Annotated in this window: 51 protein-coding genes, 1 other RNA gene and 1 pseudogene (1 of these 53 running past the window's edge); 34 read left to right on the top strand and 19 right to left on the bottom strand. The window is 40.2% G+C overall.

The annotated features are described in order from the left end of the window. Nucleotides 1-165: 165 nt before the first annotated feature. Nucleotides 166-1,071 (bottom strand): lysine exporter LysO family protein, encoded by a 906-nt coding sequence (locus tag CF596_RS04905; protein ID WP_096901408.1) that lies wholly within the window; start codon nucleotides 1,069-1,071, stop codon nucleotides 166-168. Nucleotides 1,072-1,138: 67 nt separating this feature from the next. Further along, entirely contained in the window at nucleotides 1,139-2,617 is a 1,479-nt protein-coding gene (locus tag CF596_RS04910) for an NAD(P)/FAD-dependent oxidoreductase (protein ID WP_096901409.1), read from the bottom strand. A 169-nt stretch (nucleotides 2,618-2,786) separates the two neighbouring features. Here CF596_RS04910 and CF596_RS04915 point away from each other — a divergent pair, with 169 nt between their 5' ends. The 5 genes from CF596_RS04915 to CF596_RS04935 all read left to right on the top strand — a co-directional run bounded on the left by CF596_RS04915 (nucleotide 2,787) and on the right by CF596_RS04935 (nucleotide 9,997). Beyond that, nucleotides 2,787-3,794, top strand: coding sequence for an AraC family transcriptional regulator (locus CF596_RS04915; protein WP_165492532.1), 1,008 nt, complete (start codon nucleotides 2,787-2,789; stop codon nucleotides 3,792-3,794). An 89-nt stretch (nucleotides 3,795-3,883) separates the two neighbouring features. Continuing rightward, a complete protein-coding gene (gene zapE / locus CF596_RS04920) occupies nucleotides 3,884-5,038 on the top strand; it encodes a cell division protein ZapE (protein WP_004976758.1) in 1,155 nt (384 codons plus the stop codon). Nucleotides 5,039-5,396: 358 nt separating this feature from the next. Further along, the gene (locus tag CF596_RS04925) at nucleotides 5,397-7,562 is read left to right on the top strand and encodes a malate synthase G (RefSeq protein ID WP_096901411.1); all 2,166 of its coding nucleotides are present in this window, start codon (nucleotides 5,397-5,399) and stop codon (nucleotides 7,560-7,562) included. 199 nt (nucleotides 7,563-7,761) lie between these two features. Further along, a complete protein-coding gene (locus tag CF596_RS04930; RefSeq protein WP_096901412.1) occupies nucleotides 7,762-9,204 on the top strand; it encodes an aldehyde dehydrogenase family protein in 1,443 nt (480 codons plus the stop codon). A 115-nt stretch (nucleotides 9,205-9,319) separates the two neighbouring features. Continuing rightward, nucleotides 9,320-9,997 (top strand): SOS response-associated peptidase family protein, encoded by a 678-nt coding sequence (locus CF596_RS04935; protein ID WP_096901413.1) that lies wholly within the window; start codon nucleotides 9,320-9,322, stop codon nucleotides 9,995-9,997. Between the two features lie 54 nt (nucleotides 9,998-10,051). Here the strand turns inward: CF596_RS04935 and CF596_RS04940 are convergent, their stop codons facing one another. Then, nucleotides 10,052-10,516, bottom strand: a complete 465-nt coding sequence (locus tag CF596_RS04940) for a MarR family winged helix-turn-helix transcriptional regulator (protein ID WP_004976754.1) — start codon at nucleotides 10,514-10,516, stop codon at nucleotides 10,052-10,054. Between the two features lie 777 nt (nucleotides 10,517-11,293). On the opposite strand from CF596_RS04940, the gene CF596_RS04945 reads away from it, so the two are divergent. After that, the gene (locus tag CF596_RS04945) at nucleotides 11,294-12,817 is read left to right on the top strand and encodes a transporter associated domain-containing protein (protein ID WP_096901414.1); all 1,524 of its coding nucleotides are present in this window, start codon (nucleotides 11,294-11,296) and stop codon (nucleotides 12,815-12,817) included. Nucleotides 12,818-13,084: 267 nt separating this feature from the next. On the opposite strand, the gene CF596_RS04950 is transcribed toward CF596_RS04945, so the two are convergent. Then, nucleotides 13,085-13,945, bottom strand: coding sequence for an alpha/beta fold hydrolase (locus tag CF596_RS04950; protein WP_096901415.1), 861 nt, complete (start codon nucleotides 13,943-13,945; stop codon nucleotides 13,085-13,087). Nucleotides 13,946-14,085: 140 nt separating this feature from the next. On the opposite strand from CF596_RS04950, the gene CF596_RS04955 reads away from it, so the two are divergent. Further along, on the top strand, nucleotides 14,086-14,538 hold the full coding sequence (locus CF596_RS04955; RefSeq protein WP_096901416.1) for a hypothetical protein: 453 nt from the start codon (nucleotides 14,086-14,088) through the stop codon (nucleotides 14,536-14,538). Nucleotides 14,539-14,711: 173 nt separating this feature from the next. On the opposite strand, the gene CF596_RS04960 is transcribed toward CF596_RS04955, so the two are convergent. Together CF596_RS04960 and brnQ are read right to left on the bottom strand one after the other, a co-directional pair. Next, complete coding sequence (locus tag CF596_RS04960; RefSeq protein WP_004976747.1) at nucleotides 14,712-14,948, bottom strand: hypothetical protein; 237 nt, start codon at nucleotides 14,946-14,948, stop codon at nucleotides 14,712-14,714. 573 nt (nucleotides 14,949-15,521) lie between these two features. Beyond that, nucleotides 15,522-16,814, bottom strand: a complete 1,293-nt coding sequence (brnQ, locus tag CF596_RS04965) for a branched-chain amino acid transport system II carrier protein (protein WP_096901417.1) — start codon at nucleotides 16,812-16,814, stop codon at nucleotides 15,522-15,524. Between the two features lie 350 nt (nucleotides 16,815-17,164). On the opposite strand from brnQ, the gene map reads away from it, so the two are divergent. Next, nucleotides 17,165-17,959 carry a type I methionyl aminopeptidase gene (map, locus tag CF596_RS04970; protein ID WP_096901418.1) on the top strand — a complete coding sequence of 265 codons (795 nt, stop codon included), beginning with the start codon at nucleotides 17,165-17,167 and terminating at the stop codon, nucleotides 17,957-17,959. Nucleotides 17,960-18,182: 223 nt separating this feature from the next. Here map and CF596_RS04975 read toward each other — a convergent pair whose 3' ends face one another. Together CF596_RS04975 and CF596_RS04980 are read right to left on the bottom strand one after the other, a co-directional pair. Further along, nucleotides 18,183-19,082: a LysR substrate-binding domain-containing protein gene (locus CF596_RS04975; protein WP_004976726.1), complete on the bottom strand. Its 900-nt coding sequence runs from the start codon at nucleotides 19,080-19,082 to the stop codon at nucleotides 18,183-18,185. 74 nt (nucleotides 19,083-19,156) lie between these two features. After that, nucleotides 19,157-19,585 (bottom strand): HD domain-containing protein, encoded by a 429-nt coding sequence (locus tag CF596_RS04980; RefSeq protein WP_004976725.1) that lies wholly within the window; start codon nucleotides 19,583-19,585, stop codon nucleotides 19,157-19,159. A 120-nt stretch (nucleotides 19,586-19,705) separates the two neighbouring features. Between CF596_RS04980 and CF596_RS04985 the strand changes: the two genes are divergently transcribed. Further along, complete coding sequence (locus CF596_RS04985; protein WP_004976724.1) at nucleotides 19,706-20,035, top strand: hypothetical protein; 330 nt, start codon at nucleotides 19,706-19,708, stop codon at nucleotides 20,033-20,035. Nucleotides 20,036-20,129: 94 nt separating this feature from the next. On the opposite strand, the gene glnG is transcribed toward CF596_RS04985, so the two are convergent. Both glnG and glnL read right to left on the bottom strand, forming a co-directional pair. Beyond that, nucleotides 20,130-21,608, bottom strand: coding sequence for a nitrogen regulation protein NR(I) (gene glnG / locus CF596_RS04990; protein ID WP_096901419.1), 1,479 nt, complete (start codon nucleotides 21,606-21,608; stop codon nucleotides 20,130-20,132). Next, nucleotides 21,595-22,704, bottom strand: coding sequence for a nitrogen regulation protein NR(II) (glnL, locus tag CF596_RS04995; protein WP_096901420.1), 1,110 nt, complete (start codon nucleotides 22,702-22,704; stop codon nucleotides 21,595-21,597). Before glnL ends, glnG begins: the two co-directional genes overlap by 14 nt. A 350-nt stretch (nucleotides 22,705-23,054) precedes the next feature. On the opposite strand from glnL, the gene rimO reads away from it, so the two are divergent. The 12 genes from rimO (at nucleotide 23,055) to lpxA (ending at nucleotide 35,373) form a co-directional block, all read left to right on the top strand. After that, a complete protein-coding gene (gene rimO, locus CF596_RS05005) occupies nucleotides 23,055-24,398 on the top strand; it encodes a 30S ribosomal protein S12 methylthiotransferase RimO (protein ID WP_096901422.1) in 1,344 nt (447 codons plus the stop codon). An 84-nt stretch (nucleotides 24,399-24,482) separates the two neighbouring features. Beyond that, a complete protein-coding gene (gene pyrH, locus CF596_RS05010) occupies nucleotides 24,483-25,211 on the top strand; it encodes a UMP kinase (protein WP_004976712.1) in 729 nt (242 codons plus the stop codon). Nucleotides 25,212-25,299: 88 nt separating this feature from the next. Then, nucleotides 25,300-25,854 carry a ribosome recycling factor gene (frr, locus tag CF596_RS05015; protein ID WP_004976711.1) on the top strand — a complete coding sequence of 185 codons (555 nt, stop codon included), beginning with the start codon at nucleotides 25,300-25,302 and terminating at the stop codon, nucleotides 25,852-25,854. Between the two features lie 3 nt (nucleotides 25,855-25,857). Further along, on the top strand, nucleotides 25,858-26,610 hold the full coding sequence (gene uppS / locus CF596_RS05020; RefSeq protein WP_004976709.1) for a polyprenyl diphosphate synthase: 753 nt from the start codon (nucleotides 25,858-25,860) through the stop codon (nucleotides 26,608-26,610). A gap of 3 nt (nucleotides 26,611-26,613) precedes the next feature. Beyond that, entirely contained in the window at nucleotides 26,614-27,438 is an 825-nt protein-coding gene (locus CF596_RS05025; RefSeq protein WP_004976707.1) for a phosphatidate cytidylyltransferase, read from the top strand. Continuing rightward, nucleotides 27,439-28,635, top strand: coding sequence for a 1-deoxy-D-xylulose-5-phosphate reductoisomerase (gene ispC / locus CF596_RS05030; RefSeq protein ID WP_096901423.1), 1,197 nt, complete (start codon nucleotides 27,439-27,441; stop codon nucleotides 28,633-28,635). Nucleotides 28,636-28,638: 3 nt separating this feature from the next. After that, nucleotides 28,639-29,994, top strand: a complete 1,356-nt coding sequence (rseP, locus tag CF596_RS05035; protein WP_096901424.1) for an RIP metalloprotease RseP — start codon at nucleotides 28,639-28,641, stop codon at nucleotides 29,992-29,994. Nucleotides 29,995-30,036: 42 nt separating this feature from the next. Then, nucleotides 30,037-32,481: an outer membrane protein assembly factor BamA gene (gene bamA / locus CF596_RS05040; protein WP_096901425.1), complete on the top strand. Its 2,445-nt coding sequence runs from the start codon at nucleotides 30,037-30,039 to the stop codon at nucleotides 32,479-32,481. A 41-nt stretch (nucleotides 32,482-32,522) separates the two neighbouring features. Further along, entirely contained in the window at nucleotides 32,523-33,023 is a 501-nt protein-coding gene (locus tag CF596_RS05045) for an OmpH family outer membrane protein (RefSeq protein WP_096901426.1), read from the top strand. A 3-nt stretch (nucleotides 33,024-33,026) separates the two neighbouring features. Continuing rightward, a complete protein-coding gene (lpxD, locus tag CF596_RS05050) occupies nucleotides 33,027-34,097 on the top strand; it encodes a UDP-3-O-(3-hydroxymyristoyl)glucosamine N-acyltransferase (RefSeq protein WP_004976698.1) in 1,071 nt (356 codons plus the stop codon). Between the two features lie 5 nt (nucleotides 34,098-34,102). Beyond that, complete coding sequence (gene fabZ / locus CF596_RS05055) at nucleotides 34,103-34,588, top strand: 3-hydroxyacyl-ACP dehydratase FabZ (protein WP_026438029.1); 486 nt, start codon at nucleotides 34,103-34,105, stop codon at nucleotides 34,586-34,588. Next, a complete protein-coding gene (gene lpxA / locus CF596_RS05060; protein ID WP_019836491.1) occupies nucleotides 34,585-35,373 on the top strand; it encodes an acyl-ACP--UDP-N-acetylglucosamine O-acyltransferase in 789 nt (262 codons plus the stop codon). Before fabZ ends, lpxA begins: the two co-directional genes overlap by 4 nt. A gap of 71 nt (nucleotides 35,374-35,444) precedes the next feature. Here lpxA and CF596_RS05065 read toward each other — a convergent pair whose 3' ends face one another. After that, nucleotides 35,445-36,290, bottom strand: coding sequence for a YbgF trimerization domain-containing protein (locus CF596_RS05065; protein ID WP_096901427.1), 846 nt, complete (start codon nucleotides 36,288-36,290; stop codon nucleotides 35,445-35,447). A gap of 341 nt (nucleotides 36,291-36,631) precedes the next feature. Between CF596_RS05065 and ffs the strand changes: the two genes are divergently transcribed. Beyond that, an RNA gene (ffs, locus tag CF596_RS05070) (signal recognition particle sRNA small type) lies at nucleotides 36,632-36,728 on the top strand. Between the two features lie 66 nt (nucleotides 36,729-36,794). Here the strand turns inward: ffs and CF596_RS05075 are convergent. The 4 genes from CF596_RS05075 to CF596_RS05090 form a co-directional block, all read right to left on the bottom strand. Further along, the gene (locus tag CF596_RS05075; protein ID WP_096901428.1) at nucleotides 36,795-37,484 is read right to left on the bottom strand and encodes a regulatory protein RecX; all 690 of its coding nucleotides are present in this window, start codon (nucleotides 37,482-37,484) and stop codon (nucleotides 36,795-36,797) included. An 81-nt stretch (nucleotides 37,485-37,565) separates the two neighbouring features. Next, nucleotides 37,566-38,612 (bottom strand): recombinase RecA, encoded by a 1,047-nt coding sequence (gene recA, locus CF596_RS05080; protein WP_004976691.1) that lies wholly within the window; start codon nucleotides 38,610-38,612, stop codon nucleotides 37,566-37,568. A 144-nt stretch (nucleotides 38,613-38,756) separates the two neighbouring features. Further along, a complete protein-coding gene (locus CF596_RS05085; RefSeq protein ID WP_004976690.1) occupies nucleotides 38,757-39,197 on the bottom strand; it encodes a S4 domain-containing protein in 441 nt (146 codons plus the stop codon). Then, nucleotides 39,190-39,864: an HAD-IA family hydrolase gene (locus tag CF596_RS05090; RefSeq protein ID WP_096901429.1), complete on the bottom strand. Its 675-nt coding sequence runs from the start codon at nucleotides 39,862-39,864 to the stop codon at nucleotides 39,190-39,192. Before CF596_RS05090 ends, CF596_RS05085 begins: the two co-directional genes overlap by 8 nt. 285 nt (nucleotides 39,865-40,149) lie before the next feature. Here CF596_RS05090 and CF596_RS05095 point away from each other — a divergent pair, with 285 nt between their 5' ends. The 5 genes and pseudogenes from CF596_RS05095 (at nucleotide 40,150) to CF596_RS05115 (ending at nucleotide 46,041) form a co-directional block, all read left to right on the top strand. After that, entirely contained in the window at nucleotides 40,150-40,395 is a 246-nt protein-coding gene (locus CF596_RS05095) for a hypothetical protein (RefSeq protein ID WP_004976684.1), read from the top strand. Nucleotides 40,396-40,979: 584 nt separating this feature from the next. Next, a complete protein-coding gene (locus CF596_RS05100; protein WP_004976682.1) occupies nucleotides 40,980-41,159 on the top strand; it encodes a hypothetical protein in 180 nt (59 codons plus the stop codon). A 182-nt stretch (nucleotides 41,160-41,341) separates the two neighbouring features. Further along, nucleotides 41,342-42,199 (top strand): 3'(2'),5'-bisphosphate nucleotidase CysQ, encoded by an 858-nt coding sequence (locus CF596_RS05105; RefSeq protein WP_096901430.1) that lies wholly within the window; start codon nucleotides 41,342-41,344, stop codon nucleotides 42,197-42,199. Between the two features lie 57 nt (nucleotides 42,200-42,256). Further along, entirely contained in the window at nucleotides 42,257-42,991 is a 735-nt protein-coding gene (locus CF596_RS05110; RefSeq protein ID WP_004976677.1) for a histidine phosphatase family protein, read from the top strand. Between the two features lie 349 nt (nucleotides 42,992-43,340). Then, a pseudogene (locus tag CF596_RS05115) lies at nucleotides 43,341-46,041 on the top strand (M66 family metalloprotease). A gap of 196 nt (nucleotides 46,042-46,237) precedes the next feature. Here the strand turns inward: CF596_RS05115 and rpsT are convergent. Then, on the bottom strand, nucleotides 46,238-46,507 hold the full coding sequence (gene rpsT, locus CF596_RS05120) for a 30S ribosomal protein S20 (RefSeq protein WP_004976669.1): 270 nt from the start codon (nucleotides 46,505-46,507) through the stop codon (nucleotides 46,238-46,240). A 215-nt stretch (nucleotides 46,508-46,722) separates the two neighbouring features. On the opposite strand from rpsT, the gene CF596_RS05125 reads away from it, so the two are divergent. From CF596_RS05125 to CF596_RS05155, 7 genes are all read left to right on the top strand, one after another. Then, complete coding sequence (locus CF596_RS05125; protein ID WP_096901431.1) at nucleotides 46,723-47,388, top strand: NAD(P)H-binding protein; 666 nt, start codon at nucleotides 46,723-46,725, stop codon at nucleotides 47,386-47,388. Between the two features lie 12 nt (nucleotides 47,389-47,400). Then, nucleotides 47,401-47,913, top strand: coding sequence for a ribonuclease E activity regulator RraA (rraA, locus tag CF596_RS05130; RefSeq protein ID WP_004976667.1), 513 nt, complete (start codon nucleotides 47,401-47,403; stop codon nucleotides 47,911-47,913). A gap of 53 nt (nucleotides 47,914-47,966) precedes the next feature. Then, the gene (locus CF596_RS05135) at nucleotides 47,967-48,746 is read left to right on the top strand and encodes a glutathione S-transferase N-terminal domain-containing protein (RefSeq protein WP_096901432.1); all 780 of its coding nucleotides are present in this window, start codon (nucleotides 47,967-47,969) and stop codon (nucleotides 48,744-48,746) included. A 226-nt stretch (nucleotides 48,747-48,972) separates the two neighbouring features. Further along, nucleotides 48,973-49,332, top strand: coding sequence for a hypothetical protein (locus CF596_RS05140; protein ID WP_096901433.1), 360 nt, complete (start codon nucleotides 48,973-48,975; stop codon nucleotides 49,330-49,332). 149 nt (nucleotides 49,333-49,481) lie between these two features. Further along, nucleotides 49,482-52,943 (top strand): transcription-repair coupling factor, encoded by a 3,462-nt coding sequence (mfd, locus tag CF596_RS05145; RefSeq protein ID WP_096901434.1) that lies wholly within the window; start codon nucleotides 49,482-49,484, stop codon nucleotides 52,941-52,943. 208 nt (nucleotides 52,944-53,151) lie between these two features. Further along, nucleotides 53,152-53,586, top strand: a complete 435-nt coding sequence (locus tag CF596_RS05150; RefSeq protein ID WP_004976660.1) for an HIT family protein — start codon at nucleotides 53,152-53,154, stop codon at nucleotides 53,584-53,586. 60 nt (nucleotides 53,587-53,646) lie between these two features. Continuing rightward, nucleotides 53,647-55,134 (top strand): adenylate/guanylate cyclase domain-containing protein, encoded by a 1,488-nt coding sequence (locus CF596_RS05155; RefSeq protein WP_096901435.1) that lies wholly within the window; start codon nucleotides 53,647-53,649, stop codon nucleotides 55,132-55,134. Between the two features lie 122 nt (nucleotides 55,135-55,256). Here the strand turns inward: CF596_RS05155 and fdx are convergent, their stop codons facing one another. The 3 genes in view from fdx to hscB are tightly spaced (at most 45 nt apart) and all read right to left on the bottom strand, a layout consistent with a single transcriptional unit that may run on beyond the window. Beyond that, entirely contained in the window at nucleotides 55,257-55,595 is a 339-nt protein-coding gene (gene fdx / locus CF596_RS05160) for an ISC system 2Fe-2S type ferredoxin (protein WP_004976656.1), read from the bottom strand. A 15-nt stretch (nucleotides 55,596-55,610) separates the two neighbouring features. Further along, entirely contained in the window at nucleotides 55,611-57,470 is a 1,860-nt protein-coding gene (gene hscA, locus CF596_RS05165; protein ID WP_004976654.1) for a Fe-S protein assembly chaperone HscA, read from the bottom strand. Between the two features lie 45 nt (nucleotides 57,471-57,515). Next, a protein-coding gene (hscB, locus tag CF596_RS05170; RefSeq protein ID WP_096901436.1) for a Fe-S protein assembly co-chaperone HscB crosses the window boundary here: on the bottom strand, nucleotides 57,516-57,671 show its final stretch. The gene runs 360 nt beyond the window's last position; 156 of the gene's 516 nt are visible here — the last part of the coding sequence; its start codon lies beyond the right edge, outside the window — the gene reads right to left on this strand; the stop codon is at nucleotides 57,516-57,518.

Consider the following 57,671-nt stretch of genomic DNA (forward strand, 5'->3'; position numbering starts at 1 on the left):
GTTTGTTTGCACTCATATTTTAACTGTTAGGACTCAGGTTTTTTTATTTAAAGCAAACTATGGGACAGCAGTGGATAAGCCCTCTCTCTAACTCTCGCCTAAATAGAGCGCAAACCCTCTCTCCAACTCTCTCCCAGAGGGAGAGAGGACAATTGTTGATTCTTTTTAAATAGCAGCCAATACACTTACAGCAATGGGTGCAAGGATTGACAATACAAATCCACTGACCATGGCATGTGGAATAAAATCGTTGCCACAGGCTTGTTTTACCATGGGCAAAGTGACGTCCATGGCAGTTGCGCCTGCGGCAGAAATTGCAGCACGTGGATAACGCCATCCCAAAATATACATCAGCAATATCGCAAAAATCTCTCTGAATAAATCATTCATTAACGCAATACTACCCAATTCGGCATTGCGAAGTTCCGACACCACAATCCCGCTCATGGAATAAAATCCATAACCTTGTGAGAGCATAAGCAAATCTTGTAGAGCGATGGGGAGCCAAAGTGCGCAAAGTAGTACCCCTGCAACTGAACCGAAAATACAGCCTACGGGCACCATTAAAATTTTCCAATTCAGCCAAGAACGATCTAAAGGCGAATAAGCGAGATCGAGTCCAATCATCCACATAAACAGCAACAGTAAATACCAAGTGTTGATCTGAACTTGGAAATCCATAGCACTAAAAAGTAGATGCAGCACGTAGCCTGCCAATAGTGCAAAAAAGGCATAACTGATGTTGATGCAGGATTGAATCAACAACTGTAATGAAACTTTGCCTTGCGTTGCTTGCAGCCCCAAACCTTTGTAAAGCAAATAACAACACAGAAAAGCACCAATTGATGTAGCAAATGCAATCTGTAAAGCTGTAGATAGAATATGCGATGGCTGCTGTAATGAACCGAACGTTTGTGAAAATTCCATCGCAATTGCAATTAGCAGGATATAGCTAAAATATGGAAGCAGTTGAAACGCAATTTTTTCGATTATTCGAGGGAGGCGTTTTGCCAGTACAAAGCCTAGACATAAACAGCAGAGTAATTGGAAAATCAGCCAAAGAGATTGCATGAGATCAACAGGTGGGAGATAGATAAAAACCTGTTGATTATGCCAGTTTGCTTTTAAAAGCGGAAATTTATGCCGCTTTACTGATTAATCTGAAATCACTCGGATGCAGCGACTTGGTTTTTAGCCAATATTTCCAAGTATAGGTTGGCCAAAGTGCAAAGTTTTTTCCACCATCTTGTTGATACCAACTTACACAGCCAGATTGCCAAACCGTGTTATTTAGCATGTCTTGCACATCGTGGTTAAATTGATCTTGTACTTGATCTTTTACTACAATTGCATTGCTCTGTGATTGTGCCACCAAATCCATCATTTGCAGAATGTAATCGACTTGCGATTCGATCATAAAAATAACCGAGTTATGCGCCAAAACTGTATTTGGCCCAAGCAACTGAAACAGGTTCGGAAAACCTTTGTGGCTAATGCCGTAATAGCTTTCTGCGCCATCTTTCCATGCCTGTTTTAATTCAACGCCATGTTCACCAATGCAGCTAAATGGCTGTAGATAGATACGCGGATCGGTAATAAAGCCTGTGCCATAAATCAGACAATCAATTTTTCGCATTTTACCATCTTTGGTGATGATGCTGTCTGCAGTCAATTCCTGTATTGCATCAGTCACTAATTCGACGTTGTCACGGTTAAAAGTTGGGAAGTATTTATTGGACACTAAAATACGTTTACATCCCATAATGTAGTCAGGCGTGAGTTTTTGTGCCAATTGTTTGTCTTTGACCTGAAAACGAATAAAGGCTTCTGCCAGTTTTTGGGTATATTTCATCACGCTAGGTTGCATGATTGGAATTGCACGTGATTCATTCGACCAATACAAACGCGCACGATGCAACTTTCTAAACCAGTCTGCTTGTTTAAACAGTTTTTTCTCAATATTCAGATATTTGCGTTCATCTCGTGGAATGACCCATGCAGCTGTACGTTGCATGACATATAACTGTTTAACTTGAGGTGCAATTTCAGGAATGTATTGAATCGCGCTGCCGCCTGTGCCAATAGATGCCACAACTTTGCTATTTAAGTTGTATTGATGATCCCATTGAGACGAGTGAAAAACCTTGCCCTGAAACTTTTCAATGCCTTTAATGTGCGGGATTTGTGGCACATGCAGTGGGCCAGAAGCAAAGACTAAATATTGGCAACTCAATTGTCTGCCATCTTTTAACGCAACATGCCATACACAGTCTTTTTCATGGTATTCGGTATGCACCACTTCGCTGTTAAATTGGCAATATTCGCGCAGATTAAACTGTTGCACCACATCTTGAATATACTGAAAAATTTCTGGTCCTTCGGCATAGCGTTTTGACCAGTCAGTTTTGGGTGCAAATGACAATGAATACAGATGCGACTGCACATCACAAGCCGCGCCAGGGTATTGATTTTCACGCCAAGTACCACCCACTTCATTAGACTTTTCTAAAATCACAAAGTTATGAATGTTGCGTTGTAGCAAACGAATCGCCATGGCTAATCCACCAAAGCCTGCGCCAATAATTGCGACTTGATAATGAGCTGCTGCATCCTGCATGAAGACATCCTTATATTTATTTTGTTTGACTTGAGTTTGTTTGAGTCAGGATAGAATAAGCCAGCATGCGGTAACATGATCGTGCTGACATAAAAATTGATATTTTCGGCAATTTCTATCTGTGGATGAATCGGGTAAAAAGGATATTCCGTTTCGCACTGTTCATTTTATGAAAAGATCCATACTTGGCTTAATGTATTTAATACAAGGCATGCGTAAAGCAGGCGTTGATGTCGATGCAAAATTGCAAAGTATCGGCTTGCGTGCAGATGCGCTGGATACCAGTTCAATTATTCATCCGAGTTTGGAATGGGATATTCTCAAAGTCATTGGTGAAGATGTAGAGCCTGAAATGGGGCTGTTTATTGGACAGCATTATGCTTTGGCAGGTTATGGTCCTTTACTGATGTTATTGGTGACCAGTCCAGATATTGCCACTGCATTAGAAAAAGGGATTCAATATCAGGGATTGACGCATTTAAGCGGGAAACTGAGTTTGCAACATAGCACGCGACATATTGCCTTGTGTTATCAACCCAATGATTTACATAGTAGTTTAGGTGTATTGCGTGCACAGTGTGAAATTTCAGGCACGTTCAAATTTATTCAAGACCTATATAAAATGATGGGGATGAGTGCGCCACGTATTCGCATAGAATTGCCATTTGCACAGCCGCAGCAAAGTGAAGTTTTGCAAACTTTTTATGATTATTACGGTCAAGATATTGTTTTTAATCAACCCCAAGCAGCGTTTTGGTTTGATGATGCAGTTCTCACAGCACGTATTCCATCTGCCGATGCAGTCACTTTTAGTAGTTATGAAGCCAAATGCGTGATTGAGTTAGAGCGACTTAAACTCGAAGATGATGCGCCTTCGGTGGTACAGCGCGTAAAAGATTATTTGGAATTACAACAAGGCAGTATGCCGAGCATGGCAGAAACAGCACATGCTTTGCAAATTCCTGAACGGACATTGCGCCATCAACTGCAACAATTGAACACTAGTTACAAACAAATTCGTGAAGATCTTATCAAAGATAAAGCATTGCGATTAATTGAATATCAGGAATATTCAATTGAAATGATTGCAGAGTTACTTGGTTATTCAGAGCCTGCGGCATTTAACCATGCCTTTAAACGGTGGTTTGGACAAAGTCCACGCCAATATACAAAATAGCCTAAGTATTTTGCAAACTATGCCAAAGTGCTATATCTCGTGATTCGATCTTCGTTATAATCTATTTGCCCAAATAAGTACTGATGAATATGTCTGATTTTAATTCGCCACAAACCACAGCCTTTACTCCATTATCGCCTGCGGAGCGTTATGCACAAGCGTTAGCCTCTGGACAATTTATGCCAGATGATGCGCAGGCGCAGGCTGTACACGAACTTGAGCGTGTGTGGCAGGAATTAATTCAACGCTATAAAGCATCAAAAAAAGCGTTCCGCCGTTTCCGCCGCCAAACAGCACCACAGGGTGTTTATATGTGGGGTGGTGTAGGTCGTGGTAAAACATGGCTCATGGATCAGTTTTACGACTCGATTCCATTTAGACGTAAAACACGTATGCACTTTCACCACTTTATGCAGCATGTGCATCGTGAACTGAACAAACTTTCAGGGCAGCGTAACCCGCTCGATTCTGTTGCAGACCAAATTTATAAAGATGCAGTGGTGATTTGTTTCGATGAATTTTTCGTATCTAACGTGACTGATGCGATGATTCTGAGTGACTTGTTCCAAAAATTATTCCATCGTGGCATTACTTTGGTGGCAACATCTAACATCGCCCCAGACGGTTTATATAAAAATGGTATCCATCGAGATCGTTTTATTCCAACCATTGAAATGGTCAAAAAACATTGCCAAGTGCTAAATGTCGATGCTGGTGTAGATTATCGCTTACGTGTTTTGAAACAGGCGCAATTATTTAAATCGCCTTTAACGCATGATAATCAAAACTGGATGGCACAGCGTTTCAGTGCTTTGAGTAATACACAACATTATTCTTCTGAGCCAATTATTATCAACCAACGTATTGTTGAAACAATTGCGCATACTGAAGATGTGTTGTGGTGTGAATTTTCAGAACTGTGCTTTAAACCGCGTAGTCCTGCAGACTTTATTGAAATTGCCAACATCTACAACACGGTTTTGGTGAGCAATGTACCGCATTTAACAGACTTCTTGTCTGAAGGAACACGTCGTTTTATTTATTTGGTCGATGAATTTTATGATCGTGGTGTCAAGTTATTACTGACTTCTGAAGATTCGATTATTGAAATTTATCAGGGCGAAAAACTGGCATTTGAAATTGAACGCACACGTTCACGTTTATTGGAAATGCAGTCTGATGATTACTTAAATGAAGAACATCGACAGATACAGGCCACCGAAGCCAAACATCAAATCAGTTGATCTTTTAAGCGCCTAGAACTAGGCGCTTTTTTATGATAGAAAAGATGTGACTGTTGGTTTTATCGACATTTTGTCATAAACATGGCTTAATCTTGAAGGGTTGCAATAAGACTGACGCCGATTTTTACAACAAAATCTGAACTTAAGTCTAATTTCGACATTTCAAAAACTTTATACACTGTAAAAGTGTATTTAGATGAGTAATAGTGTCGTGTTTCTGATCAGGATTTATGATGATTGTTGTCATTCATCTTGTAATAAATGATCGTTATTTTGAAATGTGATAATACTATTCAGCTAAATATAAATCAGTATACTAGAATCTCTTGTATAAAAAGTAGCAATATCAGGAAAGACAATGACTGCACGTATTCAAAAAGGCAAGTTAGCGATTGCTAAAGAACTTTACGATTTCATCGAAAATGAAGCATTACCAGGTTCTGGTTTGGACAGTGATACATACTGGAAAAACTTTGAGCAAGTCGTTGTCGATCTTAGCCCTAAGAACAAAACATTACTCGCAAAGCGTGATGAGCTTCAGGCTAAAATTGATGAATGGCACCGCAATAATACATTTGAATTAGAAGCTTACAAAGCTTTCTTGACTGAAATTGGCTACTTATTACCAGAAGTAGAAGATTTTCAAATTACCACCGAAAATGTTGATGAAGAAATCGCATTATTGGCTGGTCCACAGCTCGTAGTACCTGTACGTAACGCACGTTATTGCTTGAACGCAGCAAACGCACGTTGGGGTTCGTTATATGACGCACTTTACGGTTTTGACGTTATTTCTGAAGAAAATGGCGCAGAAAAAGGTAAAGGCTACAACCCAGTTCGTGGTGAAAAAGTAATTGCATTCGCGAAAAACTTCTTAAATGAAACTTTCCCATTGGCGCAAGGTTCACATGCCGACGCGACTCAATATGCTGTAGAAGCAAACAAACTTGTTGTTCGCCTAAAAGATGGTTCTACAACAACTGTTGCGGATAGCTCTAAATTCGTTGGTTACAATGGCGAAGCTTCTGCACCAACTGAAATCGTACTGAAAAATAACGGCCTGCACGCAATCATCCAGATTGATGCAAACAGCCCAATTGGACAGACAGATGCAGCTGGCGTGAAAGATGTTGTGCTTGAAGCGGCTGTAACGACGATTCAAGACTTGGAAGACTCTGTTGCAGCAGTTGATGCTGAAGAAAAAGTTGAAGGCTACCGTAACTGGTTAGGCTTGATGAAAGGTACGCTTGAAGAGTCTATCGAGAAAAATGGCAAGACCATTACCCGTAAACTAAATGCTGACCGCACCTTCAAAAATGTTGAAGGCGGTGAGACCAAGGTTCATGGCCGTTCATTGATGCTGCTTCGTAACGTGGGTCACTTGATGACAAACCCGGCGATCCTTGTAGATGGCGAAGAAATTTATGAAGGCATCATGGATGCATTGGTCACTCCATTGCTTTCTGTGGCTGATATCCGTGGTGAGAACACGATCAAGAACTCACGTACCGGTTCTATGTATATCGTTAAGCCAAAAATGCACGGTCCAGAAGAAGTAGCATTTGCGGTTGAGCTGTTTGAACGTGCTGAACAAGCGCTTGGCTTACCTGCTAAAACCCTGAAAATCGGTATCATGGATGAAGAGCGTCGTACCTCTGTTAACCTGAAAAACTGTATTGCTCAGGCGAAAGACCGTACCATCTTTATTAACACCGGTTTCATGGATCGTACAGGTGATGAAATCCATACCTTCATGGAAGCAGGTCCATTTGTTCGTAAAGGCGAAATCAAAGGCCAAAAATGGTTCCCAGCTTACGAAAACCGTAACGTCATGGTAGGTCTACAAACAGGTCTACGTGGTAAAGCACAGATTGGTAAAGGCATGTGGCCAAAACCAGACATGCTGTTAGACATGTACAAAACCAAGACTGAACATCCTGAAGCAGGCGCAAGCTGTGCATGGGTTCCGTCTCCAACAGGTGCAGTGATTCACGCGATTCACTACCATCAAATTAATGTAGCAAACCGTCAGCAAGAATTGCTTGCAACTGAAGCATTGCCTTTAGATGATTTGTTAACTCCACCTCTTGCAACTGATACCAACTGGTCTGAAGAAGAGAAACTAAAAGAACTGGAAAATAACTGCCAAGGTATCTTGGGTTATGTCGTTCGTTGGGTTGATCTGGGTGTAGGTTGTTCTAAAGTTCCAGACATCAATGATGTGGGCCTGATGGAAGACCGTGCAACTTTACGTATTTCTTCTCAGCACGTTGCCAACTGGTTACGTCACGGAATTGTAACGCGTGAACAGGTTGAAGAAGTAATGCAGCGCATGGCGAAAATTGTAGATCAACAAAATGCTGATGATCCACTATACACGCCTATGTCTAACGACTTTGCTAATAACATTGCATTCCAAGCTGCATCTGACTTGATCTTCAAAGGTGGCGAGCAACCTTCTGGTTACACAGAGCCACTTTTACACGCAGCGCGTTTAAAGTTAAAAGGTTATACAGGTGATTAATCCTTTAGGATTTGATTTACTGATTGTGTAATACAAACAAATGAGCCTCTTCGGAGGCTTTTTTGTTGCCTGTATTTTGCTTATGGTTTTTTGAAAATTTTGCAGCTGAATAGTTACAGGATGTACTTGCTGCTAGAAAAACATCAAGCTGCGGAGTAGAGTGAAAGTCATATATAAAAAGTAGCGCAAGGACAAATACATGCCAGCATATCAAGATTTGAATCAACAATTTATTGGCGGCAAGTGGTCGGTTGGGACATCTACTAAAACCATTCCAAACTTGAATCCATATCATCAAACTACAATTTTTGAGATGCAGGGCGCCAGCGTGGTAGATGTTGATAGTGCCTATAGTACAGCGCAAAAAGCTTTTGATGAACAATTGATTCAATCCACAAGTCTGCGTCAATACATCATTAAGAACTTAGAGCAAGTCATTCAGCAACGACGCGAAGAAATTATCCAGTGGCTGATTGATGAGTCGGGCAGTACCCGTTTAAAAGCCAATATCGAAGTCGATGCTGCTTTAGGGATTATTCAAGAAGCTGCACAATTTCCCGAGCAAATGACCACGACGCAACTGGAAAGCAAAGATCCGAAAGTCCGTAGTGTTGTTTTGCGTAAACCTTTGGGTGTTATTGCTGTGATCAGTCCGTGGAATTTCCCTTTCCATTTGTCTATGCGTTCAGTGGTTACAGCGATTGCTTGTGGTAATAGTGTAGTGCTCAAACCTGCCAGTGATACGCCAGTCACAGGTGGAACTATACTCGGTAAACTGTTCGAAGAAGTAGACTTGCCTGCAGGCGTACTCAATGTGGTGGCGGGTGAGAGTCGTGAAATTGGTGATTACTTTGTTGAGCATGCAACTCCTAAAATGATTTCATTTACAGGCTCTACAGAAGTTGGACAGCATGTAGGGCAACTGGCCGTTGCGGGTGAGCATTTAAAACGTGTCGCCTTAGAACTCGGTGGCAATGCACCTTTAGTCATTTTGGATGATGCAGATATAGATTTGGCCGTAGAACTAACTGTGATGGGGCGCTTTTTGCATCAAGGTCAAATTTGCATGAGTACCAATCGGGTCATTGTCGATCAGTCTATTTATGCAGCCTATCTTGAAAAATTGTTAGCAAGTGTGTCGCAATTAGTAGTAGGTGATCCGAATAAAAATGACACCTTGATTGGGCCAATTATTAATGCAGAACATGTGAAAAAGCATCAGCATATTATTCAAAAAGCACAGGCGCAGGGTGCAGAATTGGTTTATGCGGGCGGGGTTACGGGGAACTTAGTTGCACCACATGTTTTTGTGAATGTCGCTGCCGATTCAGAAATTGTACAAAATGAAAGTTTTGGACCTATTTTACCGATTCTCAAAGCAGCAGATACCGCACATGCCTTACAGTTAGCGAACGATACACGCTATGGTTTATCTGCTGCTGTATGCACTACAAATGTAGAACGCGGTGCAGAATTTGCAGCACAGTTTGATGTTGGAATGACACATATTAATGGTATTACCGTTGCCGATCATGCCAATGCACCGTTTGGTGGTGAGAAAAACTCAGGCTTAGGTCGTTTTAATGGGCGCTGGATATTTGAAGAATTTACCCGCACGCATTGGCTGACATTGCCAGCTTAACGGTAATTATTTGTCCTGCGTTTTGTTTGAGTAAGAAGGAATGCGTGGGTGCGCACTTACTGTTCATGATCAAAACGCATAATATAGTGCGTGTCTCTAATCATCCAATTTGTATATGTGTGCCAATTTTAAACCAATAAGCATAGCGCAATTATCTGCATTAGGTCTGCCTGAAATTCCGTTTGAATATGCTGAAGAAGCGTATCCAAATTCGAGTGTGCCACTATTGTTTAAGTCTGAACAAGGTTTAGAGTGGCGCTCGGTGAATTTTGGCTTGATTCCCAAATGGGCGGAAGACAGAAGTATTGCGCAAAAAACCTATAATTGCCGTAACGAAACTTTATTAGAAAAACCAAGTTTTAGTGAAGCTGCTTATAAGTGTAAATTTGGCGCGATTGTTGTGTCAGAATTTTATGAATCCAAATATATAGACAGTAAACCGCAGCGTTGGGGTGTACGTCGTAAAGATGGACAGGCCTTTTTTATTGCAGCACTGTATGAAATTTGCCGTTTAAAGGATGGGCAAGGCACGGAAGAAATTGTCCGTTCTGCGAGTATGATTACCATGGACGCAATTGATCACGCGATGATGAAGGAATTTCATGAGCCTGGGCCAGTCAAACGTTCTGTTATTGTTATTCCACATGCACGTTTAGATGAATGGCTAAGTTTGAAAACACCGAACATACACAGCTTTGTGCAGGGCTTTCCTTTAGACGAGTTTGAGTGTTCACATGTACCAAAAGCAAAGATCGAAAAAGTAAGCCCCCAGCTCAATTTTTTCGATCTTTAAGTACATCTTGTGCTTATATAGGATAAGAACAGATGTGGAACAATAACGTGATGTTTAGCGTGCTAAATTATTAAAAATATGACGTAAACTTTCCATCATTTTTTCAATTTGTAGTGGAGTTAAACCATCAAATGACTGCTCTAAAACAACGCTAGTCAGATCATTAATTTTGTTGGTCATCTCATTACCTTTTTCAGTAAGCACGACACGAGTGATACGCGCATCATCATCACAAGAATAAGTTTCAACCAAACCTTCATCTTTTAAACGATAAACAATTTTAGTTGTAGTTGACATTTTTGACACCACCATGTCTGACAAATCAGACACACTCGCATGTGCTTTTGACCTTAATGCCAATAAAATACGACGGCGAGAATTATCTAAACCATACTTTTTAAGTGCCTGATCGACATTCTGTACATATTGAGCATGTACTTGTGTGACCCAATAATACGGAAATTGTTCAATATCATATTGGTCGGCGGATGGTAGAAATTTTGAATATTTCTTGGACATTGCATATTCCCTGCATTGTTTTAATTGTATTTTTGATATTTCACATTTTATGTGAAAACTCATGTGCTTAGCAAGATGCTTTCAGTGGCTAAAATTTGGTTGAAATCTGACGAAATATGATGAATCTCGATTTAGAAGCTGGCTTTGAAATGGCTATTTTTCCAAGCGCGTAGGCATTTGTTTAAGTTCAATCCATATTCATGTGTCATATCAATTAATCCTATAGAATTGTTTTAGTTTGGATTAGTAGTGAGTTATCTGGTTTTATAAGTTGAATTATCAATTTAACCATCAACTTAGGCTGCATTTTAGTTAAAAAAATACATTTGTACACTTGGCTTTTAGGTAAAAGTGCGGGTTATTGCGTTGAATTTTGCAAAAAAATTATAAGCTTTGGTCTAATCTTTTAACAATAGTTGTTTTTTATCAATATTTTAAGTTTAGATTAAAGTGTGGGTTGGCTTACAGTTGTAATCTATGACTAATGCGTCTAAAAATACATTACAATTCATTTGACATTTTTAATCCATTCTCACGGCTTTTGTTTGGCTGTCATCGCTCTAAAAAAATTAAGAATGTGAAAAATAAAGTAAAAACCTTCTTATAGATCGTACTGTTTAGTTTTATTCAAAAAAATTAAAAATTTAATTACAAATGTTCAAGATTGTGCATAATTAAGCTATCTATTGCTAAAAAGGTTACTTTTATGGATCCGTCGCCGTGCGCAGGTCTACTTTATATTTCGATTTCTGCTAACTATCTCGGAGCTATGAACTAATGGAGTTTTTATTAGATCCGGGAATATGGGTTGGTTTAATTACACTTATTATTCTAGAAATCGTATTAGGTATTGATAACCTAGTCTTTATTGCAATTCTTGCAGAAAAATTACCCCCAGAACAGCGTGATAAAGCCCGTGTGATTGGCTTATCTTTAGCGTTGTTTATGCGTTTAGGATTGTTATTTGCAATCTCTTGGTTGGTTACTTTAACCGAACCGTTAATTACCTTATTTGAAAAAACCTTTTCAGGGCGTGACCTCATTCTCTTGGGTGGCGGTTTGTTCCTCGTCTATAAGGCGGTAGGAGAGTTGCATGAGAAGATGGAAGGCAAACCCGAAGTCAAAGTCACGACCAATGTGGTTTATGCAAGTTTTGCCGCAGTTGTAGCACAAATTGTTGTTCTAGATGCAGTTTTCTCTTTAGACTCAGTCATTACCGCAATTGGCATGGTCGACAACATCTATGTGATGATGGTTGCCATGGTGGTTGCAATGTTGGTGATGTTACTTGCATCTAAGCCATTAACTGCTTTTGTGAACCGTCATCCAACAGTGGTGATTTTGTGTTTAAGCTTCTTACTATTAATTGGTATCAGCTTGATTGCAGAAGGTTTTGGCTTCCATATCCCTAAAGGTTATATCTATTCGGGTATTGGTGTTGCGATTGCTATTGAAGCGTTTAACCAATTTGGTCAGCGCAATGTTGCAAAACATGAAGCAAAAATTCCGTTACGTCACCGTACTGCAGATTCAATTTTAAAATTGATGGGGGGGCGAGTTGAAACCAGTAGCCCTGATTTGCATAACGAAGCGCAAGAAGCGTTTGCAGATGAAGAACGCTACATGATTGGTGGTGTCTTGACCTTGGCAGAGCGTTCAGTCGCATCAATTATGACGCCACGTAGCCAAATTTCATGGGTCGATATTGAAGATTCACCTGAACAAATCCGCGAACAGATTCTATCTGTACCACACAGCTTATTCCCAGTGTGTCGTGGTAGTTTAGATAAAGTCATTAGTATTGTACGTGCCAAAGAGTTGTTGGATGTATTGGACGAAGAAGAAGAGCTTAAAGCTTTAATTAAACGTCAGCGTCCAATTTACATTTTTGAAAAAATGAAAGTGATTGATGCGATCAATACGTTACGTACCTCTAAAGGTTCTTTGGTTTTAGTCAGCGATGAGTTTGGTAATGTTCAAGGTTTGATTTCACCGCTTGATGTGTTTGAAGCGATTGCAGGTGAATTCCCTGATGCAGACGAACAGTTAGATTTGGTTAAAACCAATGAAAACGAATGGAAAGCAACAGGTATGCTGGATTTATACCAGCTTGAACTTGAACTGGGTATGATGGATCTGATTGAAGAAGATGCAGGCTACATTAGCGTTGCAGGTTTGATTTTAGATAAAACCCAAGGTGAAGTTCAGGTCGGCACGCAGTTGGATTATCAAGGTGTGCACTTTGAAGTGACAGAACATGATGGTAACCGTATTAAAACTGTGATGATTCGCTTACGCTAATTACTAAGCTTTGAATTAAATCACTCAAAAAGCTCTACCGAAATGGTGGAGCTTTTTTATGGTGTAATAAAAAGATTGTGATGTTTCATCCTGAAAATGTGTATCAGCGATAAGTCTGGATTTTAAAAGCTGAACATGAAATGTGGCATGGAATAGAAAAAAAGAAACAACCAAACAGGATTACAAATTTGGTTGCTTAAACAGGGAAAAGAAAAAGCGAGAAACTAAAACAAATGTTTAATTTGTATGTGACTTCGCCACTAAAAATTAAACTGCCAATTGATTTTCAATCACATTCCATAAATTTCGATGTGACTTTTTAAACATCGCCATATGCCCAATGGCTTTATGCTGATAACGCTTTGGTTTAAGTTCAATCATATTAGTCGATGCATGGGGATAGAGACGGAGTAAATCTTTCACATTGGCTTCGGTGGCAATCTCATCATCCGAACTCCAAATAGCAGTAATCGGGCAACGAATTTCATCGTGATAATGCTGTGAAACTGTTTTGCCTATAGCATTGATGACATAGCCGGGTTTGCTACAAAATTGTGCCCATTGTTGGGCCACATTTTTAGGTAGGTTTTCGCCCATGCCAATTGCATTGGTTGGGCCATAACCATGTGTGATTCTGGCAAGTGGAAAAATAACTTTAAACATCACAGGGGCAAGTAGGCGAGTACGACCTTTTAAACCTTTTGTGTGGCCTGTAGAGCCTGAAACAGCTACGACTTTTGCCACTTTATGATATTCAGGATTAATCCCCAGTAATTGTCCGCCTGCGCTGTGTCCCAATAAAACCACTTGTTCAGCTTGCGTTTTTTGCAGCAAAGTATTTACTGCTGCAGGAATATCTAACTGCCCCCAATCAACAATACTGGCTTCACATTGTTTCAATGGTTCGTGTAACGAATCACCAATACCACGAAAATCAAAACACAGCACAGCATAGCCTTGTTCATTTAGCCATGTGGCAAAAGCGTGATAAAAATTCTTGGTAATGCCTGTCGCGGGACAAATCAAGACGGGTAGACGCTGTGCTTGTGTATATTGATTTGGATAATAACGGGCAGCGAGGGCATAACCATCTGCACATATAATATTTAAGCTTTCAAATGTGCTCATAATGTTTTAAGGATGATGAGAAAAAAGTTACTTTACACGAGTTCCAAAAAGAAACTTGTATTTATTCTGACTCTAAAGTCAAGCTTAGTAGTCTGCGAGTGTAGTTAAATAGCCACACGAAAAATAAAAGAGTGTTAAACATGGAAAGTTTATCTTTGGCAGTGCGCCTTGCGATTATTTTCAGTGGAATATTTTTGTGGGTGGGGATGCTTACAGGCGTGTGGAAATATTGGCAAATTCGTGCTTCTGCCCAAGCGCGTGCTCATTATTATGTGGATATCGCACATCGCAGTAGTTTGTTATATGCACCTGCAAGTTTAATTTTAGCGGTCTTGGCTTATTTTTGTATTTGGGATGCCACTGTAATTTTAATTTGTGTGATTCTAAATTTAGTATTTTTTAGCTTTTCTATTCTGAGTTATATCTTGCATGGATTGCTTAAAGATACCACTAATCAATTTAAACAACCGCATCAAATTGCAGCATGGACATTGCCAAGTTGGTGCATGAGTTTGGCGATGCTGTTATTGATTGTGGCTGAATTGGGTGGGACTAGTGTGTTATTTCTTGGCGCAATCTATGGATTGTTGTAATTCTAATTGCTCAGTTTAATTTTTTCTTGGTAGCCCGTAGAAGATTTTGAGATTTTTGCTGTAGATCAGGAATGATGATTAGAATCTACTTTTTGAGTTTGGCGGCAGAGGAGTGATCCATCTGCCGCAAAGTGAAAGTGAAAAAGCTAAAATGAGTGGGTGCTAGGGTAAGATTAATGAACTTCTACGTTTTTATGTTCACGAAACTTTTGGTCAATGGATGTCCAAATCGCAAAGGCTATACATACCAATAAGGCATATAAAAAATAGGTTGGTTTCAAGTTGCCTTGAATTGAGCCTTGGAGCAATAGGGTCAGCATCAGTGCAAAAGTGGTGCTTAAAAAAGTAACTAGATTTTGGTTAGCCTTCAGAGCGTTAATGAAGACTTGCGTATTGAAATGTGAAAACATCTCCATCCCTCCTTGTTATAAATCACTAAAATCAGAGCATTTTAGTCAGATTGGTTTTATTGTTCTACCTTGTTTAGCAAACTATTTCAAGCCCTTATAGTCATATTTTGATAAAAAAACATCATTTTCATATGAAATACTACTATTTGTTATCATTTATTTACAAAATAATAAAAAGTAGTGTGTTTTTTAAGCCATTTAAATACGATTTCAATCGTACTTGCATATTTTATGCCAGCTAATTTTGAGGGCGACTATACGACTTTAGCGTTAATTTGAGCTCTGCTTAAAATGGGTGAATGATTTATTTTGTTTTAGTTTTTTATTGAAAATATTTTAATTTCATTTGTTTATTTATACCAAATAATTATTTGGGTTGCTATTATCATGACTGATAAATTGCCTTAAAAAGAGGCAGTTTTAGCACAAGAAACAATAAGTGCGGGTTTGGGTAAAACCTGACAATTATTGTCTAACTTAAATTCGTATTTGGATAAAACACGACTTTAATACAATACAGCTCGAAAATAGAGCATGACTTGAAAAAATAGCCGAGCTCGAAGTCCGTACTGGCTATTTTTTCATTCGATCATGAATTGCAGCGAATACAAAAATCAGTAATGCAGGAATCAACCAAGCGAGGTTTTGTTCACTCAGGGGAAAATTGGTCAGTGTGGTTGGCAAGAATCTAGCTAAGTCTGCGGCCTTCATTGCATCAATGATGCCAAAGAGCAATGCAACTGCGGCAGTAGGTGCAATCACGCGGGTTGGAATACGGAATAATCCCCAGAAAAAGCTGAGTAGAATGACCACAATTGCAGGTGGATAAATCGCGCTTAAAATAGGCACTGAAACTGCAATGAGTTTGGTGAGTCCAAGATTGGAAATAACAAAGGCAAAGCCCACTAAAATAAATACCCAACGGCGATAATGAATTTTAGTAATTTGCTCAAAATATCCAGCACATGCGCATGTCAGTCCAATTGCCGTAACCATGCAGGCAATAAAAATCATTGCAGCTAAAAATACCGAGCCAAATCCGCCAAAAGCATGTTGCACATAGGCATGTAAAATGACTGCACCATTACTGGCATTGGCGGCAACATCGTGACTGCCCATCCCCAGTTTAAATAGGCTTAGATAAACTAAAGTTAAACCGATCCCTGAAATTAAACTTGCCCATACCGCATAGCGGGTGATGAGTTTTTTATCAGTTACGCCACGTGAACGAATCGCATTAATAATCACAATCCCGAATACCAATGCACCTAAGGTATCCATAGTGAGATAACCGTTAATAAAGCCTTCAGATACAGGACTGTTCACATAATTGTGAATGGCAGGTGAAATTGTACCTGTCGGAATAATAAATGCAGTGATGCCTAAAATTAGTAATGACAGAATTTTAAGCGGGGAAAGTACATAGCCCACTGTATCTAAAATTTTGTGTGGATACAGTGAAACTAACATCACCAAGGCAAAATAGATGGCGCTATAAATGAATAAGGTGCTCGCGGAATCGCCAAAATAGGCAGAGAAACCAATTTCATAAGATACGGTAGCGGTACGTGGTGTGGCGAAAAGCGGGCCAACCGCTAAATAACAGACGACTGTTAAAATTAAGCTCGCGATTTTGCCTAAAGGCGAACTTAAAATTTGTATAGAACCTTCGACACGTGACAACGCCATAATGGTAATCACGGGTAAGCCAACTGCGGTAATGAGAAAACCGAGCGCAGCAAGCCAGACGTGTTCGCCCGCTTGCTGTGCCACGATAGGTGGGAAAATAATATTACCTGCACCAATAAACAGCGCAAAGGTCATAAAACCCAAGGCAATAATATCCCGTGTGCGTAAATTCGTCATGGGAGAGAAATAAGATGTAAACAAAAGAAAGCGATTTTAGTAGATCGAGCTATGATTTTCTAATTTATTTTATAGGTCATATGAATATTTTTTATGATATGTGTTTGTAGGCTATTTTAATCTTCACTATAAAAATTAAATAACTTACTGTTTATCTGATGTATTTTTGAAAAATGCTGATCCCACATAGTATAGATGGCTTATCTAGTATAAGTTTTGGCTGCTATTTTAAATGCGCAGTTCTTAAACAAAACTGTTGGTCGCATGACGATGGATACTTGTTTGGCAGCTTGAGCTGATTTTACAAGCCGAAAGGGCTATAATCTCAGGCTTCAGGTCAGGAGTTCATCATGCGCGCCCTTAAAGTCAGCATTAAATCAGAGCAAGATATTGAGAAATTACGCATTTCGGGGCGTTTGGCTGCTCAGGTGTTGCAGATGATTGGCGAGCATGTCAAACCCGGAGTCACGACAGAATACTTAGATGATTTGTGTCACGATTATATTGTAAATACCTTAAAAGTCATTCCTGCCAATGTGGGCTATCACGGTTATACCAAAACCACCTGTATTTCACCCAATGAAGTGGTCTGTCATGGTATTCCATCATCCAAAACCATTTTAAAAGATGGCGACATTATTAATATTGATGTGGCAGTGATTAAAGATGGTTTTTATGGTGATACCAGTCGTATGTACTATGTGGGACAGGTGAAACCAGAAGCGAAAAAACTGGTGGATACCACTTATGAGGCGATGCGTGCTGGGATTCGTGCTGTGAAACCAGGCGCGACTTTGGGTGATATTGGTTATGCCATTCAAAGTGTAGCGCATCGTGAAGGGTATAGTATTGTGCGTGAATATTGCGGACATGGTATTGGGCAGGTGTATCACGAACAACCAAGTGTGCTGCATTATGGTCAGCCTGGACAAGGCTTGGTGCTTAAAAAAGGCATGGTATTTACCATTGAGCCGATGGTGAATGCGGGCAAAGCGCGTGTGAAAGAACTGAAAGATGGCTGGACGGTGGTGACGACAGATAAATCACTTTCTGCACAATGGGAACACATGGTTGCTGTGACTGATACAGGCTTTGAAGTGTTATCGCCGTGGCCAGAAGGTACGGGGAGTTATCCTGAAATTTAATGCATGAATGCTTTCAGGTTAAGACTGATAGATAAAACATCTTAGACTTTAGTTTTAAACTATTTGTTAAAAAATGAACAATCGCTATAATTGAAGTCAAAGATACTTGCTGTAGTTTCTTTGTTTTAGCTTTCTTATTTTAGATTGTAGTTTTCAAAGCTTATCTGTCTTAGATAAGCTTTTTTTTTGCTGTTTCGTATCTGAAATCAAAAGATCCTATGTGCTAACGAATGGTTAGCTTCTCGACCAAATAGTCGATAAATACACGTACTGCAGGTAATAAACCACGGCGTGATGGATAGACGGCATGGAAAATACCATGCGGTGCGTGCCAGTCGGGTAAAACACGAACCAATTCACCCGATGCAACATAATCTTCAACAATCGTGTCAGGCAACAACACAATGCCACAATTTTGTCGTGCCAATTGCGCTAGCATCATTAAATCTGAACCCATGACTGTAGGGTTGACCTTAATTTTTTTCGGTTGCTGTTGTTGATCATGCACAACCATGTATTGATCTAAATGCTCATCCGACATGCTTAAAATTTTATGATGACTTAAATCTTCAGGTTTTTTCAAATCGCCAAATTCATTCAAATAAGCCTGACTGGCAAATAGATGTTGTTCGATGTTGCTGAATTTGCGAATCACCAAACTTGGATCATCATCTAAATTTGAGCGGACACGCAGGGCAATGTCGATCCCTTCGTTGACGATATCGACACGACGGTTGCTGACAATTAGCTGTACTTTAATTTCAGGGTAGGCTTTCAAAAACTCAGGCAAGATTTTGGCAATTTCATTTTGTGCAATTGAAACAGGTAAGCTGACTTTAATTACACCACGCGGTTGAATACTTAGGTGATCGACCAAGTCGTGCGCGGCTTGGGCAGCATTCATCATTACTTGCGCATGCCGATACACATTCATACCAATTTCTGTGACCGCAAAATGACGTGAGCTGCGCTGAATTAAACGCACACCTAAGCGTTCTTCTAGGTTGTGTACGCGTCGGCTAAGTTTGGATTTTGGAATATCGGTGGCGCGTTCTGCTGCACTAAATCCACCATGTTCGACCACTTGGGCAAAACAATAAAAATCATCCAAATCTGTAAGCATGACTAAATTCCATTTATGCAACAATACTTAAATTAAAGTGGCATCGTTGCATGTTGTCAATCTTTAATTGTGCTTTATTGCTGTGCTTTTTGCAGAATCTCTAAAACTTGTCGGTATTCTTCTAAACGGGCTAAATCACGTGCTGTAGGATTGGGAATCCGCGTTAAATTCATGTTGTCTTGCACATCTGCAATTTTTACAGCACAGGCAAGCGGGTTTTGTGCAGTACGCATAGCCGCTTGAACACGAGTTTCATGCGGCAGTTTGGTGAGCGCCTGAATTGCTTGAATAATATGCGTTTGAAATCCTAAATTTTGCAGGTCTTGTGCTGTGGTGTGGGTATCTTCAAGAATGTCGTGCAGTACAGCGACAATTTGCTGATCGGGCTGTTGTAATTGCAACATTACACGTAAGGGATGCAAAATATAAGGCTGACCGCCTTTATCTAGCTGCCCTGTATGTTGTTGTACTGCAAGTGTAATTGCATTTTCTAGAGTTGCCATAAGTATAATTAAAAAAATTTCTATAATTATAAGCCGTGCTTAGCGCAAAATATAGAAATTGCTTGTTATGATGCAAACAGATTTTATGTTTATCTATTTTACTATTGGTGATGCTGCTCTATGCCATATCAACTCATTGAACTGAATACGCCTGCGACTGAAAATTTGCTTTGCCCACATTGCCAACATGCTGTTATTGATTGGGCAGAAGAACAATATATTCAGCCTTGCGAGCATACTTTGTTTGTCGCAATGGATTTGGGTTTTGAATATGCCTCAGATGTATTTGAACAAAGCATGCCACGCAGTGTCGATGAAATTCATGCACATGATGATCAGTTGGATATGTGGCAAGAACTGACTTCAAGTCGTTATCCGCAATATTTGATTTATAAAACGGATTTAGGCGTGCAAGGTTTATCTCGCTATGTTGGATTTACCGCGGCTTAATTGCACTTAACTTAGAGAGTCTAAGATATAAAAATAGGGAAATTCAAAAGCTGAATTTCCCTATATTTTGATGGATTAGATATTTTTTCTGCGTTTAGCTCTCCATATCTTCTTCTATTTCATCATCGGCACTGTCCATTCCTAATTCTTTGAGTTTTCGCGTCAAAGTATTACGTCCCCAACCCAATAATTCAGCGGCATGACGTTTACGTCCACGGGTTTGTTGCAGTGCAGCATTAATTAAGGTGCGTTCAAACATTGGAATGGCGATATCCAGAAGTTTCATCTCGCCATTTTTTAACTTTTGTACTGCCCATTGCCCAAGTAATTCATCCCAATGCTGCATAGATACCCGATCTGCCACATGAAGCGCAGAATGTTCGGCTAATTTTTCAATTGGAATTTGCTTGAGTTCGGTTGGTAAATCTTCAGGATAGACCTCACGTCCTGTAATCATCACGGTAAGCCAGCGACAAGTGTTTTCCAATTGGCGCACGTTACCTTGCCACGGCAATTGCTGCATATATTCGACTGTTTCAGGACGCAATATTTTTGGACTCACGCCTAATTCTTTGCCTGCACGTGCCAAAAAGTGCTGTGCCAACATTGGAATATCTTCACTGCGATGCGCCAGTTTAGGAATATGAATCCGAATGACGTTCAGGCGATGATATAAGTCTTCACGGAAGCGTCCATCTTGTACCAGTTTTTCCAAATCCTGATGTGTTGCTGCGACAATCCGTACATCCACTTTGACAGGAATATGTCCACCAACCCGATAAAATTCACCATCTGCCAATACGCGCAATAAACGGGTTTGGGTTTCAAAAGGCATATCGCCAATTTCATCTAAAAACAGGGTGCCGCCGTTGGCTTGTTCAAAACGGCCCTGACGTTGTGTATTGGCACCTGTAAATGCACCTTTTTCATGTCCAAAAAGTTCGGTTTCAATCAAATCTTTCGGAATGGCTGCCATATTCAGCGCAATAAATGGTTTGCTGCTACGCGGTGAGTGGCGATGCAGTGCATGCGCCACCAACTCTTTGCCTGTACCTGATTCACCATTAATGAGCACAGTAATGTGTGATTGCGATAAACGACCAATCGCACGAAACACTTCCTGCATGGCAGGCGATTCACCAATAATTTCTGTCGATTGAATTGGCTGCACTGTCGATTTTGCAGATTCTTGCTGTTGTAGTTTGGTGATATGCAAAATTGCACGATTGACTAAAGCAAGTGCTTCATCAATATCAAAAGGCTTGGGTAGGTATTCAAATGCACCAGTTTGATAGCTTGATACTGCCGATTCTAAATCGGAGTGTGCTGTCATAATAATTACAGGTAAGTCAGGATAACTGACTTTGACTTTGCCAAGAAAAGTTAAACCATCAATTCCAGGCATGCGAATGTCGGTCAAAATTACATCGGGTGCATCTTGGTTTAACTCATCTAGTGCAGACTGTGCTTCTTCAAAACTGGTGACTTCAAAACCTTCTTCTCTAAAAGTTTTTTCCAGTACCCAGCGCATTGCACGGTCATCATCAATCACCCAAATTTTATTTCGCGACATGACTCGCCTCCCAAGGTAAATATAAGCTAAATATTGTTTTTCCTGGAATGGATTGGCATTCAATCATTCCGTTATGTTGATGCATAATATTTTGTGCGATGCTCAAGCCAAGTCCTGTACCGTTTGCGCGTCCAGTCACTAATGGATAAAACACAGACTCTAAAATGTCTTCAGGTACGCCTGGGCCGTTATCTTCAATATCAACACGTACGGTAGAACGATTCAGCACACCATTAATGGTGACCAGGCGTTGAATACGAGTTCTTAAAATTAATTCAGGTCGATGCTCGGTAAAGAAATCGGGATGTTCGGTCATGGCTTGTACTGCATTGGCGCAAATATTCAGCATGACTTGAATCAATTGATCGCGGTCTGCCATGACTTCAGGTAAAGAAAGGTCATAATCACGGATAATATTTATTTTGTTTTTAGTTTGATTGACGATCAGGCTGCGCACCCGTTCTAAAGGTTCGTGAATATTGACCAGTTCATAGCTTGGTAGTTGGCGTGAGCCGAGCATGGTATCGGCCAAGTTTCTTAAACGATCTACCTCGCTAATAATAATGTCGGTAAATTCATCATATTTCGGGTCATTTAAACTTCGTGCTAACAGTTGTGTCGCACCACGAATTCCTGCAAGCGGGTTTTTAATTTCATGTGCTACACCTCGAATTAGTTGACGCGCGACTTGATGCTGCTGAATAAAGTTTTCTTCTTTGGAAATTTTGAGCATCCGATCAATCGGATTTAATTCAATTAGCAAAAGTGGATGATACGGCTTGCCTGCGTTTAACTGTGATGCAGTGTAATCGACATGAATGTCTTTAAAATTGACGTTAATGGTTGCTTCACGGCGGGTATAGGGCTGACCAGTTTTGATGGTATTCAGGAAAGCCTCTTGCGTATTGAACTCATCATCAGGCATGTGCAGCAAATTTAAAACGGGTTGCCCCGAAGCGCGAATTAAACTGATATCAAACAATGCTTCACAAGATGAGTTTAAATAAAAAATATTCAGGTCACGATCAACCAGTAAAATTGCAGTGCTAAGGTTATCCACCAAAAGACGGTAGTCAATGCGCTGGGTCTGATCCATTCGTGAATGCTTCCTGTATGAAATATTGTGCAAGGGCATTGTCATGTGTCAGCCATGTTCCAAATTTGGATCGAATTGAGGCGAATTAAGCAAAATGCACGCCAACTTTTCGTTTTTAGTGCATTTATCACTGAAGAATCGGAAAAATGCGCAGGAACTGGACTGAATTTTCAAGATATAACGGATAACAGAAACACTGTAAATAAAAAATGCATTAAAATGGTGCAATATTTAAATCATTCAGCCTGAATGGTTGTATTTTGGTGCATTATGCAAAGAGTCGGCTATTTCTCTATTTTTATGCAAAGAAAAGTCATACAATACGCGCATTCTAGTGGAGTGCAGATTCTATGAAATCCCCCAAAGTCGGTTTTGTTTCTTTAGGTTGTCCTAAGGCATTGGTAGATTCCGAACGAATTTTAACTCAGTTAAAAACTGAAGGTTATGATGTCGCATCTGATTATGAAGGTGCTGACTTAGTTGTTGTCAATACATGTGGTTTTATTGAATCTGCAGTACAAGAGTCCTTAGACGCGATTGGCGAAGCCATGAATGCCAATGGTCGTGTCATTGTGACAGGTTGCTTGGGTAAAGATGAAGATAAAATTCGTCAAATGCATCCCAACGTATTAAAAGTGACTGGCGCGGCTGCTTATCAGGACGTGATGGAAGCGGTGCATCAATATGTTCCTGAGCCACCAAAACATAATCCATTTATTGATTTGGTACCTGAACAAGGCATTCGTTTGACGCCTAAACATTATGCCTATCTTAAAATTTCAGAAGGCTGTAACCATCGCTGTACTTTCTGCATCATTCCAAGCATGCGTGGCGATTTAGTTTCGCGTCCTGTGGGTTCGGTATTAGAAGAAGCTGCAGCACTGAAACGTGCAGGCGTAAAAGAAGTATTGGTAATTTCTCAAGATACTTCTGCCTACGGCGTAGATACCAAATACAAATTGGACTTTTGGAACGGTCAGCCTGTTAAAACCAAATTCTATGATATGTGTGAAGCCTTAGGGCAATTGGGTATTTGGGTGCGTTTGCACTATGTCTATCCATATCCGCATGTGGATGCTGTAATTGATTTAATGGCACAAGGCAAAATTTTACCTTATTTGGATATTCCATTCCAACATGCCAGCCCGAAAGTATTAAAGTTGATGAAGCGACCTGCGCACAGCGAAAACACGTTGGAGCGTTTAAAACTTTGGCGTGAAAAATGCCCTGAGCTGGTGATTCGTTCAACCTTTGTGGTGGGTTTTCCAGGCGAAACAGAAGAAGATTTCCAAATTTTGCTCGACTGGCTAAAAGAAGCGCAATTAGACCGTGTTGGTTGCTTTACTTATTCACCTGTTGAAGGTGCGGCAGCAAACGACTTGCCAGATCATGTGCCAGAAGAAATCAAGCAAGAACGCTATGAGCGTTTTATGCAGGTTCAGCAAGAAATTTCAGCAGCTAAACTGCAAAAACGTATTGGTCAAACCATGACCGTGTTGGTAGATGATTTGGAAGAAGAATTTCCAGTCGCAGTGGCACGTTCTTATGCAGATGCGCCAGAAATTGATGGCAACGTCTTTGTAGAAGATATTGACAAGAGCGTGATTAAAGCAGGTGATTTACTTGAAGTTGAAATTACCGATGCCGATGAATACGACTTATTTGCCAAGCTGATTCAGGTCAAATCTGCATAATGCTTTGCAGATTTGGATTGCTAGCTGTAAGCCATACAAATTGTAAAAAATTAAAGTTTAGAATTTAGAATTGGAGTAATGACAATGTTAGATTCAAAAAAGCCACGTTATGCACGTATCTTGTTGAAACTATCGGGTGAGGCACTTGCGGGTAATAAAGACATGGGGATTGATGCGCAAGTGCTCGATCAAATGTCTTTGGCAATTGCACACTTGGTTGGTTTAGGTGTGCAAGTGGGTATTGTTGTCGGTGGTGGTAACTTATACCGTGGCAGCCAATTACAAAAAGATGGTTTAGTCGGCCGTGTAACAGGCGACCAAATGGGTATGTTGGCAACGGTGATGAACGGTTTAGCCATGCGTGATGCCTTGGTGCGCCGTAACATCAAAACCCGTTTAATGTCTGCATTGCCTATTGGTACAGTGGTTGAGTCTTACTCAAGCCGTGATGCGATTCGTCACCTGACTCAAGGTGAAGTGTGTGTGTTCGTTGCGGGTACAGGCAATCCATTCTTTACCACAGATACAGCAGCATGTTTACGTGGTATCGAAATCGAAGCTAACTTGATCTTAAAAGCGACCAAAGTAGATGGCGTATATAACAAAGATCCAAGCAAATACGAAGATGCGGTGAAATATGACACACTTACATTTGACCAGGTGTTGGATGAAAAATTAGGTGTTATGGATTTAACTGCAATCTGCTTATGCCGCGATCACAATGTGCCGTTGCAAGTTTTTGATATGAATAAAGCAGGTGCATTGCTTTCTGTAGTGATGGGCGAAAAAGAAGGAACTCACGTTACGAACTAATGTACGTGAGCCACAAAGCTCTTTATACTACGGTTTAATTTAACCCTATATTTTGACTCAAATTTTAGAATACAGTAAGGAAGATCTTATGATTAACGATCTTAAAAAAGACAGCGAAGAACGTATGAGCAAGACTTTAGAGTCTTTAGAACATGGTTTTGCCAAAGTACGTACAGGTCGTGCACATCCATCAATTTTAAATGGTGTGATGGTTTCTTACTACGGTTCCGATGTGCCACTTAACCAAGTAGCCAACATTGGTGTAGAAGATTCACGTACCTTATTGGTTCAGCCATTTGAGCGTTCAATGGTGTCTGCAATTGATAAAGCAATTCGTGAGTCAGATTTGGGTCTAAACCCAATCACAGCCGATGCAATTCGTGTACCGCTTGCAGCATTGACTGAAGAAACTCGTCGTGACATGCAAAAAGTTGCTCGTTCTGAAGCAGAAAATGCCAAAGTTGCTATTCGTAACATCCGCCGTGATGTATTGGGCGACATCAAAGCATTATTGAAAGAAAAAGAAATTTCTGAAGATGATGAGCGCCGTGCAGCAGATGACATCCAAAAAATCACAGACAAATACGTTGCAGAAGTAGACAAGCGTCTTGCTGCAAAAGAAGCTGAGTTGATGAAGGTCTAATCAATGACCACATCGGAAGACAGCGCGTCTTTGCCAAAACATGTTGCCATCATTATGGATGGCAACAATCGTTTTGCAAAAAAAAATCAAATGCAAAAAGGGGAAGGACATCGCTCTGGTAAAGATGTACTTGACCCGATTGTTGAACATTGTAGAAAAAAACACATTCAAGCTTTAACCGTTTTTGCTTTTTCGAGTGAAAACTGGAATCGTCCGCAGTTTGAAGTGGATTTACTCATGCAATTGCTGGAAACCACAATTCATGAGCAATTACCACGCATGGAAAAATTCAATATTGCCTTACGTTTTATTGGTGACCGTTCACGTTTGTCGCCGCATTTGCGTGAGTTAATGTTGCATGCCGAACAAAGGACTGCTAATTTCAACAGCATGACACTCACAATTGCCATTAGTTATGGTGGTATGTGGGATATGGCACAAGCTGCAAAACAAATTGCAGCAGATGTTGTGGCGCATAAAATTGATATTGAACAAATAGATACACAACTTTTTGGTCAATATGTCAGTCTGGCAGACCTACCACCTGTCGATCTGTTGATTCGTACAGGTGGCGATTTTAGATTGTCCAACTTTTTACTTTGGCAAGCTGCGTATGCTGAATTGTATTTTACCCAAACCTTGTGGCCTGAATTTAGCATAGAAGAATTTGACGATGCACTGGCAGTATTTGGTGGTCGCGAACGTCGTTTTGGTAAAACTTCTGAGCAAATTCAACAAGAGAAAATTGAGAATTAATACATGTTAGAGCGGATTATTACCGCATTGGTATTGGTTGCTGTGGTGTTGAGTTGTATGTTTGCAACTCAGTCGCACTATCCAATGTTTATGCTGATGATTGTTGCAGCAGGGGTTGCGGGCTATGAGTGGTTCAAACTCATGCCAAGAAAAACTAAATATGTCCTCAAACCTGTGGCTTGGGGCTTTGGTGTATTGACTGCCGCTTTGGCAGCAATGGCACTTTATTTTAGTGATATTGCCTTGTTACTTTGGGCAGCTTCTATTTTGACATGGTTACTCAGTATTTATTGGGTCAAGTCTTATCCAGAATACGATGCATGGTATAACCCAAGCTTAAGTTTTATTGGTTTTATTCTAATTTCTGCTGCGGTCACTGCAATTTTTTCCGTATGGAATAGTTCGCCGTGGTGGTTAATGTACTTGTTCTTGTTGGTTTGGGGTGCAGACTCAGGTGCTTATTTTGTTGGGCGTAAACTGGGCAAGAAAAAACTTGCACCGAATGTCAGTCCAAACAAATCAGTAGAAGGCTTATATGGCGGTGTTTTTACTGCCATGCTAATCGTGATTGTTGTTGAAGTGGTGTATTTGGACCTAACTTTGGCACAACATATTTTATTTTTGATTCTTTCGGTATTTACGGTATTTAGCTCAGTATTGGGCGATCTGTTTGAATCCATGATCAAGCGCCGTGCAGGTATTAAAGACTCTGGGCGAGTTTTGCCAGGTCATGGTGGTGTGCTAGATCGGATTGATTCTTTACTTGCAGCAGCTCCAATTTTTGCTGCAGGTATGTATGTTTTAAAACTTATTGGCGTAGATTTATAAATGTCACAAGCTGTTTGTATCTTGGGTGTGACAGGTTCAATTGGACAAAGCACCCTAAAAGTACTGCAACAACATCCTGAGCAGTATTCAGTTTTTGCCGTGACGGCACATAGCCGAATTCAAGAACTGGTTCAAATATGCAAACAGTATCATCCTAAAATTGTGGTTGTACCTGCGGCAAAAGTTGATGAATTGCAGCAGTTACTTGCACAGCAACACATTTCAGGGATTGAAATTTTAAGCGATGAGGCGGGTTTAATCGCAGTTGCCGAACATCCTGAAGTGGATGTGGTGATGGCAGCCATTGTCGGTGCGGCAGGTTTATTACCTACACTGGCTGCGGTTAAAGCGGGTAAGCGCGTGTTATTGGCCAATAAAGAAGCCTTGGTGATGTCGGGCGACATCATGATGCAGGCGGCACGTGAACATGGTGCTTTGTTATTGCCTGTAGATTCTGAACATAACGCGATTTTTCAATGTTTGCCTGAACATTATTTACAAACCGAAAGAAATGGACAACCTCAGCTAGGTGTATCACAAATTTTACTGACTGCTTCGGGCGGCCCATTTTTAAATCATAGCCTAGAAGAACTGCAACACGTTACCCCTGCACAAGCCTGCAAACATCCAAATTGGTCTATGGGACAAAAAATTTCGGTAGATTCTGCAACCTTAATGAACAAAGGTTTGGAATTAATCGAAGCGTGTCATCTTTTTGCAATTTCAGAACACTTTGTTACAGTTGTGGTTCATCCACAGAGTATTATTCATTCCATGGTTCAATATGTGGATGGTTCAACTTTGGCACAAATGGGTAATCCTGATATGTGTACGCCAATTGCGCATGCTTTGGCATGGCCGCAGCGTATCCAAACGCATGTTCCGCCTTTAGATTTGTTTGTCAATCATCAGCTTGATTTTCAAGCACCCGATACCACACGTTTTCCTGCGTTAAGTCTGGCACGTCAAGCCATGCAAGAAGGTGGTCTGGCGCCTGCTATTTTAAATGCAGCAAATGAAATTGCAGTTGCAGCATTCTTGCAGCAAAAAATTCGTTTTACTGAAATTGCGACAGTGGTTGAGCATACCTTGAACCAAATACAAAATTCAGCCGCAGAAAGCATTGAACTGATTTTGCAGGCAGACCAAAATGCTCGTGCTATTGCACAGTATTTTGTGTTGAATAAAGGAAGCTAAAGCATGAGTGCCTTATTTATTGTGGTTGCAGCGATTCTTTTGCTAGGACCTTTAATTGCAATTCATGAGTTTGGGCACTACTTTGTTGCACGTAAATTAGGTGTCAAAGTTTTGGTGTATTCCATAGGCTTTGGGCCAACCATTTTAAAATGGACGTCTAAAAAATCGGGGATTCAATATCAGCTTTCGGCACTGCCTTTGGGTGGCTATGTCAAAATGCTTGATGAACGCGAAGAAAACGTTGCAGAAGCAGACCTACCTTATGCCTTTAATCGTCAGCATCCGTGGAAACGTATTGCGATTGTGGCAGCAGGTCCGTTAATCAACCTGATTTTTGCCATATTATTGTTCTGGCTATTATTTTTACCCTCTCAAGAACAGTTGAATACCCGTGTGGGTAAGGTACTGGCAGATACACCTGCGGCGGCAGCGCAAATGCAAGTAGGTGATAAGATTACCGCCATTGATGGTACGCCTGTGACGACATGGGAAAAGCTGAACTTTGCCTTGGTAGATCGTGTAGGTGAAACAGGCAAGATCCAGGTACAGGCGGAACGCGCAGGTGAAATCAAAACATTTAGCTTACCCATTCAAAATTTCTTAAATGATCAATCCCAATCACCTTTAGATATCTTGGGTTTTACACCGTATCGCCCACAAATTCCTGCAATTGTCAGTAAGTTAAGTGAAGATGGTGCGGCCATTCGTCAAGGTATGCAAGTCGGCGATCAAATTATTGCGATTGATGGCGTCAAAATGAATGACTGGTACGATGTGGTACAAGTTGTTCAAGCATCGCCAGAAAAATTACTGAAAGTAGATGTGCTGCGTAACAATCAAGTACAGCAACTGGAAGTGATGCCGCAAGGCAAACGTGACAATATGGGCAATGTTTCGGGTGTATTGGGTGTGCAAAGTGATCCTGGAAAAATTGTCATTCCAGAAGATTTTAAGCAAACCATTCAATACAGCCCGAGTGAAGCTTTATTTATGGCGGTAGATAAAACAGGTCAGCTGTCTAGCATGATTCTGAATTCTATTGTCAAAATGGTACGTGGTTTAATTGGTTTAGATAATTTATCAGGCCCAATTACTATTGCCAAAGTCGCAGGGCAAAGTGCGGAAATGGGGTGGCAAACTTTTATTTCCTTTATGGCACTTATGAGCGTAAGCTTAGGAATTCTAAATTTATTGCCAATTCCAATGTTGGATGGCGGGCATTTAGTTTATTATTTTATCGAGCTGATTCGTGGAAAACCTGTTTCTGAACAAATACAATTAGTTGGTTTAAAAATTGGTATGGTACTGCTTGGAAGTATGATGCTCCTTGCATTATTTAATGACATTATGCGTTTATAACAACGTAGATACGAAATAAATTTAACACTGGAAAAGACTGGCATGCAGCACACACATTTATTTATGCCCTTGGCACTGGTTAGTGCAATGGCGGCAACACAACAAGTATATGCAGCAGATGAATTTATTGCGCGAGATATAAAAATAGATGGTCTTGTTCGTTTAACGCCAGCCAATGTCTATGGAATGATTCCAGTGAATAGTGGTGATCGTGTCAATGAAGCAGTGTTGGCCAATGCGATTCGTTCACTCTATGCCACAGGTTTGTTTGATGACATTCAGGCCAGTCGTGAAGCCGACACTTTAGTGTTTAAAGTGGTTGAGCGCCCAATCATTTCTAAGGTTGAATTTAAAGGCAATAAACTGATTCCAAAAGAAGCGTTGGAAGATGGTTTAAAGAAAATGGGTGTGGCTGAAGGTGAAGTACTGAAAAAGTCAGCACTACAAACTTTAGAATCTGAACTTGAACAGCAGTATATGCAGCAAGGTCGTTATGATGCGGATGTACGTGTCATTACCACAGCACGTCCAAATAACCGTGTAGATTTAACTGTAGAGTTTGTTGAAGGCAAAGCTGCCAAAGTGGTAGATATCAACATCATTGGTAATACGGTATTTAAAGAAAGCGACATTAAGCAGGCGTTTGCAGTTAAAGAAAGTAGCTGGAGTTCGATTGTTACCCGTAATGACCGCTATGCACGCGAAAAAATGGCAGCAAGCTTGGAAGCATTACGTGCGTTATATCTTAATAAAGGTTATATCAACTTCAATATCACTAACTCTAGCTTGAACTTGAGCGAAGACAAAAAGCATATTTTTGTTGAAGTTTCGGTGGATGAAGGCGAGCAATTCAAGTTTGGCAAAAGCAAGTTCTTGGGCGATGCTTTGTACAAACCAGAAGAACTGACCGCACTGCAAATTTATAAAGATGGTGAAACCTATTCACAAGAAAAAGTGAATGCGGTGAAACAATTGTTGCTACGTAAATATGGCAATGCAGGATATTACTATGCCGAAGTGAATATTGTGCCTCAAATTGACAAAGAAACGAAACTGGTCGATTTAAACTACTACATTAACCCAGGTCAGCAAGTTACAGTGCGTCGTATTAACTTCGCTGGTAACAGTAAAACTGCCGATGAAGTGCTTCGCCGAGAAATGCGTCAAATGGAAGGCGCATTGGCAAGTAATGAAAAAATCGGCTTATCTAAAGTCCGTTTAGAACGTACAGGTTTCTTTAAAACTGTTGATGTTAAGCCTGTGCGTATTCCCAACGTGCCTGACCAAATTGACTTAAATGTTAATGTAGAAGAACAGCACTCAGGTACCAGTACTTTGGCGGTAGGTTTCTCGCAAAGCGGTGGTGTGACATTCCAAGCAGGTTTAAGCCAAACCAACTTTTTGGGTACAGGTAACGCAGTTTCGATTGATTTATCACGTTCTGAAACCCAAGACTATTATAACTTGAGTGTGACTGATCCATACTTCACGATTGATGGTGTGCGTCGTGGTTACAACATGTACTACCGTAAAACCAAGTTAGATGATAATTATAACGTAAACAATTATGTGACTGATAGTTTCGGTGGTGGAATTAACTTTGGTTACCCAATTGATGAAAACCAAAGCATTAGTGCAGGTTTAAACATTGACCAGACTGAAGTTACAACGGGTAATCGAGTTTCAACGTATATTCGTGACTATTTATTGGAAAATGGTGGTAAAGAAATTGGTTCATCAAATTATTGTGTAGATAATAATGATCCTTGTACAACAGAACTTAAAGCTGATCGTTTTTCTGGTGATTATTTAACTTACAATCTAAACTTGGGATGGTCGTATAACACCTTAAACCGTCCAATTTTCCCAACCAATGGTATGTCGCATCGTGTTAATGCTGAAATTGCTTTGCCTGGTAGTGATGTAGAATTCCAAAAAGTGACTTATGATGCACAGGCTTATTTCCCTTTAGGCAAGGATTTTGTCTTACGTGGCTATGGTAAGTTAGGTTTTGGTAATGATTTGCCGTTCTATAAAAACTTCTATGCGGGTGGTTATGGTTCGGTGCGTGGTTATGACAACAGCACGCTTGGGCCTAAATATGACAGTGTTTATGCAGAACATAATTCATTGGAAAATTACGATTTGGAAGAAGTGGGCGGTAATGCTTTAGTCCAATTCGGTACAGAATTGGCGTTACCAGTGCCATTTAAAGGGGATTGGACACGTCAAGTTCGTCCAGTGATTTTTGCAGAAGGCGCACAAGTCTTTGATACTCAGTGCGATATTTCTTCATCTGCTGACTTAAGAAAGTACTGTAAAGACAATTACGGCTTCGACTTCGGTGAAATGCGTTATAGCGTGGGTGTAGGCTTTACTTGGATTACCATGATTGGCCCATTGTCACTCAGCTATGCGTATCCGTTGAATGATAAAGATGGCGATGACACTAAAAATATCCAATTCGAAATTGGTCGTACTTTCTAAGTACGACCCGTGTTGGATCGTTTAAACACAGGATGTAGCATATGAAAAAAACAATATTGAGTTTGGCATTGTTTGGTTTATCTACACTGGCTACAGTGACACATGCTGCAGGCTATGGTGTAGTAAGTTTAGAGCGTGTTGTCGAAAATAGCAGTTATCTCAAACAGCAAAATCTGGCTTTGCAACAGTCTGTCAAACCACAAACCACTAAGCTTGAGCAACTGACTAAAGAGTTAGAAACCATGCAGCAACGCGCGCAACAGACTACGAATTTATCAGACGCTGAAAAGCAAAAAATGAATACACAGTTTCAAGCGAAATTGAAAGAATTTAATGGCTTGCAACAAGTGGTACAAACCCGTGTTCAGTCAGAATTGTACAAAATTAACGATGGTTTTGAAACTCGTTTAAAGCAAGTTGCTGAACAATTGCGTAAAGAAAATGGTTTAGATGTAGTTTTGAATAAAAACTCGGCACTTGCCTATGACCCGAAGTATGATTTAACTGATAAAATGATCCAAAAGGTCAACGCACTTAAATAATCAATGAGTTCCCAACATTATCGCTTAGAAGAAATTGCTGGTTTAGTTCAAGGTCAATACATTGGACAAGCCGATTTACGTTTGCAAGGTTTGGCAAGCCTTGAGTCTGCTCAGGCGCATCAACTTGCATTCGTGAATGGCGATAAATATTTAGCGCAAGCACGTAGCTCCCAAGCGGGAGCTTTAATTGTGACCGCTTCACTACAAGCCGAGTTAGACAATCATCACAACTTTATTGTGGTCGATAATCCATATCTGGCTTTTGCAATTTTGACTCATGTATTTGAGCGCAAGCATACGCAACGTGGTATAGAAAGCACAGCCCAAATCCATCCATCAGCCATCATCGCCGATAGTGCCTATATTGGTCATTACGTCGTAATTGGTGAAAATTGTGTGGTGGGTGACAATACGATTGTGCAATCGCACTGTAAAATTGATGACTTTGTCGAAATTGGTCAACAGTGTTTTATTGATTCACACGTGACTTTGACAGGCGCAGCCAAGCTTGGACATCGTGTGCGCATACACGCCAATACTGTAATTGGCAGTGAAGGCTTTGGCTTTGCACCTTATCAAGGCAAATGGCATCGTATTGCACAGTTGGGTTCGGTGATTATTGGCAATGACGTTCGTATTGGCTCGAATTGCAGCGTAGATCGCGGTGCACTAAATGATACAATTTTGGAAGATGGTGTCATTATTGATAACCTTGTGCAAATCGCACATAACGTCAAATTAGGTGCTCATACGGCCATTGCAGCAAAAACTGCCGTGGCTGGAAGTGTGACAATTGGCAAAAACTGTATCATTGGTGGTGGAAGTGCAATTTCAGGGCACTTAAATATTGCTGATAATGTGACTTTGACAGGAATGTCAATGGTCACAAATAATATTTCTGAATCAGGAAAATATTCGTCAGGTATAGGCTTGTTTGAAAATCAAAAGTGGAAACGTACTGTTGTGCGCCTCAGACAATTAGCAGATGTGCCATTGACCCAATTGGTGAAAAGACTTGATGATATGCAATCTCAAATTGAGTCCCTTGAATCAACTTTTAAATTGCGTAAATAATTATGATGACTGAGTCGAATTCTAGCACCTTCACTAAACCTGAATTGCCAATGCACATTCAAACCATTCGTGAATATTTACCCCATCGCTATCCGTTTTTATTGGTAGACCGCATTGTAGAAGTCACTGATAACGGTATCGTGGGTTATAAAAACGTATCTATCAATGAAGAATTCTTGCAAGGACACTTCCCGAATTATCCGATCATGCCAGGTGTTTTAATCGTTGAAGCGATGGCACAAGTGTCGGGCATTTTAGGTTTTATCATGAATAATGAGAAACCGAGCGCAGGTTCTTTGTTCCTTTTTGCAGGCGCAGAAAAAGTTCGATTTAAAAAACAAGTCGTTGCAGGCGATCAACTTGTATTAAAATCTGAATTAGTTATGCAAAAACGAGGCATTTACAAATATAATTGTATCGCCACCGTTGATGGCGTCGTCGCAGCAACCGCGGAAATTATGGTTTCGCATCAGAAAACAGAGCAAGCATGAGCAATAACCCACTCATTCACCCAACCGCTATTATTGACTCATCTGCAGTAATCGCTTCAGATGTCACGATTGGTCCATACTGTATTATTGGCCCAAATGTAACGATTGGTGAGGGTACAAAACTTCATTCGCATGTGGTGATTGGTGGTTACACCCGTATTGGTCAGCACAATGAAATTTTCCAGTTCGCCAGCGTAGGTGAGGTCTGTCAGGACTTAAAATATGCAGGTGAGGAAACTTGGCTAGAAATTGGTGATCACAACAAAATTCGTGAACACTGCAGTTTGCATCGTGGTACGGTGCAAGACAATAGCCTGACCAAAATTGGTAGTCACAACTTACTTATGGTCAATACACATATCGCACATGACTGTATGGTGGGTGATCACAATATTTTTGCCAATAACGTGGGTGTGGCAGGTCATGTGCATGTTGGGGATTATGTGGTTGTCGGTGGAAACTCTGGTATTCACCAATTCTGTAAAATTGACTCTTATAGCATGATTGGTGGTGCATCGCTTATTCTTAAAGATGTGCCTGCGTATGTCATGGTTTCTGGTAATCCTGCACATGCATTTGCAATGAATGTGGAAGGAATGCGTCGTAAAGGCTGGTCGAAGGATGTGATTCAAGGTCTTCGTGAAGCCTTTAAACTCATTTACAAATCTGGATTAACCACTGAGCAAGCCATTCAGCAAATTCGCAGTGATATTTTGCCAAATGTGGCAGAAGCGCAGCGTTTAATTGATTCTTTAGAACAATCTGAACGTGGTATTGTGCGTTAAGGTTTGAGTTTACCGAATACGGCAAGCTTCAGAATATTAAAAGACATCCTCGGATGTCTTTTTTTATTGGCTTATTTTAAAAATCTTGCTTCTTCAGACTTTGGATATTGGCTCAGAATTTTACTTTTGTATTGCGCTGCTAAAGTAGGTTTGTGATCTACATCTTGCGCTATGCTATATAAGCGATATAAGGCACTTGATGCTTTTGCAGATTGGGGATACTTTGTTGCTACAATTTCAAAATTCTTTTTGGCTTCGGTGTAATTGGTTGGCTCAATTGCTAAATTAAATTCAGCTAACCAAAAATACGCATTGCTGATATACACACTGTTTGGGTGGTTTTTAATAAAGTTTTGCATAGGTGCAATCGCTTTTTTGGCACCACCTTGTTTATAGGCATCCAATGCAACAGTATAGGCTGCTTTTTCCAGCTCAATATTGGTATTTAAACCTTGAGCTGTTGGACTCACATGCGTTGTATTTTGCACAGATTGCGTGGCATTGTTGTTTAACTGGTTGTTGCTGGCGCTGGGTGCAGTATCTTTTTGGTTATCCTCCTCAGCGGCAGGAGCAGATTCAGGGTCTATTTTTTGTTGGAGCAGTTCTAGACGTTGATCTAAATCGGTATAGCGATTTTGCAATTCATGTTTGAGCTGCGCAATTTCATTGTCTTGTTCTTCAATTTTGCCACGTAACTGGCGGATGTCATTTTCAAGTTGCTGGTTTTTTTGCATCAACTGCCAATTGATATTGGTGGGTACATTGGCAGTTGCCATATTACTCGTTGCAATCGCAGGGCTATTGGCATACCTAGCACTGCTTTGGCTGAGATTGTGGCTTTCAATTGGAATATTGGCAAATATAGGCGTTGAGCACAGTAGGGCAAGAGCACAAAGTGCATGCTTTTTTAGCATAATTGAACATCCATCTTAATCTTGTGTAGGTGAGTCCTTGTAAGCATATTGGACTCAACCTGTTGATTTGGTCATTTTCCACATTTAAAACGTCCACGCGTGGAATTGCAATAAGCTTTTACAAACTTATCATCAATCTCAGCGCAATATGGGTAAATCTAGGATTTAAATCTCGAAATAATTTTATGATGGGTTAGTTAGACTAAATTTTAAATGACGTTATTCTATAAATGTCTTCAATTGTTTTTAAAATAATCAATTGGATAGCATTATAAAAGGAAATACAGAACAACGCTTGCAAGTTTGTTAAAAATCTCTATACTCTGTTTTTGCAATGGTAGCCCTGCTGGTTACTTCGCAATTGTACTCTACGAACCCCGTCAGGACCGGAAGGTAGCAGCGGTAGTGGAACTATGATGTGCCGAAGGCTTGCTGGTAGGGTTGCCACCAGTTTTGAAATAATAATTCTATTTATCTTCTACTTATTTTGATCTTATATCCACTATTTTAAAAATCCTGCTCTTTCCTACGAATTGCTTTCATAATCGCATCCATATCAAAGCCCCGATACTGTAAAAAACGAATTTGTTTGGCTTTAAGTTTTGGCTCGTTTGCGACTTCTGTGCCGAATTTTTTCACTTTCAGTTGATAGGCTTGTTCTGCCCAATCAGTTTCTTTAAGTTCTTCTGAAATTAAACTGCTATCCACTTTTTTGTTTTTAAGAGCCATTTTAATACGATTTGGCCCTTTACCTTGCCGCTTTTGGCTAGCCAGTAACATTTCTGCTAGGCGTTGATCACTCTGATAATTTTCACGTGCCAATTCATTGACTAACTCAATCACTTCATCACGGTTTTCTGTATATAAAGCCAGTTTTTCAATTAAGTCATTTTTAGAATATTCTTTACGCGTTAAGAGAGCAAAGGCGTAGCTGCGTAGACGAGAACCTGTTAGTCCTGGGCGTTTGTTTTGCTGTTCGTCTTGGTCTTCATTGTGATTGTGTTCTTGATCATCAATGGCTTCCGTATGAGCAGGGTATTGTTTATTAATGTTAGGCGCAGAATTTGAGGCAAAATGCAGGGCAGACGTTGTTTCGGAATATATCTGCTCAGTTCGGCTACATGATTGCTCATCTTCGCCAAATTGTTGTTTTAGCGCAGCGTAATCAATCAGTTTGGGGAATTTGTCTTCAGGCATGGTAATGCTTCCATATACAATAAAACGCTCCGTAGAGCGTTCTATTTAATTCAGTTTGTTGTGTTCATATTAGCGCATGCTTTAAACATCAAGTAAGTCGAATTCTTCTTCGTCTTTATCTTCTACAGGTGCAGCTTGACCTGTCGTGAGTAGTTGTTCACGAATAATCGCTTCGATGCCTTTAGCAAGCTCTGGATGTTCTTCAAGATGGCGAATGGTGTTGTTTTTACCTTGACCAATTTTATCGCCTTGATAAGAATACCAAGCACCAGCTTTTTGCACGATATTTTGTTGAACAGCTAAATCGACCAGCTCGCCCAAATGGTTAACACCTTTACCGTAAAGAATTTGGAACAATGCTTCTTTAAATGGAGGTGCCATTTTGTTTTTCACAACTTTGACTTTGGTTTCAGAACCAATAATCTCGTCACCTTCTTTCACTTGACCTACACGGCGAATATCTAAACGAACAGAAGCATAGAACTTCAATGCGTTACCACCAGTTGTGGTTTCTGGGCTACCAAACATTACACCAATTTTCATACGAATTTGGTTAATGAAGATCACCATACAGTTCGAGCGTTTGGCATTACCTGTGATTTTACGCAAGGCTTGGCTCATTAAGCGTGCTTGTAAGCCCATGTGTGAGTCACCCATTTCGCCTTCAATTTCGGCACGAGGGGTTAAGGCAGCTACGGAGTCGACCACAATCATGTCGATTGCGCCAGAGCGTACCAACATATCGGCAATTTCAAGAGCTTGTTCACCGTTGTCTGGTTGCGATACTAAAAGATTGTCAATATCTACACCAAGTTTACGTGCATATTGAGGATCAAGCGCGTGTTCGGCATCAATAAAGGCACAAGTTCCACCAGCTTTTTGACATTCTGCAATGGCTTGCAAGGTCATAGTCGTTTTACCTGATGATTCAGGGCCGTAAATTTCAATGATACGACCTTTAGGTAAGCCACCAATACCCAATGCAATATCTAGGGTCAATGAGCCTGTAGATACGGCTTCTACCGCTTGCACAGTGTTGTCACCAAGACGCATGACTGTGTTCTTACCAAATTGTTTTTCAATCTGGCTTAACGCAGCGTTTAACGCCTTGCTTTTATTCTCATCCATCTTACAACCTCAATACGATGTCACGAAACAATATACTCAAGTGGATGCATTTACTTAAATCTTTTCCACATGCAATATAGTGACAGAATTTGTCCTGTAGTTCTATTTATATCACGGGCTGTGCGACAGCCTGTGACGCTCTATTTAATCATCATTATATGACCAAAATTGGTCAAATTGCTGATCATTCTCTTGTTTAAATTTGCTGATGTCACGACGGTCTTTTTTACTTGGTCGATGATCAGGTCGTGCTAGATTATGCAACTTTCTTTGGGTCGCAATCAATTCCCTGCGTGCAATACTCACTTCAGTTTCTTCATAAAGTTGCTGAGCGACAGGGGCAGGGCCGCGTACGCCGGATAATGCCTTGACCAATACGGTTTTCTTATCAAAACCTTGTTGAATGGTCAGCTCAGTTCCCACACGAATTTCTTTGGAAACTTTAACGCGCTCGCCATTGTGATGTACTTTGCCGCCTTCAATGGCAGCTTTTGCAATAGAGCGGGTCTTGAAAAAACGTGCAGCCCATAGCCATTTATCAATTCGGATCGTTTCAATGGCTTCGTGGGACGAAGTTTTAGGCATATTTTTGAGTGTCCTCAAATTGTTCTAAGACAGGAATTAAATCTGTTAATTGGTGCAACATAGGGTAATTACAAGTCTGACGCGTAGGTTTTGCTGAGGATGGCTGGGCAATACTATATAAGTGTCCAATCCCAAAGGCTTTAGCACCATTAAGCACCTTTTCGGTGTCATCTATAAAATAGCAATCTTCAGGATTAAATGCATGTTGTTGTTGCAATGTTTGCCAAAATTCAACGCGCTCTTTGGCATAACCAATACTTTCAGAACTAACAATCACTTCAAAATACTTTGCTAAACCTGTATGTGCTAATTTAAAGTCTAAACCTGCACAATCGGCATTGGTGGTGAGCCAAATGTGATAGCCATTATTTTTTAAATATTCCAGTAACTCGATAGCTTGTGGACGCAACGTGACTTGATCTTTATATTCAAGTTGCATCGCAAGCATATCTACACCCACTTTAGCCGTCCAAAAACGTGAGGAATACCACTCTAAGGTGTGGCTATGCGCTTGATAAAAATCGTATAAAATTTCTTTGCTGCGCTCTAAAGAACAGGCGTGTAATTCTGCATAGCGAATAGGCAGTTGTTCATTCCAAATAAAATCATCATAAGCGAGATCTAACAGCGTTCCGTCCATGTCAAACATGATGATATTTTTGTGCATTTAGACATCCTAAACCATAAAGCAATTGCCAAAAGGCAAATAAAACTGGCTCATTTAAACATGCTTGAGGCATAACTCAAAATGCTGTCTGATTATTCGCCAAATTGTGCTAGGCTAAATAAATAAGCACTGTACATGCGTTGCATATAAATTAGGTGAGATGGGGCAGTTGTAAAAAGTAACTGTAGCGTTCACAAAAACAATTTTTTTGACATATTTCTGTATTTGTTTGTCTGTACAAGCATAGAAATTGAATGGTAAATTTTTTAAATTAGGGAGCTAGTAATGGCTGAACAACAGTATTTAGATTTAAAACACTTAGATAAACAACTCGATGAGTTTGAGAAAAAGAAGAAAAAAATTAAGAAAATGCGTATCGGCTATAAATTATTTGCGCATTTAATGGGCGATGAAAAATTCGCCCATCATGTTTCAGAGTCGGCATTAAACCCAGATAAACGTAGTTATCGTAAAGTCAAAATTAAAATCACCTCAGATGAGGGAGAGTTAACTTTTCTAGAAAAGGATTGATTATTTTTTTGATTTAAAATTCTAGTGATTTTGATTATGTATACAAATTTGTGTACCTTTAAATCTGGCCCGATTGATGCAGATCGGGCTTTTTTATACCTTAATTCTATGAATGGTTCAACCTGAATTAGAATCCTTTTATAAGTCGAAATTTGATCATAAATGATCAGTAAAATTAGTATTGAAAGTCCCTTCTTTTACGCCATGTATTGCTCAGGATGAGGAGTATATTCCGCAAGTGGATGATGGGATTCTTATAAAAAACCTCTCCCTGAGGAGCATGCTCCGCAAGTCTCCTAAAAGGAAAGGGAATTTCCTTTGCAGTGATTCAAAAATGATTTAAGAAAGAATCTTTTTAAATAAAATGCATCAAGTTGTCATAATCTGCACTTAAGCTATTCAGCAAACTCAGTGAAATGTAATAGGTCGTGTTTAGTCTATTTCAGTATAAGTTCTGTGTATAAATGTGGCAAGGTGCGCTCAAATGTTACGCTTTAACTATCAAAAGAGGCATGAATATGACAGAACGATACCTTAGAATATTGACAATTTTTCATGATTAAATAAATTTAAAAGGAATTGTGATGTCTATTTTAGGAATTGCCATTACCACTATTTTGGGTTTATTGGGTATTGCTGCAATTATTATTGGTTTTTTTGGTGGTGAAACTTATTTGGTGATTGTGGGTATTTTATTATTGGTTAGTGGTGCACTCACTTTATCGATGTTTAAAAAAAGATTATCCAATCCATTTAAAGATTAATTAACTAAGCACTCAATAAATAAAAAACTCAAGTAAAAATGAATTGCCTTGACACATAAAGTCTTGATTTAGCATATCTAGCCACTAAATTTTATCTACGCATCAGCCGTAAATTTTATTACAATGTTTTTATGAAAGTAATGAAAAATTAGACCTTTGGATACAGTCTAAAAAGGATAGTTATGTTTATAAAAACAAAGGCGCCAACGCATACTTTAATTTTACAGTTATTGCCAATCGTGCAGCAGGCGTGTGAAATTTTAAATCAGGAATTTCAAGATTATTGTTCAGGTGCTGCTTTTGATGTAGAAAAGAAAACCGATGATTCTCCTGTTACGCAAGCCGATTATCGAGTCAATTATTATTTAATGCAGGCTTTGGCAAAAATCTCCAATTTACCTGTGTTGTCCGAAGAAGGTGAGCAAGACCAACGTCAGCAATGGCAGCAATTTTGGTTGCTTGATCCTTTAGATGGCACGAAAGAGTTTTTACATCAACGTCCTGAATTTACCATTAATTTAAGTTTAATTTGTGGTGTGCAAACAACTTTTGCAGTACTTGCAGTACCAGGCGAGCAAACTATTTATTTTTGTCCTGAACAGGGTATGCCATTGAAATATCATATTTTAACTCAGCAATGGTATCTCTATCAGTCTGAACCCACGGTAACATCTTCAGTTCTAAAAATTGGATTAAGCCACAGTAGTCAAAAAAAATCACACTATGCAGACTATTTAAAAAGCTTGGCGCAGTTGATCGATTTTGAGGAACTAAAAGCAGGTAGTGCTTATAAATTCTGCATGATTTTGGAAGATCGTGTCGATATTTACCCACGTTTTCATCCGACTTCTGAGTGGGACACCAGTGCAGGACAATGTTTATTGGAACGAATAGGTGGTGGATTGGTCGATTTTCAGGGGCGGGCATTTTTATATAATCAGCGCGATACATTGTTAAATGGTGGTTTTATCGCCTATAAAAATACGCAGATGAAACAGATCGCCTTACAAGCACTTGGACTTATGGCGAAGTCAGATTGAGCAAAGTGCTGAACATGGTATAGTGTCAAGCAACCAAGTTAAAATTTTGGCTAGATCATGGCATTAGAACTACTCCCTGCAAGTATGCTTAAAGCAATTGATTTATTGCCTGATGCTCAGACGCCTGTGACTTTGTTTACCCGTCATTCTATTCGTGAAATTGTCGTTGGTCAGGGTTTGGCTGGCTATAATTTACAATTGACCGAACAAGGTCGCGATTTAGCCGAAGCATGGGGAGGCTACTTGGTTGGAAATACAGATCGGGTGATTCAACACTGTATTTCAAGTCCTATTCAGCGTTGTGTCGATACGGCTGCTTTAATGATTCGTGGGGCAGATGGCATTACCCTCGAACCCAATACCCATCACATTGAAATTATAGAACAAGGTTTATTGGTGGAACCAGGAAGCTTTGTACTTGATATCAAACAGGCAGGCCCATATTTTCAGAAACAGGGTGCTTTAGGCTTTATTAATAGTTTTGTGAATAATGCCTTGCCCGGCATGAAACATCCGATTCATGGTGTCGTGGATGTCCTTGAGCTGATTTATAACACCCATCCAACCAACCAATACGGACTGAGTTTGGCTGTGAGTCATGATACGATTTTAGCTGCAATTATCGCGGTGATTTCTGGACGTAATGAAGTCACGCAAGCCGATTGGCCAGACATGATGGAAGGTTTATTCGTTTGGTTTGAAGGTGATGAGTTTTTAGAATCCAAGCTAAAATGGATTTGGCGCGGTCAGATTCACACTTTAGATATCTCGCAATTTCGTCAGAAAGTTTAAGCAGAAAATTGAACGCATATTCTAGTGCTATCCATTCAGTACGATAGAATACCGTCTGTCAGAAATTAAAAAAAATAATTCAAATTTTATTCTCTTTTTTTCCTTCATTTTATGCAGTTGTGAGCGCAAACTCGATCAAATATTGTCTATCAATCTGTGTGCTGCTTTAAAAATTCGCTGATTTTTATAAAGAAAAATTAATAAAATTGTGTTGAAAATATAAAGCGATATGAAACTTGAGAATTGCATAATTTTATACATCTATTTAATATAAAAATACAAGCCATTGAAAAATATGTGTTTATTTTTATATTTTTTGTCATAAATTGACATTGGGGTGGAATAAATAATGAAAAGTGTGACTCGGTTTTCGCTTAGTCTATTAAGTGTATGTATATTATCATCCATGCTTGCTGCATGTGGTGGTGGTGGCGATGGGGAGGCCGCTGGGAATTCAAATCAAGAAAATCCAACACCATTGGAAACTCCTCAGCAACCACCTGTGGGTAATGTGGCTAATCCTTACCCTGAACCTACACAAGATGTCATCAATCAATCGGCACTTGGGTTTTATGATTACAACGCCAATTCTGAATCACGTGAAGTGCGTAATGATTTAGAAGGTGATTTTCAGGCAATGATTCAATTTGCTCAAGGGCATGTGGTTGATCCGAATGGTAACGAGGCGAAAAAAATGCCACGTTTGACCGCAGAAAAAGAAGCATTATTATTGGTTACACCAAATCAGGGCATGGACAATATCGACACTTTGCAGCTTGAAGTGTATCAAAATGAACGCTTGTTACGTCGTGTTGCTTTACTTGATCCAACCCAGATTCCTGCTTCAGACCAGAGCAATCAAGATGGTCGTGCTGAGGTGTTGTATAGTAAGCGTGCGTGGTCGGCTAAATTAAATTGGGATGAAGTACGTCCCGGTTTAAAGCTGCGTTTGGTCGATTCTAAAAACCGTACTGGTGCACTCGAAGCAGAAAAAATTGATTTTGCCGCACCGGGTGAATTGGTACTCAATAATATTCGTATCGGTCTACTAACTGCACCACCGAAATCGGGCGGGCATTATATGTTATTAGAGCCTGAAAAAGCGGGTACCGATTATTTCCAAACCATTCCTGCGGCACAAATGACCGTGGCAAAATATGATGACATTCAGCTAGATCGAGTGATGGTCGCCAACGGCACGATTTACGATACCCAAAGTGCGGGTGAAGGTGGTGTCTATTCGGGGGACATGCGGGAAAATACTGCAAAATCGACCTTTAGTGTGGGAATTAACTTAGCCAACTGGGGTGTGACCAGTGCCTCTATGCAAAGTCAGCAACAGCCACAACTTACACAAACTGTAATTGCCCATCATGCACGAGGTAAATATACAAATGGTGATCAAACTCATGGTTTAAGTGGCGGTAATGGTATGTTGACCCTGTATGATTCTGTGGGCAACGAGTTTAGCCATGAAATTGGGCATCATTATGGTCTTGGGCATTATCTGGGTTCACAAGGTGAAAATATGTTCTGGGCTGCACACCATGCAGACAGCGGTTGGGGCTATATTGCGTATCGTAATAAAATGCGTGGCAACTTGGCGTAGCATACTCGAAACTTGGGTGATGGCAAAAATGGTGTGCCTAACTTCCTGAAACAATATGCTTATGGTTGGGATGCGATGTCAGGTGGTGCAATCAACAGTAGCATTTCGCGTTATACCCATTACACGGGTTACAGTACCCATATTCGGATTCAACCCCCACTTTGGGGCGCGACATGTTTGGGATGAAAGCTCACCAAGTGGTTATAAAATTTGGAATAAAGACACACGCCAAATGGAAGTGGTTTATCCAAAAGTACCAAGCTCCAATCAGGTTTGGTACAACAGTGCCGATGGATATTATTTAAAACCGCGCTTATTTGGTGTGCCTGTAATTACTATTATTGGCGGATATGATCCTGAAACTCAGCAAGGTGTGTTGTATCCTGCTGCACGCAGTAACTGGGGTAATGTTTATAATTTACCTGCGGCAAATCGTGCTGCTGAAAATGCCGCATGTTGGTTAGATGTTCAATATGCCAATCGTAATCAGAACGTGGCATTGGCACCTAACCGTATGACCAGCAATGCCAATAAACTGCATGTCAATTTAGCACTTGCTGAGCAGCCAAAACAGGTGAATTTATACTGTAAAAAAGCCAATCATGCCGAGAAGTTATTATCGACACTGAATATTCCGCAATATAGCGATAGTATTCAACCTGCGGTAAAAATTGGTCGTACACATGGCTATGAAGCTTTAAGAAAAGTTGAAATGCCTGATTTTCAGAAGCAGTTGGAAGCGCAAGCCAGTCAAGCTGTGGTGGCTTTAAAACCTGCTGCACAACTATTGTATGATTCTTATGCAGATTATCGTCAAGAGCTAAGTGCAACTGCACAGCAACAATTACAGCGTTATGAACAACAGCAAAATACGATTTATCGTTTAAACCGCTGGATGAATGTTTATCGTGCCGATTTAGAAAAGACTAAGCCTGAAGCGGAAACAGCATTGCACAATTTTGTGGAGCGATTGGGTTTAGGCAATGAAAATATTGTGGCTGAAGCAACACTAATGAAAAACAGAAATAACTGTTTGAAAGTTGAAACTTTGGCGAGTGGTCAGAAAAATGCTTACATTAGTGGAGCAAGTGGCTGTACAGGCGATGCAACTGAGCAGTGGATTTATGATGGTTTGGGGCGTATTCACAGCAAAGCAGAAATGGATCAGTGCTTAACTAACAACGGCAATGTGGTCTCACTTGCAAGCTGCAGTACATCTAAAGACAGTCAGGTCTGGGAAATGCACACAGCTTCGGGAACGATTCGTCAGGGGAGTCAGTGTTTTGATTTAGAGCATGGCTACCTAAAAGAAAACCGCGCGCGTTTAATTCGTTATGGTTGCACAGGTGGTGCGAATCAGCAATGGACGCAATTAAAGGCTAATAACAGTTTGCAACTGGCTTATTTAAGTCCACAAAATTTACGACTGATGCTGAAATAATTCCTCGTCTGAATTATTCATCTTCATTAATTTAAAACACCTTTTGACCAGTTCAGGAGGTGTTTTTTATTTTATGGTGGCAGGTGTATTTGAAGTGATGTAATTGGCGTGCAGAAACTAAAGATTGCTTAATTTGATAAATTATCGAAACAGCAGGCACAAAAAAAGCCCTTAACGGGCTTCTTTTGTTTAACACTTAGTTAGAAGCTAAAGCTTTAACTTGAGCGTTTAAACGGCTCTTATGACGAGCTGCTTTGTTCTTATGGATGATGCCTTTATCAGCCATACGGTCAATTACTGGAACAGCTTTTTTGTAAGCTTCAGTAGCAACCGCATAATCACCTGCAGCAATAGCAGCGATTGTGCGTTTTAAATAAGTACGAACCATAGAACGTAAGCTTGCGTTGTGTTTACGTGCTTTAACGTTTTGACGAGCACGTTTTCTAGCTTGAGCAGAGTTTGCCACTCGTGCACTCCTTGAAATAGATTGGTCTGGGCGGGCTGCAATTACTTCCGAAAACCAACATCAGAAGAATTATCACCAGCCCGTAAACAAGTGCCATATTTTGATGAAACTAGACAGTTAAGTCAAGTCTTGACATGCTTTGACAACATTTTAGCTGCAGAAAAATCAGAAAGAAACAGGTAGATTAGCTTTAAGCCTAAGAGATTGTTTAAAAAATGACAAATTCTATTCAAAATGCAATTGTAATTGGTGGGAATGGTTTAGTTGGGCAGCAATTGGTCAAACAGCTTAATCAGCTGCCTGAATGTAAAAATATCACCGTTGTTTTGCGTAGACCTTGCTCGGAATTAAATCGCTTAGAAAAAGTCCAGACGTTACTCCTCGAAGACTTTTTATTGCTCAATGATGAAGATGTGAGCGGTTATAGTCATGCATTCAGTTGTTTAGGCACAACCTTAAAAAAGGTAGGCTCAAAGCAGGGATTTTATGCTGTGGACTATACCATCAATGCACATTTTGCCGAATTATTGCAGGCGAAGGGTACGCATTACATATTGGTCAGTGCTTTGGGAGCAGAAGCCAAATCAGCCGTATTTTATAATCGTGTCAAAGGTGAGCTAGAACAATATATTAAAAGTTTGGATTTAGACAAAGTATCAATTTTGCGTCCATCTTTATTATTGGGTGAGCGCAACGAACAACGGCGTTTAGAAGATTTAGGACAAAAGCTGTATCTTAAAATATCACGATTTATTCCCGATCATTTTACATATAAGCCAGTAAGTGCTACGCAAGTGGCTCATACTATGGTCGAGGCAGCGCAATCGCAAATTCATAAATTCCAAATTTATGATAATTTACAAATACAAAAAACCAAGTAAAAGGGGAACAACGTGTCTACAGTACCATTCGTAACTTGTGACTTATTAGATGACCATCCAGAACATGACCTTCAAGTGGTGATTCCATCTTTGGATGGCAAATTTTTCAAAAGTTACGGTGCACGTAAAACTTTTGGCGGTCAAATTGTGACTGTAAAGTGCTTTGAAGATAACTCGCGTGTAAAAGAGTTGTTGGCAACCGATGGCACGGGCAAAGTTTTGGTGGTAGATGGTGGGGCATCTATGCGCTGTGCCTTAATGGGGGACTTGATTGCTGAATCTGCAGTGAAAAATCACTGGAATGGCGTGATTATTTACGGCTGTGTACGTGATGTCGATGCAATTGCAGCACTTGATTTAGGCGTACATGCTTTGGCTTCAATTCCACAAAAAAGTAACCGCAAAGGCGTGGGTGAAGTAGATGTGAGTTTGCATTTTGGACAAGTCACTTTTAATTCGGGCGATTATGTCTATGCCGATAACAACGGTATTATTGTGGCAAAGGAAAAATTGGTCGATTTATAAGCGGTTTGATGGCACAGCCATCAAATTGCTGAGCACATCACAAGGAAAACAAAATGGTGCATCATCAAATTAAAGTCATTCAGGCAATGGCATCTATGCTTACCGAAGGTGGGCGCGGTGTGAATGGGACAGCATTTCCCAAGCAACCCGAAAAAGCCTTAAAGTTATATGAGTTTGAAGGTTCACCATTTTGCCGTCGTGTACGCGAAGTCATGACCTTGTTAAATTTGGATTATGAGGTTTATCCATGCCCCAAAGGCGGCACAAAATATCGACCTTTGGTGAAACAACTGGGTGGTAAAACTCAGTTTCCATTTTTAATTGATGAAAATACAGGTGATCAGCTCTATGAATCACAGCAGATCATTCATCATTTATTCAAACATTATGGCAAAAGTGGAAAAACGCCAAAAAAATACGCGCATTTTCCTAAAATTCCTTATGTTGCACTTGCAGGCACGTTATTGAATGGTGCACGTGGTGTGTGGATTAACCAGAAAATTGTAGAGCGCGCTGCACCTGAACAACTGATTGAACTGTGGGGTTTTGAGGGAAGTCCTTATACACGTGTAGTACGTGGTGTATTGACTGAACTGGAGTTGCCATTCAAATTTCATAATGTAGCCAAAGAGCGTTGGCAAGATCAAGGCTTGGCAAAATTACGTTTAAAACCGGGTAAATATGTGCCACTGGCAGGTGGTAAGCGTGAGCAGGTATTAAAAGTTATGGGTGATAATATTCAAGTCCCATTTTTAATCGATCCAAATACCCAGACTCAGCTTTTTGAATCAGCTAAGATTGTGAAGTATTTACAGCAAACTTATGGCAAATAAGCTTTAAGTCATTTTTTGATTGTTATAAAAGCATCTTCAAGATGCTTTTTTGCATTTGGCAGGATGCAAAATATGCATCATTATAAATAGCCTAAGCAAAGTGGGGTTGAAACACTGACTTATAACATCAGGGGAGCATAAATCACCCTGATCAGTTGCATCTATTTTAGTGAAGCATTTAAACTCTGCAGCATTCACTTTGATTTCGCCAATTTATAGGTTCAAAATGTTCAGCAAACTTACAGGGTTGTTTAAAAATAAAGCCAATCTCGAAGAAATTGCCTATTTAGAAGCACAGAATATTCAATGGGATGCGGAACAAGGCTATATGGTCGATGGTATTGTGCTTAATGATATTTTGGCAGAGCGTTTAAATTATTTATCCAACCGCCGTATGCAGCAGTTTGATGATTTGGCACAATTGTATTCTACAGCCATGATTATCAATGAAAAAATTGATCTGGAAATTGCGCAACAGCGTTTTAATACAATGCTCGGTAATACCGAAGAAAACTTACTGGAATTTAAAGCGATTGTGAAAAAATTGAATGATTATTATCAACAGTTTTTACGCGATCAAAAGTAAAGAGGCGTGTGTATCAAACTTTAAAGCTCGCTGTTTTATAAAATTTTGCAATTAAATACGCTGTAATGGTCGATGAAAAAAATTACGTAAAACCGTCAATTCATCGTGCTAGTATAAGCCCATGTTGTTTAGACCCTAAAGCTATATACATGTTCCAACACGAAATTTCCCAACTCAATTTCGCACAACTGAAAGCTGGCGAAAAACGCTGGATTGGTAATCTACAAGGTTCTGCCGCAGCATTATTATTTAAAGAAATTGGTCAGCAGAATCAGCATTTATTTGTGATTGTCGCGCGCAATCAACAACATTTGGCGCAGTTAGAAAGCGAATTAGAATTTTACGGGGTAAAACCGACTATTTTCCCCGATTGGGAAATTTTGCCTTATGACCGCTTGTCACCGCATCAAGATATTGTGTCGGAGCGTTTGGCGATTTTATCCAATATGCCGCAGCAAGGTGTATTGTTGGTTTCGGCAACCACTTTGGCACAACGTGTTGCACCAACCTCATGGGTGTTAGGCGAGCATTTCGATATTCGTGTTGGGCAAAAGTTTGCTTTGGAACAACAAAAACAGCGTTTGGTACAAGCAGGCTATCATCTGGTCGATACAGTCTATGATCATGGTGAGTTTGCTGTGCGTGGCAGTATTATGGATATTTATGCTTCGGGACAGGAAGCACCCATCCGTATTGATTTATTTGATGATGAAGTTGAAACCTTAAAGTTTTTTGATCCAGAAACGCAGCGTACCACCCAAAGTTTGCAGAATTTTACGGTTTTACCCGCCAAAGAATTTCCATTAAAAGAAGGTCGTGCGATTTTCCGTGACCGCTATGCAGAAAGTTTCCCAACGGCAAACCCGAAAAAGAACCCTGTGTATCAAGATGTGTTAGAAGGCATTGCATCGCCTGGTTTAGAGTTTTATTTTCCGTTATTCTTCACTCAAGCACAGCTTGAAGGTCAAAATACATTACTTTCATACTTACCAAAGCATTGCATTGTCATTACAGATAAGGCGGTGGATGACTGTTTAACTCAATTTTGGAAAGATGTGCTGTATCGTTATGAGGACAGACGTCATAACATCGACCAGCCGATTTTGCCGCCTGAGCAATTATTCCTACAACCAAATCAATTATTAGAACAACTGAATCAATTTGGACGTGTGATTGCATCGCCCGAAGCTTTTGAGCAAAAAGCAGGTGTAGTGAACTTAAGCACACTTGTACCACCACGTTTGGCGGTTGATCCTAAACAAGAACAACCCTTTCATGCCGTTAAGCAATATATTGATGCGGCCAATCATCCTGTTTTATTGGTGGCAGAAAGTGCAGGTCGTCGTGAAACCTTAAAAGATGCGTTGCGTGCCGCTTTGGGTGAAATTCCACAAGTGGAGAGTTTTGAGGCATTTCAGCAGTCTTTACAAGCCATTGCGATTACCAATGCACCTTTAGATCGCGGCTTGGTCATTCAAGATCAATTGAGTGTAATCTCAGAAAATCAGTTGTATGAACATCGTGTGGTGCAGCGCCGTCGTAAACGTCAGCAGGAAGTTTCTGAAGAGTTTTTAATTCGCAGTTTGACCGAGTTAAGCATTGGTGCACCTGTGGTACATATTGATTATGGCGTAGGGCGTTATGCAGGTTTAATTACTTTAAATATTGATGAGCAAGAGCATGAGTTTTTACAACTTGATTATGCCGATGCTGCAAAAGTGTATGTACCTGTTACCAATTTGCATTTAATCAGCCGTTATAGCGGTGGTGATCCAGACCTTGCGCCTTTGCATAAATTAGGCACAGATGCATGGAATAAAGCCAAACGCAAAGCGTTGGAACAAATTCACGATGTGGCAGCAGAATTACTGCATATTCAGGCACGTCGTCAATCTAAACCGGGTTTTGCTTTTGAGTTGGATCATAGTCTTTATATGCAATTTGCCAGTGGCTTTGCTTATGAAGAAACCCTAGACCAAGCCAATGCAATTGAAGCGACTTTACATGACATGCAACTGGCAAAACCAATGGATCGTTTGGTCTGTGGTGATGTTGGTTTTGGTAAAACCGAAGTCGCCATGCGGGCTGCATTTGTCGCGGTACAGAATAATAAACAAGTCGCGGTATTGGTTCCGACCACATTGTTGGCACAACAGCATTATGAATCTTTTAAAGACCGTTTTGCCGACTGGCCTGTGCGTATTGAAGTCTTATCGCGTTTTGGTTCAAGCAAATCTCATCAAAAAACCATTGAAGATTTAGCTGAAGGCAAAGTCGATATTGTGATTGGGACGCACAAAATTCTGCAAGAAAATATTCAGTTCAAGCAGTTGGGTTTAATGATTGTCGATGAAGAACATCGTTTTGGGGTGCGTGACAAAGAACGTATTAAAGCGCTGCGCGCCGATGTGGATATGCTGACTTTAACCGCAACGCCAATTCCACGTACCTTAAATATGGCATTTAGCGGTATGCGCGATTTATCCATTATTGCCACACCACCTGCACGCCGTTTAGCGGTCAAAACCTTTGTGCAAGAGCATACAGGCGATACGGTGAAAGAAGCCATTTTACGTGAATTGTTACGTGGTGGTCAGGTGTATTTCCTGCATAATGAAGTGGAAACCATTGAGCGTAGTGCTGAAACCATTCGTGAATTGGTACCAGAAGCGCGGGTTGCAGTTGCGCATGGGCAAATGCGCGAGCGTGAATTAGAGCAAGTCATGCAGCAGTTTTATCATAAAGAATATAACGTGTTGGTTTGCTCAACCATTATTGAAACAGGGATTGATGTTCCAAATGCCAATACCATTTTAATTGAACGTGCAGATAAACTCGGATTGGCGCAGTTGCACCAACTACGTGGTCGTGTTGGACGTTCGCATCACCAAGCTTATGCGTATTTGCTGGTACCTTCCATTAAGGGCTTAAAAGGCGATGCTGAAAAACGCTTGGATGCGATTCAGCGTGCCTCAACTTTGGGTGCAGGTTTTATGCTGGCAACCGAAGACTTGGAAATTCGTGGTGCGGGCGAATTACTGGGTGAGCAACAAAGCGGTTCAATGCAAGCTATTGGTTATAGCCTGTATATGGAAATGCTGGAAAAAGCCACCAAAGCCATTCAAAAGGGTAAAACTCCTAACTTCGATGCGCCATTGTCTTTAACTGCGGAAATCAACCTGCACATGCCTGCTTTAATTCCAGATGATTATTTGGGCGATGTGCATCAGCGCTTATTGTTCTACAAACGCATTAGTAATACCGATACTCAAGAAAAGCTTGATCATATCCGTATGGAGTTGATTGACCGTTTTGGTATTCCACCACAAGCGGTGAAACAATTATTTGCTGTACATCAACTGCGTTTAAAAGCAGAGCAGTTGGGCATCACTAAAATTGATATTGGTACAAATGGCGGTCATATCGAATTTTCACCAGATACACCTGTGCAAGCCATGAGCATCATTCAAATGATGCAAAAACATCCGACCTATTTCCGTATGGATGGTGGACAGCGTTTAAAAGTGATGGTGATGTTGGAGGAAGCTGAAAAGCGGATTCAATTTATTGCCGATCTATTAAACAGCCTGCTAAAAACTTTGCACAGCTGAGTTTAAAAATGCAAATTGATCCAAATATCATATCGGTAAATTTATGAATATTTTCTAAGAAACCACTGATTCTATAATGAATATTATTCATGATGAATTTGGTTAAAATTGCACTTTATTTACATCGAAACATGATGGGAATCATACTCAGTTCACTAGGGATGTGATAGTATTACCCATCATTACAATTTGCGTCATTTATAAAGATATGTTTAGTTTGCATCCACAACTTGCTCAAGATACTTTTTTTGTAGGCGACTTTCCTCTGTCAACATGTCGTTTAATGAATGATATGCAATTCCCTTGGTTAATTCTAATTCCACGTGTGCCAGGGGTTACAGAACTATACGAATTAAGCCAGGCAGACCAAGAACAATTTTTACGTGAATCTAGCTGGTTATCTAGCCAATTATCACGTGTATTCCGTGCCGATAAAATGAATGTGGCGGCTTTAGGTAATATGGTTCCACAATTGCATTTTCATCACGTCGTGCGTTATCAAAATGATGTGGCTTGGCCTAAACCAGTTTGGGGTACGCCAGCTGTACCATACAGCAATGAAGTTTTGGCTCACATGCGTCAAACCTTGATGCTTGCTCTGCGTGGTCAAGGCGATATGCCATTTGACTGGCGAATGGATTAATTGAAATGAATTGCCACGCAGGATGCGTGGCTTTTTAATCCTAGATTGGAGTAGGCCGCGGTGTTCATGTACAATTGGATGGAAAGAGATCCCAAACAATTCGAATTTCTGCATCGTTTAGTCGGGTATGCAAGTTTATCCCTGATTATGGTGGTCTATCACTACACCTACGCCGATACCAATTATCAAATTTACCTTCCGTTTTTTCTTACTTTTTTATTACTGATAATTCCTAAATTTTCGCGTTGGCTGCAATATAAATATAGTCATCAAGCCAAGCGTAATATCCTGTTTATTATTGATATTGTGGTAGTCGCAGTATGTTTGTCTGCGGTACATCTGAATTTGGTACTTACTTTTGCCGCTTTATTTGCGCTGCTATATACCGCCATTTATATTAAAGTTTCTTTCTTTTTGGTGGCATCGGCATCCTTATTGGCGGTCACAGTTTTTTATTTTTGTAATATTTTTATTTTTGGTTTTAACGAATATTTTGAACAAAGCAGTACCGAACTTACGATTTTAGCCTTTTTATGTATGATCTTTTACTTTGGCATGGGCAGTGCCTATCAGGCACGTCGTATCCGCTATACCACGGCAAAGAAAGACCATTACTACACACAAATGAACCGCTATATGGAATTTGCGAATCAGCTTAGTCGCTATGCACCTTTGCAGTTGTGGCAATCGATTATGAAAGGTGAGTCGGAAGCGAAAATTGAATATAAACGTAAAAAAATGACGATTTTCTTTTCTGATATTCAAGGCTTTACTGAACTTTCTGAAACACTAATTCCAGATGATTTAGCATTCCTGCTCAATGATTATTTAAGCCACATGACCGAAATTGCCAAGCAATATGAAGCGACGGTGGATAAGTTTATGGGTGATGCGATTTTAATTTTCTTTGGTGATCCAAATACGCAAGGTGTTGAACAAGATGCTAAAACTTGTGTAGAGATGGCTATTGCGATGCGTCAGCAAATGAAATTGTTACGCGAACGTTGGGTCAAAATGGGCTATCCGCCTTTACATATTCGTATGGGTATCAGTACAGGATATTGCCACGTTGGGAACTACGGTGCAGCACATCGGATGGCATATACCATTGTTGGGCGTGATGCTAACTTAGCTGCGCGTTTGCAAAGTGCGGCCGAAGTTGATGAAATTTTACTTTCAGATGACACTTATAAACTGATTAAAAATGATTATTTGTGTGCTCCGAAAGCACCGATCTTTTTAAAGGGGATTCAAGGTCCTGTAAAAACTTGGCAAGTGATGGAAAAATATGCGGCCAGCAAGTCGGATTATCAGCGTTGGTTTGACTACGAATATAAAGGTTTTCATTTGTTGCTTAATTTGGATGAAGTGCAGAATTTTGAATATCCTGAGCTAATTACCGTATTAGAAAAAATGATTAAAAGAATTCAAACGCAGCAAAAGCTGACCAACTCACAGGGCATTGTAAAACTTAATCTTGAAGATGAAGTGATTGAACATCCACCTGTTGAAGAAATTGCCAAAACTCATATTCCTGAAAAACACTAAAATTTTTCTTATAATGTAGATCTCGTTTAACTTTTAAATCCTCAAAAATTTTAAATCTAAAGTTGTGCAATAAAAAAAACTGCGCCGTAGCGCAGTTTTTTAGAATTAGCATCATTTTATGATTAATGATTTTCTGAAGCATGGTTAATGGTGTATTTTGGAATTTCGACTTCCAAGTCTTCATTGACCACTTTAACCTGACAAGATAAGCGTGAATCAGGCTCTAAACCCCAAGCACGGTCTAATAAGTCAGCTTCAACATCATCCATTTCTTCTAGGCTGTCAAAGCCTTTACGAACAACAACGTGGCAAGTGGTACATGCACAAGACATATCGCAAGCATGTTCAATTTTAATGCCATTTTCAAGTAAGCTTTCGCATAAGTTGGCATTTTGTTCGACTTCAAACTCAGCACCTTCTGGGCAGAATTGCGCATGTGGAAGTACTTTAATACGTGGCATAATCTTTACCTTAAATTAGTTTGAGTTTGACCAGTCGTCGAGTTTAGTGCCTTTAAGTGCTGTATCAATATGTTGATTCATACGAATTGCAGCAAAAGCATCACTGTGTATTTTAAGCTGTTCAACAGCATGTTCAATGGCTTTAATGTCTTGTCCAGTCAATTCGGCTTCCAACTGCGCTTTGGCAGTATTTAAAGCTTCTAATTGTTCTGGGCTTAATAGTTGTGCATCTACTTTTAAGGCTTGTTGTAAAGCTTCAAGTTCACGTTGTGCTTCAACTTTGGTTTCATGCAAATGACGCAATTGCTTGTCTTCTTCTGCATATTTGAAACCATCTAGCAGCAAACGCTCGGTATCTGCTTCAGATAAACCATAAGATGGCTTGATGTCGATATTTGCAGTCACACCAGAAGTGGTTTCTTTAGCAGAAACACTGAGCAAGCCATCAGCATCGACTTGGAACGTAACTTCAATGCGTGCCTGACCCGCAGTCATTGGTGGAATACCGTGTAGCACAAAACGACCTAAGCTACGACAATGTTCTACCAAATCACGCTCACCTTGTACCACATGAATCAACATGGCAGATTGGCCATCTTGATAAGTGGTAAATTCTTGGCGACGTGCTACAGGAATTGCAGTATTGCGTGAAATTAAGCGTTCCACCAAACCGCCCATGGTTTCTAAACCCAAAGACAGTGGGGTAACGTCTAATAGCAACGAACCATCTTTGCTGTTACCAATTAGTTGATTGGCGGTAATTGATGCACCAATTGCAACCACTTCATCTGGGTTAATTGTGCATAATGGTTCTTGATTAAATACTTCACGAACAGCTTTTTGCACGGCATAAGAACGTGTTGAACCACCAACTAAAACTACATTTTGAATGTCATCTAGGTCAAGTTTGGCATCGCGTAATACACGTTTGCATACACTAATGGTTTTATCTAAAGCAACCTGAATAATACTTTCAAAGTTTGCGCGGTCTAATTGCAGCGTGTGCTCTAACAGTTTTAATTCAACACTTTCTGCATTGCTGAGCGCTTCTTTGGCTTTACGTGCAGACACAATAAAGTGTGCATATTCTGCATCATCTAAACTTTCAATATTCAGCTGTTTTTTTGCCCATTTTACAATCAGACGATCTAAGTCATCACCACCTAAAGCAGTGTGGCCGCCTGTGGCTAAAACTTCAAAAACACCTTGAGAGAAACGTAAAATAGAAACGTCAAACGTACCACCGCCCAAGTCGTAAATCACATAGTTACGGTCTTGAGCCAAGTTGGTGTCTTGATCTAAACCGTAGGCAACCGCTGCTGCAGTCGGTTCATTCAATAAACGCAATACTTTTAAACCTGCAAGCTCGGCAGCGTCACGTGTGGCTTGGCGTTGAGCTTCATCAAAATAAGCAGGAACAGTAATCACTGCACCATTTACAGGGTTTTGTAAGCTGGCTTCTGCGCGGTCTTTGAGTTGTTTAAGTAATTCTGCCGAAATTTCAACAGGTGTTTTACGGCCTTGAGCTGTTTCAAAAGCAGGCATTTGATTGTCTTCACCCACTAACGTGTATGGATGTTGAAATTTAATGTCCGCTTTAGAACGACCCATAAAACGCTTGACTGAAACAATCGTGTTTTTAGGGTCTGTAGTAATAAATGGCGCAGCAGCATTGCCATAATGTGTATTTTGCTCTGCATAATGGACGATAGAAGGCAGTAGCACGCGACCTTGCTCATCATGCAAGACTTTGGCTTTACCAGAAAGAACTGTGGCAACCAATGAATGAGTGGTGCCTAAGTCAATGCCAATCGCAATGCGATGTTCATGCGGTGCACTTGATTGACCTGGTTCTGCAATTTGCAAGAGCGCCATTATGTAAAATCCTTTGCCCGTTAAATATTAAAATACAAACTAAAATTAAAAATCATCGTCTAAATCAAAACTGTCATCATCAAGGAAACGATCTTCAGCTTTGTCTAGGTCAGCCATAACTTTCATGAAAAAGCGTAATTTACGCACAGTGTCACGCGCTTCTGCCCAATCTTCTTCGGCATAGTCAATTTTAAATTCACG

This window comes from Acinetobacter sp. YT-02, assembly GCF_002412355.1.
Classification (GTDB): Bacteria; Pseudomonadota; Gammaproteobacteria; order Pseudomonadales; family Moraxellaceae; genus Acinetobacter; species Acinetobacter towneri.

Coding starts and splice junctions, on each gene's coding strand:
- CF596_RS04905 (WP_096901408.1), bottom strand. CDS start 1,071: ATGCAATCTCTTTGGCTGATTTTCCAATTACTCTGCTGTTTATGTCTA.
- CF596_RS04910 (WP_096901409.1), bottom strand. CDS start 2,617: ATGCAGGATGCAGCAGCTCATTATCAAGTCGCAATTATTGGCGCAGGC.
- CF596_RS04915 (WP_165492532.1), top strand. CDS start 2,787: ATGAAAAGATCCATACTTGGCTTAATGTATTTAATACAAGGCATGCGT.
- zapE (WP_004976758.1), top strand. CDS start 3,884: ATGTCTGATTTTAATTCGCCACAAACCACAGCCTTTACTCCATTATCG.
- CF596_RS04925 (WP_096901411.1), top strand. CDS start 5,397: ATGACTGCACGTATTCAAAAAGGCAAGTTAGCGATTGCTAAAGAACTT.
- CF596_RS04930 (WP_096901412.1), top strand. CDS start 7,762: ATGCCAGCATATCAAGATTTGAATCAACAATTTATTGGCGGCAAGTGG.
- CF596_RS04935 (WP_096901413.1), top strand. CDS start 9,320: ATGTGTGCCAATTTTAAACCAATAAGCATAGCGCAATTATCTGCATTA.
- CF596_RS04940 (WP_004976754.1), bottom strand. CDS start 10,516: ATGTCCAAGAAATATTCAAAATTTCTACCATCCGCCGACCAATATGAT.
- CF596_RS04945 (WP_096901414.1), top strand. CDS start 11,294: ATGGAGTTTTTATTAGATCCGGGAATATGGGTTGGTTTAATTACACTT.
- CF596_RS04950 (WP_096901415.1), bottom strand. CDS start 13,945: ATGAGCACATTTGAAAGCTTAAATATTATATGTGCAGATGGTTATGCC.
- CF596_RS04955 (WP_096901416.1), top strand. CDS start 14,086: ATGGAAAGTTTATCTTTGGCAGTGCGCCTTGCGATTATTTTCAGTGGA.
- CF596_RS04960 (WP_004976747.1), bottom strand. CDS start 14,948: ATGTTTTCACATTTCAATACGCAAGTCTTCATTAACGCTCTGAAGGCT.
- brnQ (WP_096901417.1), bottom strand. CDS start 16,814: ATGACGAATTTACGCACACGGGATATTATTGCCTTGGGTTTTATGACC.
- map (WP_096901418.1), top strand. CDS start 17,165: ATGCGCGCCCTTAAAGTCAGCATTAAATCAGAGCAAGATATTGAGAAA.
- CF596_RS04975 (WP_004976726.1), bottom strand. CDS start 19,082: ATGCTTACAGATTTGGATGATTTTTATTGTTTTGCCCAAGTGGTCGAA.
- CF596_RS04980 (WP_004976725.1), bottom strand. CDS start 19,585: ATGGCAACTCTAGAAAATGCAATTACACTTGCAGTACAACAACATACA.
- CF596_RS04985 (WP_004976724.1), top strand. CDS start 19,706: ATGCCATATCAACTCATTGAACTGAATACGCCTGCGACTGAAAATTTG.
- glnG (WP_096901419.1), bottom strand. CDS start 21,608: ATGTCGCGAAATAAAATTTGGGTGATTGATGATGACCGTGCAATGCGC.
- glnL (WP_096901420.1), bottom strand. CDS start 22,704: ATGGATCAGACCCAGCGCATTGACTACCGTCTTTTGGTGGATAACCTT.
- rimO (WP_096901422.1), top strand. CDS start 23,055: ATGAAATCCCCCAAAGTCGGTTTTGTTTCTTTAGGTTGTCCTAAGGCA.
- pyrH (WP_004976712.1), top strand. CDS start 24,483: ATGTTAGATTCAAAAAAGCCACGTTATGCACGTATCTTGTTGAAACTA.
- frr (WP_004976711.1), top strand. CDS start 25,300: ATGATTAACGATCTTAAAAAAGACAGCGAAGAACGTATGAGCAAGACT.
- uppS (WP_004976709.1), top strand. CDS start 25,858: ATGACCACATCGGAAGACAGCGCGTCTTTGCCAAAACATGTTGCCATC.
- CF596_RS05025 (WP_004976707.1), top strand. CDS start 26,614: ATGTTAGAGCGGATTATTACCGCATTGGTATTGGTTGCTGTGGTGTTG.
- ispC (WP_096901423.1), top strand. CDS start 27,439: ATGTCACAAGCTGTTTGTATCTTGGGTGTGACAGGTTCAATTGGACAA.
- rseP (WP_096901424.1), top strand. CDS start 28,639: ATGAGTGCCTTATTTATTGTGGTTGCAGCGATTCTTTTGCTAGGACCT.
- bamA (WP_096901425.1), top strand. CDS start 30,037: ATGCAGCACACACATTTATTTATGCCCTTGGCACTGGTTAGTGCAATG.
- CF596_RS05045 (WP_096901426.1), top strand. CDS start 32,523: ATGAAAAAAACAATATTGAGTTTGGCATTGTTTGGTTTATCTACACTG.
- lpxD (WP_004976698.1), top strand. CDS start 33,027: ATGAGTTCCCAACATTATCGCTTAGAAGAAATTGCTGGTTTAGTTCAA.
- fabZ (WP_026438029.1), top strand. CDS start 34,103: ATGACTGAGTCGAATTCTAGCACCTTCACTAAACCTGAATTGCCAATG.
- lpxA (WP_019836491.1), top strand. CDS start 34,585: ATGAGCAATAACCCACTCATTCACCCAACCGCTATTATTGACTCATCT.
- CF596_RS05075 (WP_096901428.1), bottom strand. CDS start 37,484: ATGCCTGAAGACAAATTCCCCAAACTGATTGATTACGCTGCGCTAAAA.
- recA (WP_004976691.1), bottom strand. CDS start 38,612: ATGGATGAGAATAAAAGCAAGGCGTTAAACGCTGCGTTAAGCCAGATT.
- CF596_RS05085 (WP_004976690.1), bottom strand. CDS start 39,197: ATGCCTAAAACTTCGTCCCACGAAGCCATTGAAACGATCCGAATTGAT.
- CF596_RS05090 (WP_096901429.1), bottom strand. CDS start 39,864: ATGCACAAAAATATCATCATGTTTGACATGGACGGAACGCTGTTAGAT.
- CF596_RS05095 (WP_004976684.1), top strand. CDS start 40,150: ATGGCTGAACAACAGTATTTAGATTTAAAACACTTAGATAAACAACTC.
- CF596_RS05100 (WP_004976682.1), top strand. CDS start 40,980: ATGTCTATTTTAGGAATTGCCATTACCACTATTTTGGGTTTATTGGGT.
- CF596_RS05105 (WP_096901430.1), top strand. CDS start 41,342: ATGTTTATAAAAACAAAGGCGCCAACGCATACTTTAATTTTACAGTTA.
- CF596_RS05110 (WP_004976677.1), top strand. CDS start 42,257: ATGGCATTAGAACTACTCCCTGCAAGTATGCTTAAAGCAATTGATTTA.
- CF596_RS05125 (WP_096901431.1), top strand. CDS start 46,723: ATGACAAATTCTATTCAAAATGCAATTGTAATTGGTGGGAATGGTTTA.
- CF596_RS05135 (WP_096901432.1), top strand. CDS start 47,967: ATGGTGCATCATCAAATTAAAGTCATTCAGGCAATGGCATCTATGCTT.
- CF596_RS05140 (WP_096901433.1), top strand. CDS start 48,973: ATGTTCAGCAAACTTACAGGGTTGTTTAAAAATAAAGCCAATCTCGAA.
- mfd (WP_096901434.1), top strand. CDS start 49,482: ATGTTCCAACACGAAATTTCCCAACTCAATTTCGCACAACTGAAAGCT.
- CF596_RS05150 (WP_004976660.1), top strand. CDS start 53,152: ATGTTTAGTTTGCATCCACAACTTGCTCAAGATACTTTTTTTGTAGGC.
- fdx (WP_004976656.1), bottom strand. CDS start 55,595: ATGCCACGTATTAAAGTACTTCCACATGCGCAATTCTGCCCAGAAGGT.
- hscA (WP_004976654.1), bottom strand. CDS start 57,470: ATGGCGCTCTTGCAAATTGCAGAACCAGGTCAATCAAGTGCACCGCAT.